Here is a 57,671-nt window from a genome sequence, read left to right as displayed (position 1 = left end):
CTTTAAGACGTGGCAATCTGGCTTGACACAATCCGAGATGGTTCTTGATCCAGCGTTGCGCTTAGTGGCTCGGGGGAGCTTGATGGATTGGGTCGGACGGACCCTGATGCGCCATCCAGATATGGAAGCAGTATTCTCCGAAGCGTCAGAGCGCAAGCGAACGATCGATCATCCTGCTCATTTTCGTCTGTCATGGTGGAATCAAGAAACGATCACGCAAGAAGTCCAAGAGACCCTTACACCAGTCGAGGAGCCTAAACGATTGATTGCGCCAGATAGCAATATCGATGATCTTTTGAAACGCCTAGCCTATCGCTATCCTTATCAAAAAGCGACCCAAACGACTAGTTATCAATCTGTTTCAGAATTGAAAAGACTCTATAACGATCCTGATGATCAACAGACCACTTTGTTGGAATGGCGGTCGGTTTCCGAGAAGACGAATCCTCAGCAATATCGCTACGTACAAGATGAATTGGCGAAACCCAAATTTCTGCAAGAAACGAAGCCTCTCGCCAGCAGTATCGGAACCGCAACACATACGGTTTTGCAAATGATCCCCTTAGGAATGAAGCCAACACAAGATACTTTGGCGCTCCTGATTGCTGAACTCGTGAAAAAGCAATTTTTTTCTGAAGAAATCGCCAAAAAAATTGACCGATCGAGTATTTTGTGGTTTTATCAAACTGAACTAGGTGAACTGCTGAACCAATCCTCTGATGTGGTGAAGCGGGAGCAGCCGTTTTCGATGCTAAAAGAGGCCGATACGATCTTTGAAGGGTTTGATGAACCAGATGCGCCGCTTTTGATCCATGGTATTATTGACGGCTATATTGAATTGGCGGATGAAATCATTTTATATGACTTTAAAACAGATGATGTGTTCGGCAGTCAGGCTCAGATTGAACAGAAAATGCGCGAACGATATTATGGTCAATTAAAACTCTATTGCCAAGCATTGGAGAAAGCATTGAACAAACCAGTGAAACAGACCTATTTAGTGCTGTTAAAACCTAAGATGATCGTGGCATTCTAGCTGATCGATCCTAGTTTCTTACATTTCGTAAGTCATATGCTATAATAGGTAAAAGAGGTGATGGAGAATGATAAAAGTAGAATCGGATTATGCCCTTTGTCCTAAATTTGAAAAAGCTTTTTCTATTTTAGGCAAAAAGTGGAACGGCTTGATCATTGATGTCCTTCTTGAAGACGGCAAACAAAGATTTGTTGAGTTAGCAAACAAGATTCCTCAAGTGAGTGATCGGGTGTTAGTCGAACGCTTGAAAGAATTAGAGCGGGAAGAAATTGTCTGCAAAGAAAACAATCTTTACTGCTTGACGCCAAGAGGTATTGCTCTTGAAAAGAGTATGATGAGTGTGAAGCGTTGGGCAGAAACCTGGGTACGTGAGGAAGAATGCAGTTGATTTCTCAACGGAAATTAGGTAAAATAAGCTTAAATGAATAGTAAAAAAAGCGTTGATAGAAACTAGTAATTTGGCTGGATCAGAAAAAGGGAGACTTGTCACAGACTGAAAGCAAGTCCTGTATTCGAAAAATGAATTTCACTTCTGGAGCTTGCTGAGAACAATCAGTCGGCAGTGTTGCTGTCGTTAGCCGAAGTGAGTGCGCGGTTTTTTTCGCGAATGAGGATGGTAACACGAGACGTCGTTCCTTTTTTAAGGGATGACGTCTTTTTTTGTCTTTTTATAAAAAGATCGTCACTTTTTCCAGTCAAATCGTTTTTTACGCTATTCACAGTATAGAAGGAGGAAACACATGTCTTTACAAGAAAAATTAGAAGCATTGAAGGAAACGACATTGCTTAAAATCAAAGAAAGTCCAACCATGAATGACTTAAATCAGATTCGAGTGGAAGTGCTTGGAAAAAAAGGTCCCATTACTGAAGTTCTACGGGGGATGAAAGATCTTTCTGCGGAAGAACGGCCGAAGGTGGGGAGCTATGCCAACGAGATTCGTGATATCTTGACAGAAGCGATTGAAGAAGCAAAATCATCTATCGAAGCAGCAAACTTGGAAAAAGCCCTCGCTGAAGAATCCATCGACGTGACTTTGCCTGGTAAAAAGATGGACCGAGGAACACGCCATGTGCTAACGCAAATCATGGAAGAAATCGAAGATATCTTTGTTGGTATGGGCTACCAAGTAGTTGAAGGCTACGAAGTGGAAAAAGATCATTACAACTTCGAACGGATGAATCTGCCAAAAGATCATCCAGCCAGAGACATGCAAGATACTTTTTATATTTCAGAGGAAGTGCTGATTCGGACCCATACGTCACCAGTGCAAGCGCGAACAATGGAGACTCATGATTTTTCTAAAGGGCCGCTGCGGATGATCTCACCAGGGAAAGTTTTCCGTCGTGACACAGATGATGCGACCCATAGCCACCAATTCCATCAAATTGAAGGATTGGTGATCGATAAAAATATTACGATGGGTGACTTAAAAGGAACCTTAGAAGTCATGATGCAAAAAATGTTTGGTGAAGATCGCCAAATTCGCTTGCGACCAAGCTATTTCCCTTTCACAGAACCATCGGTCGAAGTTGATGTCAGCTGCTTCAAGTGCGGTGGTGCGGGTTGTAACGTTTGTAAACAAACTGGCTGGATCGAGATCCTCGGTGCTGGAATGGTGCATCCTAACGTCTTAGAAATGTCAGGGATCGATCCAACCCAATATTCAGGATTTGCTTTTGGTTTAGGTCCTGATCGAGTGGCAATGCTGCGCTACGGCGTAAACGACATTCGCCAATTCTATCAAAATGATGTGCGTTTCATTCGCCAGTTCAAGGGGGAACAATAAATGTTAGTATCGTACAAATGGTTAAATGAATACCTTGATCTGTCTGAGATCACACCAAAAGAGCTGGCGGACAAAATGTCAGTGACTGGGATCGAAGTCGAAGGTGTTGACGTGCCTGAAGAGGGTTTAAAAAAAATCGTTGTCGGAGAAGTGACCGACTGCCGACCACATCCAGATTCTGATCATCTATCGATTTGCCAAGTAAATATTGGTGAGGAAGAAGACACGCAAATCGTTTGTGGGGCACCAAATGTCAAAAGTGGCATCAAAGTCATCGTAGCATTACCAGGCTCTCGAATCGTGGGCAATGTAAAAATTAAAAAGAGCAAGATGCGGGGAGAAGTTTCGAACGGCATGATTTGTTCATTGCAAGAACTAGGGTATGCTGATAGTGTAATCCCCAAGGAATACGCAGAAGGAATCTATTATTTACCAGCAGAAGCAGAAGTAGGAACACCGGTTTTTCCTTATCTCGATATGGATGATCATATTATCGAATTATCGATCACACCGAACCGTGCGGATGCGTTGAGCATGCGGGGGGTTGCTTATGAAGTCGGTGCGATCTATCGGCAAACACCGAAGTTTCCTGAAATTGCGCTTAATGAAAGTGAAGTAGCTGCTGCCGATAAAATTCAGGTGAAGGTCACGGAAGCAACCAATGCACCCGCCTACCAAATTCGAATCATTGATGGTGTAACGATCGCCCCAAGTCCACAATGGCTGCAAAATCGCTTGATGAATGAAGGCATTCGTCCAATCAACAATGTTGTGGACGTGACAAATTATATCTTGTTATTATTTGGCCAACCATTGCATGCTTTTGATTATCAAAAGCTAGACAGCAAGGAAATACTGGTACGTCGCGGCAAAGAAAATGAAAGCCTGGTTACCTTAGATGGAGAAACACGTCAGCTTTCATCAGAAGACATCGTTATCACCAACGGAACGACACCCGTTGCGCTCGCAGGCGTCATGGGAGGGCTTGATTCTGAAATCACGGAAACAACGACCACAGTCGCTTTAGAAGCGGCGCTGTTCGATCCATTAGCGATTCGTTTGACCTCAAAGAAATTCAATTTAAGAAGTGAGTCCTCTGCTCGTTTTGAAAAAGGGATCAACCAAGCAACGGTTGCAAAAGCTTGTGATGCAGCAGCAGCACTGATTGCAGAACTTGCTGGCGGAACGGTCTTAAAAGGGGCAGTAATAGGTTCCCAAGTAGCAGTAGAACCTGTGGAGGTTACAATCACTTTAGCTCGAATCAATAGCTATTTAGGCACAGAAATCACTGATGAAGAAGTGCAAGAAATCTTTGACGCATTAGGCTTTGGTCATCGTCAAGAAGCAGACAGCTATATTGTTTCTGTCCCACCTCGTCGTTGGGATATTACGATCGAAGCAGATATCATTGAAGAAGTGGCGCGTATTTACGGTTATGATCGTTTGCCATCGACTTTACCGCAAGGAGAAACGGTTGCCGGTCATCTAACCAAAGCGCAACGTCTGACTAGAGAAGTTCGGACGCTATTGGAAGGCAACGGGGTCAGTGAAGCCATTAGCTATGCTTTGACCACTGAAGAGAAGGCACAACAATTTACGGATAAATCGAGCCAAGTGACTCGATTGGATTGGCCAATGACCGAAGAGCGTGCCGTCTTGCGCTTGAATCTGATTTCAGGCTTGTTAGACGACGTTGCGTACAATTTGGCACGTAAAAACAATCGTGTTGCTTTGTATGAAATTGGTCGCGTCTTCTATCAAACAGGCGACAGTAAGCACGAGCTGCCAACAGAAGTCAATCACTTAGGGCTAGCTTTGACAGGAAATATCCATGAGAAAGACTGGCAAACCCAAGCTCAAAAAGTTGATTTCTTCCATTTGAAAGGCATTTTAGAAAATCTATTTGATTCGTTGGCATTAACCGACCGTATTCGTTATCAAAAAACGGCAGCTATCAAAGAGATGCATCCTGGCCGTACGGCAATGATCCTGCTAGATGACCAAGAAATCGGCTTCTTGGGACAAGTCCACCCATCGATCGCCAAAGATTATGAAGTGAGTGAAACCTATGTTGCTGAATTGAACTTAGATCAACTGTTAGCAGCGAAAACAGAACAATTGGTCTATCAACCAGTTTCTAAGTTCCCATCAGTAACGCGGGATATGGCACTCTTGCTTGATGAAACGATCGATAACCAGTCCGTGATGGAGATCATTCGCGAAAGTGCCGGTCGCTTCTTAAGTGCGATTCGTTTATTCGATGTTTATCAAGGGAAAAACATCGAAGCAGGCAAAAAATCATTAGGGTACAGCCTGACCTTTAGCAATCCAGAAGCTACCCTGACGGATGAAGAGATCAATCAAGCAATAGCGAAAATTACTCGTAACTTAGAAGAAAAAGTTCAAGCAGAAATCCGCTAATCAAATAAGTAGAAAAACGTTCTCCACCATACAAAGAAGTTGGGTGGGGAACGTTTTCTACTATTATAATAGATGCTCAGATGACACAAGAATGTGAGGAGTTGAGTGAAAGCCGTAAAAGATTTCTCTATAGAAGGCAATCCAGTTTTTTTGGTACAACCTTTTTTAAACACTGGCAAGGCTGAAAAAATGCATTTTCTAATCCGCATTTTATGAGGTTATTTTTTAGGACAGCTCTCTTGGTTTTTGTGCAAGAAACAGCATCAAATCAAATTACACAAAGTGTCAGTCTGGGGAGGAAGGGTTCTCGTGAAATCTAACACAGAGTTGACACATAGGTTTTGTATGAAAGAATTCATTCCGATTTGTAAACAAAAAAACAAGCCGTAAAGGCTTGTTTTTTTAGGCAAAGTAATTGATGCCCATTGCATTTTTGACTTCAGCTAACGTTTGGGCGGCAACTTGTTCTGCTTTTTCACTACCAATTTTTAATAAGTTCATCACTTCACCGGGATCTTTTGCAAAAGCTTCACGGCGTTCACGAATCGGTGCAAATTCGGCATCTAGAACATCGATCAAATAGCGTTTGATTTTGACATCGCCTAATCCACCACGGGTGTAATGTTCTTTTAATTCAGCAATTTTTTCTTTTTCAGTGCCAAATACATCAAGATACGTAAAGACCATGTTGCCTTCGACTTGTCCAGGGTCGTTGACATGAATGTGATTTGGGTCCGTGTACATACTCATCACTTTCTTTTGTAATACATCGGCTGGATCAGCTAAGTAAATACCATTGTTCAGTGATTTGCTCATTTTCCCGTTCCCATCGATCCCCGCTAAACGTCCCATGCCTTTTGGCGGTAAAACCGCTTTTGGTTCGACTAATACTTCACTATACGTAGAATTAAAACTATGCACGATTTCTTGCGTTTGTTCCAGCATTGGTTTTTGATCTTCTCCAACGGGGACTAAATTTGCTTTAAAAGCGGTGATATCCGCTGCTTGAGAGACAGGATAGATGAAGAACCCTGAAGGGACGCCTTCACCAAATTTTTTTTGTTCAATTTCGGCTTTAACGGTTGGATTTCGTCGTACTCGAGCAACACTGACTAGATTGAGATAATACATCGTCAATTCAGAGAGCTGAGGGATTTGCGATTGAATAAACATCGTTGTTTTTGCTGGATCCAAGCCAACGGCTAAATAATCCAAAGCGACTTCTAAAATATTCGCTGAGACCTTTTCAGGTGTTTTTGCATTATCTGTTAGTGCCTGCATATCAGCGACCATGATATAAAGCTGATTTTCAGGGTCAGCTTGCATTTCGACCCGTTTTTTTAAAGACCCCACATAATGGCCAAGATGCAATTTGCCAGTTGGGCGGTCGCCAGTTAAAATCGTATTCACTTTTTTTCCACCTTTTCCTTTGTTATATGGTTTATCTTACCTTTTTTTAGCAAAAGAAACAACCGGTTCTCCTTGTGATCTGATGGGGTGAGAAAAATTTTCATGGACAAAAACCTCACATCAAAGTAAAATAGCACTTGTCTTTTCAGAAATAAGGGGGGAACATTGGAAAAGCACCTTTACAAATGAAAAAAGATTGAGCTATAATATGAATCAAATCTTTCCAATTACTCATTTAATTTTAAAAAAAGCTAGGAGTGTGAATCAATGGCAATGATCGAATTTAAGAACGTAGAGAAATATTACGGAAAGTTCCATGCATTAAAAAACATCAACCTTGAATTTGAAAAAGGTGAGGTCGTTGTTGTTATCGGGCCTTCTGGATCTGGTAAAAGTACAATGCTCCGTACGATTAATGGTCTAGAAACCATTTCAGGTGGTCAATTATTGGTCAATGGTAAGAACTTGTTTGACAAAGATGTCAAAATGACAGAAATTAGAAAAAACATCGGCATGGTGTTTCAACATTTCAACTTGTATCCAAATAAAACCGTGTTAGAAAATATTACGTTGGCACCGATTAAAGTATTAAAACAAAATGAGCAAGAAGCCATCAATTTGGCGGAAAAACTTCTTGATCGGGTAGGGATGTTAGATAAAAAAGATTCCTATCCTTCCATGTTATCCGGCGGACAACAGCAGCGGGTCGCAATTGCCAGAGGGCTTGCGATGAAACCAGAGATGCTGCTTTTTGATGAGCCAACGTCAGCATTGGATCCAGAAATGATTGGTGATGTATTGGATGTCATGAAAAAAATTGCCAGTGAAGGTATGTCCATGATCGTTGTTACCCATGAAATGAGCTTTGCCCGTGAAGTAGCAGATCGAATCGTCTTTATGGCAGAAGGACAAGTACTAGAGGATCGGCGCGATGTCGATGGATTCTTTGATGCACCAAGAGACGAACGTGCAAAACAATTCTTGAGCAAAGTCAGCAATCATTAAGCAATAGGAGGAACCCTTATGAGAAAGAAAATATTTTCCTTTCTAGTCTTAGCCTTTGCCCTTGTGACTTTCTCAGGTTGTAAAGGACAAAGTGCCGCAGAGATCGATATTTTAGAAAACAGCAAAGAGACGAATCAGATCGTTTGGGGCGTAAAGAACGATACCCGTCTTTTTGGATTAATGGATATCGCGACCAGAGAAGTACGAGGATTCGATATTGATATCGCTCGTGCAATCACTGAGAAAATTTTAGGACGTGATGGCAATGCCATCTTTGTTGAAGTTACCTCAAAAACCCGGATTCCTCTTTTGAAAAACGGCAACATCGATGCAATCATCGCCACGATGACTATCACAGAAGAACGTAAAAAACAGGTCGATTTTTCCGATGTCTACTTTGATGCAGGCCAATCGTTATTAGTTGCCAAAGACAGTCCAATCCAAGGGATCGAAGATTTGACCGCAGATACCACTGTATTGGTCGTGAAAGGCTCTACTTCAGCTGTGAACATTCGTGAAGCAGCACCAGAAGCGCAAATTTTGGAACTTGAGAATTATGCGGAAGCCTTTACCGCTTTACAATCTGGTCAAGGGGATGCTATGACCACGGATAATGCGATCCTATTAGGGATGGCGAGTGAAAATCCCAATTACCATTTAGTTGGCGAAACTTTTACAGAAGAACCTTATGGGATTGCAATCAATAAAGGACAAAAGCCGTTTCTTGATGCAGTGAATCAAGCGTTGCGGGAAATGCGTGAAGATGGAACCTATGATGAGATTTACAACAAGTGGTTCCCTGAAGACGAATCAGGAAAAGTAGAGTAGGAGGAAACTGAATGGTTGAATTATTTCAAACGTATACCGGTCAGTTTATTGAAGGCTTTAAATACACAGTCATGGCGAGTTTGATCGCACTGTTTTTTAGTCTTTTGATCGGAACCTTAATGGCAATTTTTCAGTTGTCAGACAATCGCCTCATCAAAGGGATTGCCAAAGCGTATGTTGAGTTTTTTAGAAATATTCCCTTATTGATCATCGTGATGTTCTTTTATGTCGTTGTGCCAATGTATTGGGTTTCTTTTGACGGCTTTCAAGCAGGAACGATCGGCTTAACGATCTATACATCGGCATTTATCGCTGAGACGATCCGTTCAGGGATTCAAACGGTCCCTAAAGGCCAGATGGAAGCTTCCTTGTCTTCTGGTTTTACCTACAGCCAAGCGATGCGCTACATTATTTTGCCTCAAGCATTTAAGATCGTCGTACCGCCGTTAGGCAATCAATTTATCAATCTTGTCAAAAATTCATCAATTTTGGCGATGGTCGCAGGATTAGATATTATGTATCAAGGCGATTTGATCGCAAGTGAGACCTTCAATACATTTGATACGTATATCATTGTTGGTCTTTTCTATTTGATCATTACCCTACCATTGTCTTATTTGATGGTTTACTTGGAACGGCGTTGGGCTGTCCGCTCATAGAAAGGAGCTAACGAACTATGGACTTTTTTGAAGCTTTTTCAGCGATTAACATTCGCTTCTTGATCGATGGCTTGCGGGTAACAGTTGAAGTGTCGATCCTATCGATTTTATTTAGCTTTATTATCGGAGGAATCGCCGGCATTTTGCGCTTCAGCTCGATCCCAATCTTTTCTAAAGTATTAGGTGTCGTGATCGATGTTATTCGTAACTTGCCTTTGCTCTTGATCATCTTTTTCACTTACTTTGCATTGCCGCAGATCGGTATCCGCTTTAATATTTTTTGGTCAGCGGTTGTGGCGTTGACGATTTTTGAATCAGCGATGCTTTCTGAAATCTTCCGTGCTGGTTTGAATTCTGTGCCGAAAGGGCAGATGGAAGCTGGTTTGTCTACAGGGCTAAGCTATGTCGAAGTATTGCGGAGCATCGTCGTGCCGCAGGCATTTAAAGCGATGCTGCCAGCGATCGTCAGTCAGTTGATCTCTTTGATCAAAGATACGTCATTAGCTGTGATTATTTCTTTACCAGAGCTGACTCATCATGCTCGAATCATTTATGGTCAAAACACAAACTATGTTTTGCCTATGTTTTTGGCAATGACTGTTTTATACTTTTTGGTTTGTTATGCCTTGTCATTGCTTTCTGGCTTTTTGGAAAAACGTCAGTACGATTACTAAAAAGAATAATCGTCAAAAACATCCCCACGATCGGTCTTTCACCCATGCAAGTGCAACTTGTGAGGGGTAAGCCAATCGTGGGGGCTTTTTTCATTTTGACCGTTTCGTGTTTTTTTGGGAAAGCTTTTTTAGCAAACGAAAGGAATACTTGAAAAATAGTCAAAAAAAGTCCAAAATGAATAAGAGAGAAAAACGCACCAAACTCTTTCTTTCATGTAAAGGATGGAAACTATGACAAACAACAGACCAATTGGTTTTATCGATTCTGGTGTTGGTGGGTTGACGGTCGTCAAAGAAGCAATCAAGCAATTACCCAACGAATCGATTCTTTATCTGGGAGATACAGCCAGATGCCCGTATGGTCCAAGACCTGCTGAGCAAGTCATCGAGTATACGTGGCAAATGACCCGTTTTTTATTAGAAAAAAACATTAAAATGTTGGTGATCGCCTGTAACACAGCAACAGCGGTCGCCCTTGAAGAAATCAAAGAACAACTAGATATTCCAGTGATCGGCGTGATCCTGCCAGGCAGTCGAGCAGCGGTCAAAGCAAGCAAAAACCAACGAATCGGTGTCATCGGGACAAACGGAACGATCAAAAGTGACTCTTACAAGCGCGCGCTTCATGGCAAAGCGCCCCATGCGTCCGTCGTCAGTTTGGCTTGCCCAAAGTTTGTGCCGATCGTAGAAAGTAAACAATACCATAGCTCGGTCGCCAAGAAAATCGTGGCAGAAACGTTGCGTCCATTGAAAAACAAACGGTTAGATACAGTGATTTTGGGTTGTACCCATTATCCTTTATTGCGTCCTTTGATTCAAAATGAATTGGGCGCTCATATCCAGCTGATTGATTCAGGGGCAGAAACGGTGGGGGAAGTCAGTACCTTGTTGGACTATTTTTCCATTGCTGCAACGAGTCAGGACGATCCGCATCCGCAACATGCATTTTTTACTACTGGTTCACCGAAAATGTTTGATGAGATCGCCAATGATTGGCTTGATTTAGACACGATCTCATCGATTCACACTGATTTAGGAGGCTTTTAAATGCGACATGATGGCAGAAAAGAAACAATGTTAAGACCAGTTAAAATTCAAACCAACGTCTACAAACACCCCGAAGGATCGGTTGTGATCTCTTTTGGTGACACAACCGTGATCTGTTCGGCAACGATTGAAGATCGGGTCCCTCCGTTTTTACGAGATACGGGAAAAGGCTGGGTCACAGCCGAATACAGTATGCTCCCACGAGCGACCAACACTCGTAATCGTCGAGAAAGTGCCAAAGGCAAGCTTTCTGGTCGGACGATGGAGATCCAACGGCTGATCGCTCGTTCCTTGCGCGCAGTAGTCGATTTAGAAAAATTAGGGGAGCGCAGTATCGTGGTCGATTGTGATGTCGTTCAAGCAGATGGCGGTACCCGAACAGCTAGTATTACCGGCGCATTTGTCGCGTTGCGTTTAGCTATCGATACCTTGTTGCGTGACAAAGCATTGACGGAAGATCCAATCAAGGAGCATTTGGCAGCAATTAGTGTCGGGATCTTACCAGATGGCACCTGTGTGACCGATCTTGATTATCAAGAAGATTCTTCAGCTGCTGTTGACATGAATTTGGTGATGACGGAATCTGGTCGATTTGTCGAATTGCAAGGAACTGGGGAAGAAGCAACCTTTGATGGCCAGCAGTTGAATGAGATGCTGATCTACGGAAAAACAGCTATCGAAGAATTGATTGCCTATCAAAAAGAGGCACTGTTTTTACCAGATGAACCCCCTTATGAGATTCCCGAAAAAACGATCGTCATTGCTACAGGCAATCCAGGAAAAGCCAAGGAATTTAAAGCCGTATTTGGCGCGGCAGGTTACGATGTCCGTACCTTAAAAGACTATCCTTCCTTGCCAGATGTTGAAGAAACCGGCACCACCTTTGAAGAAAATGCCCGCCTTAAAGCGGAAACCATCGCCAGAATTTTGGGAAGACCGGTGTTAGCTGATGACTCAGGACTGAAAGTCGATGCATTAGGGGGACGACCAGGGGTGTACTCTGCTCGATTTGCTGGTGAGCAAAAAAGTGACGCTGCCAATAATGCAAAATTGCTCTATGAATTGACGGATGTCGAAGATGACAAACGCAGTGCCCAATTTCACTGTACGTTAGTTTTCGCAGCGCCAGGAAAAGAGAGTTTGGTGGTTGAAGCTCAATGGCCGGGGAGAATCGGCCGCATCCCTCGTGGAGAAAATGGGTTCGGCTACGATCCATTGTTTATTCCTGATGGTTCAGAGCAAAGCGCAGCCCAAATGAGTCAAGAAGAAAAGAACCGAGTGAGCCACCGTGGTCTAGCAATCAAAAAACTGCAGGAACAGTGGCGGGAGTGGTTAGAAGGAGAAAATGTATGAAATACTTAGTTGTCAGTGACAATCATTCAGATCGTGAGATTCTTGTTGATCTTCAAAATGAATTCGAAAATCAAGTCGATTTGTTCCTTCACTGTGGGGATTCAGAACTTCCTGAAACGGACCCTTTATGGGAAACATTCCAAGTCGTTTGTGGCAATTGCGATTACGGTGGTGGTTTTCCGAATGAGCGTATCGTTAAAACGCCGCTGGATACCATCTATATGACCCATGGCCATTTGGCGGATGTTCGTTTTGGCGTAACCAAATTAGGCTTAAAAGCGCAACAAGCAGATGCTTCGATCGCTTTGTTTGGTCATACGCATCAAATTGCTTGTGAGAAAGTCGGGAATCGACTTTTCTTGAATCCTGGCAGTATTTCCCAACCGCGAGGGCAAATTCAAATCAAAAGCTTTGCGATTATTGAAAGTACGCCAGAACAATGGGCAATCCAATACTATGATCGTTCCTTTCATAAAGTCCCAGAGCTAGCTTTCGTTTTCACACGTTAAGTAAGCGGAATCAAAAAGTAAAAATTTCATTATAATTTTGCAGGTTTCTACTTTCTATTCTCATTTTCAAGTAAAATAGAAGAGTAGCTGTGAAATGGAGGCAATTAGATTGATAGGACAGACCGTAGAAAAAATATTACTCGAGAATCAAGAAAATTTCTTGGTGCCGGCAGAGAATGTGGCATCGGTATTTTATAACAACCCTTTGAGTCACGCATTGCTTGTTTTATCAAAAGTGGGCTATTCAAAGATCCCAGTACTAGATAGTGAGGACCACTTAGTCGGCTTAATCAGCCTCTCAAACATCGTAGAACGAATGATGGATCTCACTGGCTTCAGTATGGAAAATATTGAAGGGCTGACTGTGGCAGATGTCATGGAAGTCAATGTGAATTGCATCAAAGAAAACGATGAGTTGGAAAGTATGCTGCATCTGTTAGTGGATCAAGCATTCTTGCCGATCGTTGATGATGACAATGTCTTTGTTGGGATTATCACCCGCAAAGAGATTTTAAAATCCGTCAATCATTTGGCGCATGAAATCGAAAGACGCTATTTGCTGATTTCGAAAGAAGATGCCCCAAAGATGACAGATGAACTGCATGTGGTATAGAAAAAAGGTTATCCCAGTTTCGGGATAACCTTTTTTTAAATACCGACGATCGGCGCATTGGGGATCGTATAGCCTTTGGCAGTTAAAGCATCGATCGATGCGGCCAAAAATTCCTCTTTGATTTTCCATTGCGTACCGTTGGTCACATACATGGTCGTGCGAATTGCAAAGTTGTTGTTTCCTAGATCCACCAGACCGAAGACCGTAGGGGCCGTTTGGATCTCTTCTTCGTGCTGCTGAGCAATCTGTTCATTGACTTCTTCAATGATGGCACGTATTTCATCTAAGCCTTCAGATGGTAAGATACGTACGTCTACCACGACTTGCATATTGGCTCTTGATGTATTACTGATGGTCGTGATGTTACGATTCGGGATATAATGAACGGTTCCATCAACGGATTTTAATTGAACAGTCCGAATACCGACGGCCGTCACCGTACCTTCAAGCGTCAGGTTGGTCAAGCGGACGTAATCACCAACGTTGATTTGTTGTTCGGTAATTATAAAGAAGCCAGTAATCAAGTCATTCATAAAGCCTTGGGCGCCGAGACCGAGGGCGACACCGACGACTCCGGCACCAGCTAGTAGTGAGCCTACAGGTACGCCGATGGTGGAAAGGAGTGCATAGACAAAAAAGAAGCCTAATGTGTAATGAACCGTATTGCGGATCAGGGTATGGATCGTGTTGATTCGACTCACATTGAAGGTGGCTTTTTTTTCATAGGACCGATAGATCCGGTCAATGATCATGTTGCTTATTTTTAATAAAATTCCGAATAAGATACACAAAAAAAGCAGCATCAGTGCTTTTTGGATCAGTAGGCCAATGATCGATTCCCAGTCGATCGATGCCCACCATTTTTGTAATGCATTGAGCTGAGCAGCTGCTGGTTCGGTAATGCTGGAACCACTTGAATCGGTCGTGCTAGCTGCAAGTAGCAGTTGTTTCATAAAATCCCTCCAAGTCTTACTGCATCTATTTTAACGAAGATAAAATAGAAATGCAAAGGAGGTTTTCTGAAATACCTGTTTTTTTCAGAAAAAGCCTGCTCAGCCAACGGAGAGGCAAATAGCAGACTTTTCTATGACAATTATTGATTAAGATAAATGAACGCCTTTATCAACGAAAATCACTTCGCCGATAATCCCGCTTGATAATGGACTGATCAAGAAGGCACAAGTATTGCCCACTTCTTCAATCGTCACACCAATATGATCAGGTGTCCGATCCTCTGACAATTGGATCAGTTTTTGATAGTCTTTTACACCAGTTACTGCCAGCGTCTTGATGGCACCAGCAGAAATCGCATTGACGCGGATTTTTTGCGGTGAAAGTTCGGCAGCTAAATAGCGAACGCTTGATTCTAAAGCGGCTTTTGCAATCCCCATCATATTGTAGTTCGGTACTGCCCGTTCGGCACCTAAGTAGGAAAGGGTAACGATTCCAGCATTTTCAGCTAAGATTGGTTTGGCATATTTGGTGACGGCAATCAATGAATAACTGCTGATGTCTTGCGCCAAAGCATAACCGTCACGAGAAATATTCAAAATATCGCCAGATAGATCTTCTTTATTGGCATAAGCAACGGCATGGACAACACCGTGGATCTCACCTGCATATTCTTTGATCGTTTCAAAGGCGGAAGCAATGCTTTCGTCATTGGCGACGTCACATTCCACTACAAATTCATCAGATTCCAATAAGCGCTCTAAAGGCTTTTTCATGCGGTCGTTTTGATACGTGTAGATCACTTCGGCTCCTTGTGCTTTTAATGCTTGTGCACAGCCCCAAGCGATACTGCGTTTGTTAGCAACGCCCATGACGACAACTTTTTTACCGGTTAAAAAACTCATAATTCCACTCCTTAATAAATTCAACAATAATAAAATACGTATAATGACAAATAGTAAATCAAACTATCTTGATTTCTAATTATTAAGCATAATTGTTTGATTGTCAAACTATTTTTTTCTTAATAAATATTTAGTTGCGAATTTCGCTGAACTATGATACTTTGATAATCAAACTATAATAAATTCTTAAGCAAGGAAGGGAAACCATGAAAAAACTATTGACTGAAACAGAAGTCATGGATTTGATTCCAAATCGCTACCCAATTATATATATTGATTACGTCGATGAAATCGAGTCTGGCAAAAAGATTATCGCAACGAAAAATGTCACCATCAACGAAGACTTTTTCCAAGGACATTTCCCAGGAAATCCAGTAATGCCAGGTGCCTTGATTTTAGAAACATTGGCACAAGCAGGATCGATCCTGATCTTGAAATCCGAGGAATTCCAAGGTAGAACGGCGTATATCGGCGGCATCAACAAAGCCAAATTCCGTCAAAAAGTTGTTCCGGGAGATACCATGAAACTTGTTTTCGAGATCACTAAAATCAAAGGCTCTGTAGGAACTGCTGATGCGGTCGCTACAGTGGACGGCAAAAAAGCTGCGGAATGCGAATTCACCTTTATCGTTGGCGACCAAAAATAAAAGAAAACCGCTGAAATTCCCGAATATCGGAGACTTCAGCGGTTTTTTATTTATTCTTTGGCTTCTTGTAAGACCTTGATCGTTTCGATCTTCACTGGCTCAACCGGTTGAGAATTCTCACCATTGCCAGAGTCTTGGGTTTCTGCTTGTGCAATTTTATCTACGACATCCATGCCTTCAATCACTTGACCAAAAACGGTATAGCTGCCGTCCAATTGTGGTGTTCCACCATTTTTGTAGGCTTCGATGATTTTTTCAGGATAGTGTTGGATCGCTAGACCGTCAGATACATCTTGATCATTTTGAACGATGTAGAATTGACTGCCTTGGCTGTTTGGCGCACTTGATTTTGCCATTGCTAATGCGCCTCGCAAGTGATAAAGCTGGTTCGAGTATTCTTCGCCGAATCCTTCGCCCCAAATGCTTTCTCCGCCAGTGCCATCACCATTAGGGTCGCCCCCTTGGATCATAAACTCTTCTACGACACGATGGAAAGTCAAGCCGTCATAATACCCATCTTTGGCATGGGTCAAAAAGTTTTCGACTGCTTTGGGCGCGATCTCTGGGAAAAGTTTGATTTTGATCGAGCCTTCTTCCGTTACCATTTCAACTAAAGCTTCATTCTCTTGCACATCCGCTGATAATTGCGGCAATTCCAGGGCATTCAAGTCAACAGATTCTGAGGTTGACGTGCTTTCTGCCGAATTGCTTGATGAGGGATCGGTGGTACTTGAACCTGTACAAGCAGCTAGTAATAAAAGGCTAGCTGCTGCTGTCAGTGTGAATAGGATTTTTTTCATTCTTTCATTCCTTCCAGTTTTCTTAATGATAATCATAACAAAAAAGAGACATAGAAGAAAGCGCAGATTTTGTGGAATGAGAAAGAAACAGACGGAAAGGTGTAGACCACTTTTTAGATGTTTGCTATAATGAAAGAGGATTCATTATAATAAACGGATAGAATTTACAGGAGGTTTTTTTGATGGGAAAATTAGGGATATCGATTTATCCAGAGCGCTCAACGTTTGAAAAGGACAAAGCGTATCTAGACTTGGCACACAAATACGGCTTTAAACGGGTATTTACCAGTTTGCTGCAAATCAACGATGATAAAGAAAAAGTCTTGGCAGACTTTAAACAAGTCGTGGATTATGCCAATCAGTTAGGAATGGAAGTCATGGTAGATATCAATCCTGGTTTATTCGAACAGTTAGGTATTTCTTATGATGATTTATCCTTCTTTGATGAGATGGGGGCTTACGGTGTTCGGTTAGATATTGGTTTCACTGGTTCAGAAGAAGCCAAAATGACCCGTAATCCTTACGGGATCAAAATCGAAATCAATATGAGCAGCGGCACGAGCTACGTGGATAACATCATGAGTTATTCACCTAATACTGAAAATTTACTCGGTTCGCATAACTTCTATCCTCATCGCTATTCAGGGTTAGGCTATGACCATTTTGTTTTTTGTTCGGAAAAATTCCGCAAATACAATTTAAATACGATGGCTTTCGTGAATTCTCACGAAGCTGATTTCGGTCCATGGCCAACACAAGATGGTTTGTGCTCTTTGGAAGACCATCGTGATCTGCCACTAGCTACACAAGTCAAACATTTAGTGTTGACTGGTTTGATCGATGATATCTCTATTGGAAATGCCTATGCTTCAGAAGCAGAATTGGCAGCAATGGCTGAAGCGTTTCATGCTGATTATCCGACATTAAGAGTCGATGTCGTTGACGGAATCACTGAAGATGAACGAATTTGTCTCTTCGATAATCTACACAGCTATCGAGGAGATCGTTCAGAGTACATCTTGCGTTCAACGATGACGCGGATCTACTATAAAGACAAGGAATTTCCACCTCATGATACCCGTGATATGGTAAGAGGGGATGTCTTGATCGATAATGCTGGTTATGGACAATACAAAGGTGAGACGCAAATCGCCTTGAAAGCAATGAAAAATGATGGTCGCGTCAATGTCGTTGGGAAAATCGCTGATGAAGAACTATTCTTATTAGAATTTTTGAAACCTTGGTCAAGTTTTAAATTGGTCGAAAATAACTAATTATCACGAAAAATCAACCATTGCCAACAAAGCGTGTTGGCAATGGTTTTCTTTTTGGGCGCTTGCGATTGACAAACACGAGCAAAAAACGGTAATTTATGTAGTGGGTTCTTTCCATGAAGAATGATGAAACCATAATAATATTATGTAAACTATATAACAAGAGGACGTGACAAGTGTGAAATTGCGCTGGAAGATTGCCATCGGAGTGGCTGTATTAGCAATTGCGGGGTTAGGGTATGCAGGAAATTATTTTTACGATTATGCGGTGGTTCCTTCAGAAAAAGATTTTTTGGAAGGAGATACCCCTGGTACGGATGAAAATCAGACAGGAAATGAATCGCAAAATTGGTTTACAGATCCAGCAAATCGTGAGATGTGGCAGCTGACTTCTGAAGACGATTTAAAATTATCCGCCATTTATCTACCGGCAGAGGAGAAGAATCGAGGAAAAACGGCGATCATCGCGCATGGCTACATGGGGAATGCAGAAACGATGGCGGACTATGCTAAGATGTATCATGATTTAGGCTATAATGTTTTGGTTCCAGACGCTCGAGGGCATGGTCAAAGCGAAGGAGATTATATTGGTTTTGGGTGGCACGAACGTAAGGATTATCTGCAATGGATCGATGAAGTACTCGCAAAAAATGGTCCTGAAGAAACGATCACTTTGTATGGCATCAGTATGGGGGCTGCCACGGTAATGATGACCAGTGGGGAAGACTTGCCGAAAAATGTCACTTCTATCATTGAAGATTGTGGGTATACCAACGTCAATGAAGAATTGGGTTATCAACTCGATCAATTGTTTGGTCTACCTGCCTTTCCATTGATGAATGTCACTAGCCTTGTCACAAAAATCCGAGCGGGGTATTTCTTTGGTGAAGCAGATGCAGTCAAACAACTGCAAAAGAATACGCGTCCAATCTTTTTTATCCATGGCGATGCGGATACGTTTGTTCCTTATTCGATGCTGGAAATTTTGTATAATGCGACCGATGCACCAAAAGAAAAGTGGGTTGTTTCAGGTGCCGAGCATGCGAAAAGCTACAAAACAGATCCAGCGCTTTACAAAGAAAAAATTGCAGCTTTTTTGGACAAATACGATCACCCAGCAAGTGAATAAAAAAGTGCCGGTTCAAAAAAAGAACCGGCACTTTTTGCTTGACCCTTGGCTTATAAACGAGCAAATTCTTCTAGCAAACGAATCATTTGGCAAGTAAAGCCATATTCATTATCATACCAAGCGACGGTTTTCACCAGTTGGAAATCGCCAGCCGTGGTTACTTCTGTTTGTGTCGGATCAAAGATAGACCCTTGAGTGGTACCAATCACATCTCCAGAGACGATCTCACGGTCATCGTAACCGAATGACGGATTATCGACGGTGTGTTTTCTGATCGCTTCATTGACTTCATCGGCGGTTACTTTGGTTTTCAAAATTGAGACTAATTCTGTTAAAGAACCATCGACGACAGGAACCCGTTGGGCGTGTCCTTGTAATTTGCCATTTAATTCTGGGATAACTAGACCGATCGCTTTAGCAGCACCCGTCGAGTGAGGGATCGTGTTGTCTGCAGCGGACCGAGCGGCTCTTAAGTTTCCACCTTTTACCGGACCATCCAATAGCATTTGTGTAGAAGTATAGGCATGTACCGTGGTCATCGTACCAACTTCGATCCCGAATTCCTCATTTAAGAAGTAGGCCATCGGAGCCAAGCAGTTGGTCGTACAAGAACCTGCGGATATGATAGTATCCTCTGGTGTTAACGTGTCGGAGTTGACATTGTAAACGATTGTTTTCATATTACCAGCTGGTGCGGAGATAACGACTCGTTTGACACCCGCATCAAGATGGGCTTGTGCTTTTTCTGCGGAAGTGTAAAAACCCGTGCATTCTAAAACGATATCGACGCTATTTTCTTTTGCCCAAGGGATTTTGCTTGCGTCTGGTTCAGCGTACACTCGGGTCTCTTTGCCATCGACAACGATAGCATTATCTGTTGCAGTAACATTTCCAGGGTACGTGCCGTGGGTCGAGTCAAATTGCAATAAGTGTGCTAACATGACTGGACTCGTTAAATCATTGATTGCCACAACTTCAATATCGGCAGAAACTTCTTTGATCCTACGAAAAGCCAAACGTCCAATTCGTCCAAAACCATTGATTCCAACTTTTACTGTCATTTCTTGTTTCCTCCTTTGATTGTGTCTGGTACACTTAAAAGTTTGCTACGATTTCAAGTGACTGTCAAAGAATAACCCTTAAGAATTCGCGATTTCTTACGGAAACCCATGAGAAAAGATAGACAAAAGGCGTTTCGGTCGTTACAATAAAATAGACTTTCTTATTAGAGAAATAGTAACCACTTAAGGTGAGATAACTGATAATCAAAAAGTATAGAAGGTAGTAAAAAAAGAATGGAGGACAAATAATGTCCATGTTTTTAGATCAAGTGACAATCGATGTCAAAGCAGGAAAAGGCGGCGACGGAATGGTTGCTTTTCGCCGAGAGAAATATGTCCCAGACGGCGGACCCGCAGGTGGTGACGGTGGACGTGGTGGGGATGTCATTTTAGTCGTAGACGAAGGTCTGCGTACATTAATGGATTTCCGTTTTAATCGTCATTTTAAAGCGCAACCCGGGGAAAACGGCATGAGTAAAGGAATGCACGGTCGTGGCTCAGATGATACCTACATCAAAGTACCACAGGGAACGACCGTTCGTGACGCTGAAACAGGTGCCTTATTAGGTGATTTGATTGAGCAAGGCCAAACATTAGTGATTGCTAAAGGCGGCCGAGGCGGCCGAGGCAACATTCGGTTTGCCTCTCCGAAAAACCCAGCCCCAGAATTAGCTGAGAATGGAGAACCTGGTCAAGAAAGAAAAATCGAGCTCGAATTAAAAGTTTTAGCAGATGTTGGTCTAGTTGGTTTCCCTTCAGTTGGGAAGTCTACATTACTCTCTGTGATTTCCTCTGCTCGACCAAAAATTGGTGCGTATCATTTTACAACACTGGTACCAAATTTAGGTATGGTAACAACTACTGATGGTCGTAGTTTTGCAGTAGCCGATCTGCCTGGCCTGATCGAAGGAGCCTCACAAGGGGTTGGTTTAGGGACTCAGTTTTTACGTCATATCGAACGGACACGGGTCATTTTACATGTGATCGATATGAGTGGCATGGAAGGACGCGATCCATATGAGGACTATTTGTCCATCAATAATGAATTGTCGACCCATAACTTGCGCTTACTTGAGCGTCCACAAATCATCGTTGCCAATAAGATGGATATGCCGGATGCTGAAGAAAACCTAGCCCTTTTCAAAGAGCAGTTGGCAAAAGAAAAAACAGATGAGTTTGCGGATGAACCAATGATTTTCCCAATCTCTGGGGTCACTCGTAAGGGAATCGATGCCTTGTTGAATGCGACAGCGGATCTATTGGAAGTCACTCCTGAGTTCCTCTTATACGATGAAGAAATCGAAGAAGATGTTGTTCATTATGGCTTCCAATCGGATGAACCGGAGTTTTCAATTGATCGTGATCCGGATGCAACTTGGATCTTGAGCGGTGAAAAAATCGAAAAACTATTCCAGATGACGAATTTTGATCATGATGAGACCGTGATGCGTTTTGCTCGTCAGCTACGTGGCTTAGGTGTCGATGAAGCATTACGGGCGCGCGGTGCTAAAGATGGCGATATCGTTCGGATCGGCAACTTTGAGTTCGAGTTTGTTGAATAATCGTTTAAAAGAACATCATTTGCCTAAAAAATATCTTTTTAGTTGCAGTGGATTTGACTGCCGATCATTGATTTTCACTAAGAAATCAATGATCGGCAGTCTTTTTGGTTTCTTTTTTCATTTAAATGATTTACTGTTAAAATAAAGAAGAGAACAAATAAACCAAAGGGAGCGATTTTTATGTCAAAACGTGTCATTGTAATGAATTTTGATGCCAGTGCCAAAGCGTACCAAGCCTTTTCGGAAGTGAAACGGATGCATATGGAACGGAAGATCAAAGGGGAACAAATGGCAGTTCTTACCCACACCAATGAAGGCGTGCATCAATTTAAAGTCGAGGACTTTCTCGATTTTACTGGGAACAATAAGACATCAACGGGTGGATTGATCGGGATGCTCGTTGGAGTGCTAGGCGGACCTTTAGGAATCATGCTGGGCTGGTTTGGTGGCAGTATGATCGGTGCTACTCGTGATGCAAAAGAGATCCAAAATGCGCAAATGCTTTTTGAACATGTCGGAAACCAAATTGGTGTTGGTGATACGGGGTTATTATTGATCGCAGATGAAGAAGACAATCGTCCTTTGAATCAATTGATCATGAATGAATTAGGCGGTGACATCACGCGCTTTGACTACGATGAAGTGGAAGCAGAGATTGAAACGGCTAAGAAAGTCGAAGAATCCACCAAAGCACGCGTTCAAGAAGACTGGAAAAAATCTCATAACTACGCAGAAGATCGCCAATCTGAGAAATAAAATCCACAAGCTTCAATTGCAACTTGATTTCTTTTCCGCTAAAATTGGAAAGAGATGAAAGGAAAGAAGCTTATGGAATTAGAATTTTTAGGTACAGGCGCAGGTGTGCCTGCGAAACATCGAAACGTGACCAGCACTGCGTTACGACTCTTAGATGAACGGAATGCCGTTTGGCTTTTTGATTGTGGCGAAGGGACGCAAATGCAGATTTTGCATTCTACGATTCGTCCACGAAAGATTGAAAAAATCTTTATCACTCATCTTCATGGTGACCATATCTATGGGTTGCCAGGATTGATCAGCAGCCGCTCCTTTCAAGGAGGCGACACGCCTCTAGAGATTTATGGACCCAAGGGGATCAAAGCATACGTTCAAACCGTTTTGCGGATTTCTCAGACCAAAGTCAGCTACCCCTTACATTTTTTCGAGATTGAAGAAGAAGGTATTCTTTTTAAAGATCAGCAATTTGAAGTATCGTGTCTGCGCCTTGATCATGGCATTGACAGTTTTGGTTATCGGATTGTTGAAGCAAGCCATCAAGGGGAATTGCAAGTGCAGGCTTTACTGGAACTTGGGTTGAAACCTGGGCCGCTCTTCGGTCGTTTGAAAAAAGGTGAAGTAGTTATCCTTGACGATGGACGTCAAATCAATGGGGCTGATTTCTTAGGCCAAGCGAAAAAAGGTCGGATCGTGGCGATATTAGGTGATACGCGTAAATGTCAAAACGCCGTACTGCTAGCAGAAGATGCGGATGTATTGGTGCATGAAAGTACCTTTAACAAAGAAGAAGCCAAGTTGGCTCGCGCTTATTTTCACTCGACGACGCGGCAAGCTGCCGAAGTGGCACAAGAAGCTCAAGCTAAGCGTTTGCTGTTGACCCATATCAGTGCGCGTTACGTTGGCAAAGATATTACAAATTTAGTAAATGAAGCAAAAGAAGTATTTCCGAATACGTTGATCGTCAAAGATTTTGATATTGTCGAGATCCCTTTTGCCGGAGAGGAAGAAACAGATGAACTTAGAGAATAAAGTTGTCGTAGTAACAGGTGGCTCTGCTGGACTTGGCGAACAAATCTGTTATGAAGCCGCAAAACGTGGTGCGATCGTCGTGACTTGTGCCCGAAGAACGAATCTGATTGGAAAAGTCAAAGAACAATGTATGGAATTAAGCGGCAAAGAAGCGTATGCGTTTCAATTGGATGTAGCAAATCCTGAAAGTGTGGAGCGCTTACTTGAAAAAATCAATGAAAAAGTTGGTAAGATTGATGTCTTCGTCAATAATGCTGGCTACGGGATCTTTCAAGAATTTACAGAGATGGACCCGGCGGTCATCCGAAATATGTTCGAAGTCAATGTGCTTGGCATGATGGTTTTGACCCAGCAAGTAGCGATCCAAATGGCTGAACAAAAGCATGGTCATATCATAAATGTTGCTTCGATCGCAGGTAAGATCGCTACGCCAAAAACGGCCGTCTACTCTGCAACAAAATTTGCTGTGCTCGGTTTTTCTAACGCATTACGTTTAGAACTAAAACCATTAGGGATCAACGTAACAACGGTCAATCCTGGACCGATCGAAACGGCATTCTTTGACCAAGCAGACCCAAGCGGTAGTTACTTATCGTCGGTGGGCAGCCTAGTGCTTGAACCGAATAAATTAGCGCAAACGATCGTCAAAGCGATGATCCATCCAAAACGAGAAATCAATCGCCCACATATTTTAGGCGCTGCTGCGAAACTATATACCCTGTTTCCTTCAATCGGCGATTATATGGCAGGAACGATGTTCAACAAAAAATAGGAGTTGAAGCCCATGAAAAATCAATGGCGTGTTATCGTTGGTATTTTACTGATTTTAGTGATCGTTTTATTTGCCGTTGCAAACAATATGACTGTCCCGATCAACTTTGGCTTCACAACGATTCAATCGCCACTGATCTTAGTCATTATTGGTTCTGCTTTGTTAGGCGCATTGATTTTGCTGCTGGTTTCCACAAGCGCAATGTTCCGTCAAAAAAAAGAACTAAAGCAATTGAGAAAAGAGCTCTCAGATTATCGTTCGAACAACGAGAAGGTTCTCCAAGAACAACGAGAAGCTTTGGAACGGGAATACACGAACAAGCAGGCGGAGTTAGCGGCAAGACAGCAGCAGCTCGATGATCAAGAAGCCCAGCTTTCCTCACGTGCTGCGGGCGCATCCACGCCGCCAACGATCGATGAGGAAATGAAGTCTTTTGAATCGCAAGCCTAAAAGAACGACGTTTCACAAAAAAAGAGTTTGCTAGTGCAAGATTTGCTGCAAGCTCTTTTTTTTGTGTTGTAAAACGAGTGCTGTTTCTCTCGTTGTTTTTCTTTTTTGCATAAACTTTGCTATAATATCCTAGTTAGGAGTGATTTGGTGAAACGTGCAAATTTTCATTGGGTGCGTCCGCAAGAAAGCGAAACGACCCCAGTATTTAAAGAGCTGATCCAAGAAAGAAAGATCCCTGAGCGGATCGGCGCGTTGCTATGGCAGCGAAATATTCGAACAGCAGAGGCGCTCGATGCTTTTTTATCAACGGACCTGCAATATCTTCATGATCCGTTTTTATTTCATGATATGGCTAAAGCCGTGGAACGAATCCATGAAGCGATTTTAAATGGCGAACGAATCTTGATTTATGGTGATTACGATGCGGATGGGATTACGAGCACTACCGTGTTAAAGGAAACGTTGGAATTGCTAGGGGCGGAAGCTGAGTATTATTTGCCTAATCGTTTTACAGATGGATATGGTCCCAATCTAACTGTCTATCAAGATAAAATTGCAGCAGGGACGCAATTGATCATCACCGTCGACAATGGGGTGTCTGGTCATGAGGCGATTGCTTATGCTCAAGGACAAGGAGTTGACGTGATCGTCACAGATCACCATGAACTACCTGCAGAACTACCGGAGGCGTTTGCTATTGTCCATCCCCGTCACCCTCAAGGAAACTATCCTTTTGGTGATTTGGCTGGAGTCGGCGTTGCATTTAAAGTGGCTTGCGCTTTGTTAGAAGAAGTGCCAGTGGAATTGCTTGATCTTGTTGCGATTGGGACGATCGCTGATATGGTTTCTTTAACCGATGAGAATCGGCTATTAGTCAGCAACGGGTTGAAAATGATTCAGCAATCGGATCGCATCGGACTGAATGAGTTGCTGTCAGTCAGCGGTTTAAATAAACAAACAGTCAACGAAACAGATATTGGCTTCGCCGTTGGACCACGGTTAAATGCGATCGGTCGTTTGGAGGACCCCAATCCGGCTGTTCGCTTGTTGACTACCTTCGATGAAGAAGAGGCAGTAAGCTTAGCCCAAACCTTAGATACGATCAATCAGCAGCGAAAAACCTTTGTTGAAGAAATCATGAAAGAAGCACAAGAAAAAATCGATCCTGCGAATCATGTTCATTTGGTGGTGGGAGATCATTGGCACGAAGGCGTTTTAGGGATCGTGGCAGGACGAATCATGCAAAGTACAGGACAACCAGTAATCGTTTTGACCAAAAAAGAAAATGGCTTAGCTAAAGGGTCGGGAAGAAGCATTGCTGCGTTGAATCTGTTTGAAATGCTGTCGACGATGAAAGACATGTTTACTAGCTTTGGCGGCCATCATGCAGCAGTTGGATTAAGTATCCCCATCGATCATTTAGATATGCTGCAAGCCCAAATGAATCGTTACGTTGAAGAAAATGACATTGACCTCAGCCAGGGCATCCCATTAGCGATCGATGAGGAGCTACCGTTAACAGAAGTTTCGATCAGTTTTATTGAATCATTAAAAGTCTTAGCACCTTTTGGAACGGACAACCCCTTACCGAAATTTTTATTTTCTAATCTGATGACTCAAAATGCTCGCCAGATTGGTTCAGAAAATCAGCATTTGAAGTTAGTGATGAGCGATGAGTCTAACACGCAGCTGGATGTCATTGGGTTTGGTTTTGGAAAAGATTTAGTAGCGTTTGAAAACGACCGCTTATCGATCGTTGGTCAGCTTTCCATCAATGAATGGAATGGCAACAAAAAACCGCAGCTCATGTTGGATGATTTTGCAGTGGAAGGGATTCAGCTATTTGATTATCGTTCGAAAAGAAGCCGCCAAGGTGTCTCTCTGGACAGTCAAACATTAGGCGTTCTTTTCAAGCAGAAACTTCCTCGGGAATTGCAAGGCTTTTGTGGGCAAACCACCATATTTGACTCAGTTACAGCCTTGGAAGATACTTTTCGTGCTGGTCAGTTCCAAGAGATTGCATTTTTAGATTGTCCTGCTGACCCTGCAGTGATCAAAGAGATCGTTCAAGCGCTCCAGGCATCAAGAGTTGCTTTTGTTTTCTACTCGACAGAAGATGCTTATTTAGATGGGGTAGGGACAAGAGAGCAATACAGTCGTCTCTTTCAACTGATCAAACAGCAGCCTCGTTTGGACATTCGTTACAAACTAAAGATGGTCGCTGACTATCTAAAAATTCCACAAAAATTACTTATTTTCATGATTCAGGTGTTTTCTGAGCTGGAATTTGTTACAATACAAGATGGTGTTTTGAATAAAACTGCTGATCCTGTTTCCCGTCCATTGACGGAGAGTCATTTGTATCAGCAACGACAAAAACTGATCAAAACAGAAGAATTTTTATTAATGAGTGATTTATCAACCCTTCGTCAGTGGTTGACAGTCTAGGAGGAAAGAAAATGGATTTAAAAGAGTATATTGCTAGTATTCCTGATTATCCCCAAGAGGGAATTATTTTTCGGGACATCTCGCCATTGATGGCAGATGGAGAAGCGTATCGGTATGCGACACAACAAATCGTTGAGTATGCACAAGAAAAAGGCATCGATATGGTGGTAGGACCTGAAGCCCGCGGCTTTATCGTTGGTTGTCCAGTTGCCTATCAATTAGGTGTCGGCTTTGCCCCAGTACGTAAAAAAGGCAAATTGCCACGGGAAACGATTGAAGCAGAATATGAAAAAGAGTACGGTGTGGATGTCTTGACGCTGCACGCCGATGCCATCAAACCAGGTCAACGTGTCTTGATCTGTGATGATCTACTAGCAACTGGTGGAACGATCAAAGCAACGATCGAACTCGTAGAAAAACTAGGTGGTATCGTTGTTGGCTGTGCCTTCTTGATCGAACTGATGGATCTACATGGAAGAGACAAGATCCAAGGTGTCGAAATCAAGACGTTAATGGAATACTAAAAAAGCAGAAACAAAAAAGGACTCGCTGGAGTCCTTTTTTGTTTCTGCTGCCTTATGGGCGTATGTAGGGGAAGGATCATGGTTCATAACGATAAAAATCATGATCGTGATAATAATGTCGGTTACGTTTGCGCTCTGCTTGGCGGAATTTCTTTTCATCCCAAAGCATGAACCAAAGCATCATTAGAGGGCAAAAAATCAGAACAGCACTTAAAACGCCAAAATAGCCAATAACAATTCCCATCAATAATACCCACAACATAAAACCAAATCGACGAACTGCTTTCATCTCATTCACTCCTTAAATAATACGAACTTATGTTTGTATACTTATTATACGAATGTTTGTTCGCTTTGTAAAGAGGAAAGAAAAAAAATCTTCGTAAAAACGAAGATTTCCTAGTCAGCTCGTTGAGCATCAAAGCAGATGGCGATACAATCCAACAACCAATCCTAAAATCGTTACGTCAGGCAAAATGATTGGTTCTAAATAATCATTTTCTGGTTGTAAACGAATGTAATTCTTTTCTTTATAGAATCGTTTGCACGTAGCTTCGTCTTCATCTGTCATAGCAATCACGATATCGCCATTTTGAGCACTTTGTTGTTTACGAACGATTACTTGATCACCGTCGAGAATGCCAGCATTGATCATACTTTCTCCTCGGATCGTCAACATGAATAAACTTCCTGTGCTATTCGCTAAATCTGGCGGAATCGGAAAGAAATCGGATGCATCTTCCACGGCTAAAATCGGTTCTCCAGCAGTTACGACACCAAGCATCGGAATGGATGCTGGTTGAACATCGATTTTTTCAAGACCGGAAGCAGTTAATTCAATGGCTCTGGGTTTTGTAGGATCTCGTAAGATCAGCCCTTTTTTTTCAAGTCGGGACAAATGGCCATGAACAGTTGAGGTAGAAGATAACTGAACGGCTTCGCCAATTTCGCGAACAGTCGGCGGATAGCCTTTTTCAGTGACACGTGTATGAATGAACTTAAGAATTTCGATTTGTCGATTTTCTGTTCGTTTTGCCAAAACTGACACCTTCTTTCATTTGATAACCTTAGTGTACCATAGCTATATCGATTATTCAAACAAATGTTCGCTTTTTGTGCTATTGTTTTTGCTCGCTAGTTTGTAGTAAAATCAAGAGGGAAAAGGAGGAACAACTATGCTATCTCAAGAAAAATTAGCTCGAATCAATGAACTTGCCAACAAGAAAAAAACAGAAGGCTTGACTGAGGCTGAGACCCACGAACAAAAAGTTCTGCGTGAAGAGTATTTAACCGCCTTTCGTGGAGGGATGCGACACCATATCGAAGGAATGAAAATCGTTGACCCTGAAGGTACTGATGTAACACCAGAGAAGTTAAAAGAGATTCAAAAGAAAAAAGGTCTCCACGGCAGATAATTGTGAATTCCTTTTCATTGCTATTGAAATAAGCTTCTGAATCACGTATAATGAAAGATGCAATAAAGGTAAAAAAAACCTAAATTAGGAGGAACTACCATTGTTTGATAAAATCGATCAATTAGGAGTGAACACCCTTCGTACATTAAGTATCGAAGCCGTACAAAAAGCCAATTCAGGACATCCAGGATTACCGATGGGGGCAGCACCCATGGCCTATGCCTTGTGGACGAAACACTTGAAAGTCAATCCAACGACTTCTCGCAACTGGGTGGATCGTGACCGCTTTGTTTTGTCTGCTGGACACGGTTCGGCGTTATTGTACAGCTTGTTGCACGTGTCTGGTTACGATGTGACCATTGAGGATCTAAAAAACTTCCGTCAATGGGATAGCCGCACGCCAGGACATCCAGAAGTCGATCACACAGACGGCGTGGAAGCAACCACTGGACCTTTAGGACAAGGGATTGCCATGGCAGTCGGTATGGCAATGGCTGAAGCCCACTTGGCTGCAACCTACAATCGCGACAAGTATCAAGTCATTGATCACTATACCTACGCTCTATGTGGCGATGGGGACTTGATGGAAGGTGTTTCGCAAGAAGCTGCATCCATGGCTGGTCACATGAAATTAGACAAACTGATCGTCTTGTACGATTCAAATGACATCTCCCTAGATGGCCCAACTTCAAAAGCCTTTACAGAAAATGTCGGTGCGCGTTTTGAAGCGTATGGCTGGCAACACATTCTCGTTGAAGACGGCAATGATTTAGAAGCGATCTCGAAAGCGATCGACGAAGCAAAAGCTGAAAGCGACAAACCAACCTTGATCGAAATCAAGACTGTGATCGGATACGGTGCGCCAAATCAAGGCACCTCTGCCGTTCATGGTGCGCCGATCGGTGCCGAAGGCATTTCTGCAGCCAAAGCGATTTATGGTTGGGAATACCCAGAATTTACCGTACCTGAAGAAGTTGCCGCGCGCTTCAAAGAAACCATGATCGATGAAGGGCAAAAAGCTGAAGCAGCTTGGAACGAAACCTTCCGTGCCTATGAAGCAGCCTACCCAGAACTTGCGGCGCAATTCAAACAAGCCTTTGCGGGTGAATTGCCAGCAGATTGGGATGCAGCATTACCAAGCTACGAAGTTGGCAGCTCACAAGCTAGTCGGGTATCTAGCAAAGAGATGATCCAAGCCTTATCCAAAGCCGTCCCTAGTCTCTGGGGTGGATCGGCTGACCTTTCTGGATCCAACAACACGATGGTGGCAGCAGAAAAAGACTTTGAACCTGGCCAATACGAAGGCCGCAACATTTGGTTTGGTGTCCGAGAATTTGCGATGGCAGCAGCGATGAACGGCATTCAATTGCATGGCGGTACGCGAATCTATGGCGGAACCTTCTTCGTCTTCGTTGATTACTTGCGTCCAGCGGTGCGCTTGTCTGCGATCCAGCATGCGCCTGTGATCTATGTCTTGACTCATGACTCCGTGGCGGTTGGAGAAGATGGACCGACGCATGAGCCAATCGAGCAATTAGCCAGCGTCCGTTGCATGCCAAATGTCCAAGTGATTCGTCCAGCAGACGGCAATGAAACCCGTGCTGCCTGGAAATTGGCTATGACAACAACGGATAAACCAACGGTCTTAGTCTTAAGCCGACAAAATCTACCAGTGATCGAAGGCACGCAAACCGGTGCGGATGAAAATGTCGCAAAAGGTGGTTACGTGATTTCAAAACAAGCTGGTGAAACACCAGCGGGGATTTTGATCGCCACAGGTTCTGAAGTGAATCTTGCGGTCCAAGCACAAGCTAAATTGGCAGAAGAAGGCATCGATGTATCGGTGGTCTCCTTACCAAGCTTTGATTTGTTTGAAGCACAAAGCTCAGAATACAAAGAAAGCGTCTTGCCAAAAGCAGTGAAGAAACGGGTAGCGATCGAAGCGGCTTCCCCATTTGGTTGGGAACGTTACACCGGTTGCCATGGAAAAGTGATCGCGATCGATCATTTCGGTGCATCCGCACCTGGTGACAAAGTCTTAGCGGAATTCGGCTTCAGTGTTGAGAATGTCGTGAATACTTTCAAATCAATCGATTAATTGATCGACAATCAATCAAAAATAGCACGTTCGAGAATCTTTTCGATTTTCGAGCGTGTTTTTTTGTCTGGATCTCCTTGCAACTTTAAAAGTGTTAAAATGACTTATTTAAAGTAAGCGTGGCTAGGATTTCCAAAAAATGCTTGTACCGCAAGGCACAAGCATTTATGAATAGTAAGAGGGAAGTGATAAAATAGCAATCTAATAGTTTTTTAAAAAACTTCTCAGTGGTTAGCAAACCAAGTGGGATACCTGTATAGTTTTTTTAAAGTCTTTTGTTGTGTGTAAAGTGAACATTGTTTGCACTGTTAGATGTTTTTCCGTATAATAGCTGTATTGATTTATTTGAAAAAACGTACAGTTACTGGAGGAAAAAAATGGGAAGTTATCAAACAAGAAGTGAAAGACATCATCAACCAAAGAAGACGATAAAAAGACCTACTAAAAAGGCGATGGTCTCTTTGATGGGGGCAGGAATGATGTTAGCGCCAATGACGGTCACTTTCGTTCCTCAACAGGTACAAGCTGCTGAGAATCAATATGCGACTCAGGACATCTCAGGTTTTATCGAGCAAATTGGCTGGTCAGCACAAGATGTTGCTGCCAACAATGATCTCTATGCTTCTGTGATGATTGCTCAAGCGATTTTGGAAAGCGGCTATGGTTCTTCCACGTTATCCAATGCACCCTATTACAATTTGTTTGGGGTCAAAGGAAGTAACAACGGACAAAGTGTCTATATGCCTACACAAGAGTATTTGAATGGTCAGTGGGTAGAGATGAATGAACCGTTTCGTCAATATAACTCTTACTGGGAATCGTTTCAGGATCATGCGAATGTCTTGCGCAGCACGAGTTTCGCGACAGGGACTGCTCATTACAGTGGTGTTTGGAAAAGCCAAACAACCTCGTTTTATGATGCAACGAATTACTTGACTGGGCGTTATGCTACCGATCCAGGGTATGCACAAAAACTGAACTGGTTAATTGAAACGTATCAGCTCACACGCTTTGATACTGGGACAACGCAAAGTACCGCATGGACAAATACAACGAGCACGACTAGCACCAGTACTACGCAAACTACAACGACGACTCAGGTAAACAGCGGATCTACAGCGCAGAGTTATTTCGTTGCTTCAGGCGATACACTTTGGGATATCGCCAATAAATTTGGCACAACGGTCGACGCTCTAATGGCAATAAATGGGTTATCTAGTGAGGTCATTGTTGTTGGCCAAGAATTAATCGTTTAATTATCTGATACCGCCTTAAGAATGATTGCTCTAAATGGCATCATTCTTAAGGTTTTTTTGTAATGGAAAAACAAAATCAAGAAAGTGAATACAAACAAATATAAAAAAATAAGAAAAAAATTGAAATTGCTTACTTTTTATTCGCAACTCGGGGTTATTTTAGGTAGAATGGAAGAATAAGAACGGGAGGGATTTTCAATGACAAAAATCTATCAATCGGTCAATGAGTTAGTTGGGCATACGCCAATCGTCAAATTAAATCACATCGTAGAAGAAGGTTCTGCGGATGTGTATCTGAAATTAGAGTTCTTCAATCCTGGGGGAAGTGTCAAGGACAGAATTGCTTTAGCCATGATTGAAAAAGCAGAAAAAAATGGCTTGTTAAAAGCTGGTGATACCATCATCGAACCAACTTCTGGGAATACTGGGATCGGCTTAGCCATGATCGGTACGGCAAAAGGTTATCGTGTCGTGCTGGTTATGCCAGAAACCATGAGTATTGAAAGACGTAAAATTGTTCAAGCTTATGGTGCAGAGTTGATTTTGACCCCTGGGTCTGAAGGAATCACTGGTTCTATCAATAAAGCAAAAGAATTAGCAGAACAAGACGGCTATTATATGCCATTACAATTTGAAAACCCAGCCAATCCAGAAGTCCATGAAAAAACGACAGGGAAAGAAATTGAGGATGCGTTTGAATCTAAAGGGTTAGACGCTTTTGTTGCTGGGATCGGCACAGGTGGTACGATCACTGGTGCGGGGAAGGAATTGAAGCGCGTCTATCCTAATTTGAAGATCGTGGGCGTTGAGCCTGCAGAATCAGCTATTTTAGGAGGTGGCAAACCTGGTCCCCATAAGATCCAAGGGATCGGCACGGGATTTGTTCCTAAAGTACTAGACACTGAGATTTATGATCAGGTGATTGCCATCGCTAGTGAGGATGCCATGGAAACTGCGCGTCAAGTTGGGATGAAAGAAGGAATCTTAGTAGGGATTTCTTCTGGTGCAGCGATCAAAGCGGCATTAGAGGTTGCTAAGGACTTAGGAAAAGGCAAAAAAGTCTTAGCGATCGTACCAGATAATGGTGAACGCTATTTATCTACGGCACTGTATCAGTTTGAAGACTAGCAAAGAGGGGGAAAGCAGGCATTCGTTTGTCTGCTTTTCTTTCTCGAAAAACTGAGGGAAGACGGGCTGGGCAAATGCGTTATTCCTTTAAAAAAACAAGGAAAGCTGTTTGAATTTTTAGGTTTTACATAGTATGATAGGTAAGATAAGAGAAATGGAGGAACTCCTGTGAGTACGATCTACGATGAAGCGATCAAACGATTAAAACATGAAAATATTCGTATTACACCGCAGCGAGTAGCGATATTAGAATTTTTAGCCAGTCACGATGCCCATCCGACCGCTGAAGAGATTTATCGGGCGATCGAAGTTCATTTTCCTGGTATAAGTGTCGCAACGGTATACAATAACTTACGTTTGTTCACAGAAATTGGCTTTGTAAAAGAAATGAATTATGGAGATGCCTCCAGTCGTTTTGATTTTACAACGGAGCCTCATTATCATGCTATCTGCCAAAAGTGTGGAAAGATCGCTGATTTTTACTATCCAGGATTGGAAGATGTCGAAATGGCGGCTTCGAAATTAACTGGGTATCAAATAAATAACCATCGACTAGAAGTTTATGGTCTATGTCCTGAATGCCAAGTGAAAGAGGAGGAAACAAAATGAAGATAATTTCTACAGATCAAGCACCACAAGCAATCGGTCCTTATGTTCAAGCAAAAATCGCAAACGGCTTTTTGTTTGCTTCTGGTCAAGTGCCATTAGATCCTGCTTCGGGGGAAGTTGTCGGTACGACGATTGAAGTACAGACTCAGCAAGTATTGAAAAATATCAACGCGATTCTTGAAGCGGCGGAACTTACGCCAGATGATATCGTTAAGACGACATGTTTTTTAAAAAATATGAATGATTTCGTTCCTTTCAATAATACGTATAGCACATTGTTCAATGAAGTGTTACCTGCACGTTCTGCTGTCGAAGTTGCTCGCTTACCAAAAGATGTTTTGGTTGAAGTTGAGATCATCGCAGCAGTCATAGAAAAAGCGTAACCAACAAAGAATCGTGGGACGTCCGCATTTGCGTCGTCCCCTTTTTATTGATTCGATCCTGATAGGGAAGAATCTTTATGTTTCAAGTGAGCCAAGGAGAAGAGGATGTAGTATGGTTTCGTTAAAGGAATATTTGGCAAAAGGGCAAACGACGATTTCAAATTTGCTTTTAGAGAATTACCATCATCTTGGTTTGACGAATGATGAATTTTTGTTATGGCTGCAACTGTATCGCAGCCATGAGCAAGGCAATGATTTTCCAGATTTACGTGAGATCGCCTCGGTGATGGGCAGCGACCAAAAAGAGATCTATCATTGGTTGAATCAATTGCTGAAAAAAGATGTGCTGCGAATGGGTTCAAAAAAAGACGACGCAGGAAAAATGATTGATTATTATGATTTCACTGGCATTTATGAGCGACTCGAGTTTCTTTTGCAGCAGCAATCCAAAAAGGAAGTCGCTAAAACAAATGAAGAGAAGATACGCGAGTTGTATCGCTTATTTGAAGGAGAATTTGGTCGCCCCTTATCGGCGATCGAATACCAACGGATCGGGCAGTGGTTGGATGAGGACCACTATGATCCCGAGCTGGTCCAGTTTGCTTTGCGAGAAGCGGTCTTGAATCAAGCGTATAGTTTAAACTATATCGATCGTATTTTGCTTTCGTGGGAACGCAAGAATATTACCTCAAAAGCGCAAGTAGAAGAAGAGCAAAAAAGAAGAAAAAAACAGTTTCTTCAAAATGAAACCACGCCACAAGAAGATGGCCCAATGCCCAAAATCCCTATGCATAATTGGTTAGAAGGAGAGTAAGATACAAGGAGTTTAATTCGTCCAATGATCAGTAAAGAAAAAACAATGACTGCGATAGAAATAATGTATGAGATGTTTCCTGAAGCACATGGAGAACTAGTGTCAAAAAATGCCTTTGAATTGCTGATTGCTGTCATCCTAAGCGCACAGGCAACGGATGTGTCAGTCAATAAAGTGACACCGGCACTTTTTGAAGCATATCCAACGCCGCAGGCTCTCAGCGAGGCGCCGTTAGAAGACATTATTGAAAAAATCAAATCGATTGGCCTCTATCGAAACAAAGCGAAAAATATCAAAGCTTGTGCCTCTGAATTGTTGCTGCGTTTTGGAGGCGAAGTGCCTCAAACCAGAGAAGACTTAATTTCTTTGCCAGGTGTCGGCAGAAAAACAGCGAACGTCGTTCTTGGCGATGCATTTGGCATTCCAGCAATCGCTGTCGATACGCATGTCGAGCGGGTATCAAAAAGGCTGCGCATCTGTAAACTAGACGCCAACGTATTAGAAGTCGAACAAACATTGATGAAAAAGATTCCAGATACGTTGTGGGTCAAAACGCATCACACGTTAATTTTCTTTGGTCGTTATCATTGCACAGCACGGGCACCTAAGTGTGAGGTTTGTCCATTGTTGACAATGTGCCAAGAAGGAAAACTTCGGATGAAGGGGAAGAAAACCATTTAATGGTGAACATAAACCAAAAGTAACTAGGATCAAGACGCTAAGCGAAATCGCTTAGCGTTTTTTTTGCATAAATTGATAAAAGAACAGGTGATTAACGTAACAACCTTTGATAAAGCCGTTTCAAGTAACTGGAAAAACATAAGCTTACTGAATTTTTTTGATTACACCACTCAAAATCAGGTGTTTTTTCACAAAGAGATCGTGTGAGGGATGATGCTCGATGCGAAATGAACCTTCCAATACGCCTTTTTTTTAAAACTATTTGTAAGCTTAGTATGATGGCTTTTTTCGCACAATTTTTACCCTTTCTTTTTATAAAACTGCTTATTTTTGGTCAATATAACGTAATATTAATAAGAAAATTCACCCATTGGTGAAAAATAGTATTTCAAATCTGTGGAAATCATCAGTATAGTGAACTTTGTCAAAGGTTATAAGTCTTTCTCTGCTATTTTACTAATGACAGAAAAAGCGTTGCAAATTTCGAAATGATTCTTTAACAATCTCATAATCATTTTTGTTACGGATACTAGACAAACGCAGTTTTGAAAAGATCACTTATAAGATGTGGCAAGTATAGAGGAGGAGGGAGAATGAAAGGAGAAAAGGTATGGAAATTAGTTCGTATGGTTCTGTTTTGCACTCTTTTTTATGGGATAACTATTTCTACGGCAGCGGTGAATGCTCAGGAAGTGCAGTCGGTTGAAACAGAAAGCTCTGTGCTTTTTACCGGTGTTTATGAGCCTATTGGCCAACCCAAACCAGCACCGCCAGCAGGCCCTACAGAGAATATCTCGCCACCAAAAGAGGTAGCAAAACCAGGTGGTATTTTACCAAAGACCAACGAGACAAAAACTTACGGCGTAATCTTGCTTGGATTACTGCTCGTACTGGTTGCATTGTATGCGCAATATACCAAACATCGATCAAAATTTATGATGGTTAAAAAGAAAAGACAAATAATTTGAAAGCAGGGATGAATTTGAAATTCGTACGATTTGCATCGGCAGCTGTTTTAGCTGCAACTTTATTTACTATTAGCGCGGAAGCCTTCGCTACTGAAAGTGTAACAAACCATGATACAGAAGGGAAAGTTCTCTTTGTACCAAACGATAGCGAAGCGACAGTGGTTCAACCACCAAATCCTGGTCCTAATGGTCCAGATGTAGAGATCAATCCAGTCGGCCCTGAAGGACAAACAGGACCATTGACGATTGCTTACGCACCTACGCTTAATTTCGGTGAGCAAGTGATTTCTAATACCGATCAAGAATATAAGCTAGTGGCTGAATTACACAAGCTAAAAGACGCGGAAGATAGTGAAGAAAGAGTTCCATATGTTTCATTTGCTCAAGTCCAAGATACGCGTGGGACAAATGCTGGTTGGGATTTAAAAGTTTCCTTAAGTGCTTTTGAATCAGGAACACAGAATAATGAACTGACTGGAGCAAGAATTCGTTTTAATTCGCCAAAATTGGAATATAACGGAAGCAACCAAGAAAATGAACCACAAATTCATGCGGATGGATTGATTTTAGATGCTACAAATAGCGAGCGTTCGGTTCTGACCGCTGCTCAAACAAAAGGTGCTGGCGTATCGTCAGTCGTTTGGGGCGATCAGGAAGAAATCAATCGACAAGTGGAAGCAGGCGCAGAGGTTGTTGAAAATGCTGGAATCGAGTTACTTGTTCCTGGATCAACAGCAAAAGACGCTGCTCTTTATGAAGCAACCCTTACTTGGACATTGGCTGCAACAGCTGGACCGGACGGAGAAACGGTTCAATAACTTGGTTTTGTACTGAATAAAAAAGAAAGAAGGAACTAGAAATGAAAAAGATTCGTTTAGCTACGGTCGCTGTATTATCCACCACTTTACTAGCAGGAGGTGTTCAAGCCTTTGCCCAATCTTCATTAGAAACGACTACCGATAACGTTGTAGGATTTACCTCAGACGGAAGCGATCTAACAGTGGTACAACCGCCAGTCGTGCACCCAGAAGTAGAAACGATCGAACCAACACCGCCAGGACAAACGGGTCCATTTACCATTGCTTATGCACCACAAACATTCGATTTTGGTCAGAATGCTATTTCTACCAGTGATCGTTGGTATTCGATCGTTGCTGATGAGCGTAATTTGGCTGATCAATCAGGTACGACACCGTATGTATCGTTTGCCCAAGTGCAAGATACCCGAGGAACGCATGCTGGTTGGACATTAAATGTTAGTCTAACTGATTTTACTTCTGAATCAGGGGATGTCTTGACTGGGGCAAAAATCAAGTTGGCAAACCCTGAGATCGTGTTCAACAAAGGCGAGGGTGATCGAGACTTACAGCCAAGTGCCGTTATCAATAATGAAGAACAAAATGCGTTGATCCTAGATGTCAACGATCAAGACATTCCTGTCATGCGTGCTTCGGTCGGTCAAGGCGCGGGCGCTTCATCGATTTACTGGGGAGATCAAGAAAAATTGACGGAACAAAATCTTAATAAACAAGAAGGCGAAATTATCAGAAATGATGATATTCAACTATTTGTACCAGGCTCTACCACGCAGCTAGCAACTAACTATACTGCGGAAATGACATGGACGCTAACTGCTTCTGTTGATAGTAGCGGCGAAACAGTAAATCCGTAAGAAGGATCATAGCTTGCAACAAGAAACAACTGGCAGGAATAGTAAATTATTCCTGCCTTTTTTGGAAGGAGAACCACTTTTGACTGAACAACGTATGAGAATGAAATGGATAAAAACGGTTACCTGTGCGGTCATCCTACTATCATTCTTTTTTTCACCAAGATTGAGCTATGCTCAGACAGAATCAGAATTAAACTTCTATGTGACGCCTATCTTACCGGAAAGTCAGCTGGAAGGAGGGGCGTTGGGGTATTTCGATTTAAATCTTGGGGCAGGAGAACGTGATGAATTGGCTTTAGAGATCGAAAATGGTTCTGATCAAGCGATCGAAATAGAAATTTCTGTCCATACGGCATTTACGAATGTGAATGGTGTTGTGGAATATGGCCGGGATGCAGAATCCCCTGATCCGACTTTACCTGCATCAATTGATGAACTGGTAGAGGTGCCTGAAACCGTATCGTTCGATCCATTAGAAAAACGAATCATTTCTTTACCGATTACGATGCCAGAAGAGGAATTTAAAGGGGTTTTGGCAGGTGGCATTCGAATCAAAGAGGTTATTTCGGAAGAGGAGCAAACACAATCTGCTGAACAAGGATTAGGCATTCGGAATGCATTTTCCTATGTCATTGGTGTGGTAGTAAGCAACAATCGGTCCGCAACGGATCCGGGATTGGAACTGCTTGATGTTTTTGCCGATCAAGTAAACTACCGAAACGTATTTAGTGCTGTTATCCAAAATTATACTTCAACATTTGTCAATCAATTGGAAGTAACAGCTGAAATTCGATCTGTTGGCAGTGAGACGATTTTATATGAAACAAGTCAATCAGCGATGCAAATGGCTCCTAATTCACATATGCATTTCCCAATTCCCTTGAATGGCGATCGTTTTCGTAATGGGGAGTATGTATTGAATCTTACTGCGCGGTCAGGAGAGGAAGAGTGGTCTTGGGAACAGATATTTAGCGTAGAGGCAGAAGATGCTCGCCGCTTAAATGAACTCGATGTCACTGTAGATAAGTCACTCAATTGGTGGATGATCGCCACGGCTGGTCTAATCAGCTTGCTTCTAATTATTGCGATCATCCTAATTATTCATAAGAAAAAAAATGCAAAGGAAGGTGGGAAAAGTTGAAATGAAGAATACCTCACACAAGGTAATAATTGCGATCATTATTGGATTACTAAGTGTGCAAACTTTTTTTCCAAGTCTGAGCAGTTTACTATTGCCAGAAATCCACGCCATCGATCACACGATTGAACCATTGGACGAAACGCATAACATGTCCTTGCTTGATAAAGCAACACAACCGATCCAAACAAAAGAATTTGACATCCATACCCCTTTTTTTCAGTTTCCAGTTAGTGTGATTGAAGGTGTCGTGGATCAACCGATCGATGTTTTCGTCGTATCAAGCCAACCGTTAGATGAGATTACGCTGGTTGTAGCGAAAGAAGCAGCGATCGTGGAAGAAGAATTTGCTGCAGAAGTGAAGAGTAAAAAGCTGTCTGAAGAAGAACAGGAATGGACGCTTACCTTTGATGAAGAGTTAATGGAGTTCGAGATTCCTATCGTCTTTAATAAAATAGGCGATTATCAACTGGTTATAGGTGAAGCGGAACTAACGATCGAAGTACAGGCAGAAGATGACGAGGAAGAGGACTCGGATGATGATGCAGATAATGAAACGATCGAGACAGAAGTCTCACCATCAGAGACGCCGCAGGAAGGGGAACGAACCACGCAACCTTCCAATGACGCGAACCTAAACGAGAATCAGCAAGACACAGAAGCTGATCAAGCAGAAGCGATTGCCCAATTGACAGAACCGGTCACACCGTTAAACGAAATCAGTCACCGGGATGTTTCCAACTGGCAAGAATTTATGGCGGCAATCGTGAATAAAGATGTAAATTATATCAATATCGTAAACGACTTTGAATCTTCGGATAATCCTACTCAAGGAGTTTCTGGAGTGGCTGTGGGAAGTGCAACTTCCAACCCAACAAATGGATTAGCCTATATTTGGACCAATGCTTCTGAAATTTCAAGAACGCTTGTGATCGAAGGTAATGGGTATCAAATCGACTTTAGAGCTGTTGCTGTCGGATTTTATGATAGTACAGTCAATAGTGCAACGCCATGGGACATTACGTATCAAAATATCGATGTCGTTCATGGAAATTGGTATGGGTTTATGAATTTTACGAATATGAGTATTCCTCAGCAAAATCTATCCAGAATGCGCTACCACAATTTAACCAACGCGGGCAATCAGTTGATCCACTCGTTAGCGACACCTGTTGTTATGTCTGGCGAAGTAATATCGCATCAAACTCCGACATATACTTCCAGATCTGGACGCGTGCAAACGATCAATGCGACCAACCAAGCAAATATGGAAGTAACACAATTGGAAATTCTTGATAACGCAACAGTTGATATGTCAACAATAAATTCCGGCAATATCTATTTATATTATGCAACCGGCCGTATGACTATTGGCAATGATGTGAAGCTATTTCTGCGTGCAGCTGGAACAGCCGGTGAGGCTTTCGGAGCAAATATTTATATTGCGAATGGGCGGATCGAAATCGGCAATCGTTCAGAGCTTAATTTGACCGCTCGAGCGAATTCTCCTGCAATCAGTATGTACGCTACCGGCGCCCACTTTGAAATGTCTGAAGACAGCAAGGTGACAATCAAGGCTGACGGACGTACCACAAGTCTCAATGGATGGGCCTATAACATTATCTATATGGGTGCTGGAAGTACGATGCTTATTGGAAATAAAAGTAGTGTCGAAATTGATGCAGTGAATCAAGGGACCACCACCTCCGGAGTGATCCATGTAGCTGGTGCCGCCACATTTATTGTTGCTAAAGAAGGAATCTTGGATATTAAGTCAGACGGAACCAATCCCTCTCATTCCTTGATGACATTTTTGAGCTCGGCCTCAACCTTCACTTTTGCGGATGCACAACGCATCAATTTAGAGAAAACAAGGGCGGTTACCGGAAATGCAGCAAATAGCAGCCTTATTTCGATCTCCGGCAGCGGTGGGCTATTAGATGTGGATATTCAAGCAGCGAAACAATGGCGGCACGGAAACTTGACGGAGGAACCAGACTTCAGTTGGAGTCCAATCTTCAACTTAAAAGTGAATTTTGCCTCTACCTTGTCATCGATTTCGAATGTTTCTTCCATCTCTCAAGAGATCGTTGATCATTTTCGCGCGAATTTTACCACAAGAGCACAACGTATCCTATTTGAATATATTCCAGATGTCGAGGTTCATTTAGAACCATTAACGGAAGACCCGGCACTGGAAGGTTCAAGAATCATTAGGGGAAAAGCCACACCTTATAGTGTGATTCGTTTTGACGGAGATCCAGCGATTCCCGCACCGCAACTGCAATCACCTTCTTTTGATGATAACAGCTTGTTCCATCTTCAAGCAGATGCCAATGGTGATTTCAGCTTGACTTTAGCCGAGGGGGATCGGTTTACAAAACATAATACGGTGACGGCTTACGCTTTCTTAAATGGAAAATTTGATACAGCTGAAACAGTTGTTCAAGAGATTGCCACAATGAATCCACGAGATCCGATCGCACCAGATATTGAAGTGAACCCAGAAAATAAACCGGATATACCAGAACATTTAGGGTTTATCAGTATCGATTTCATCTCCCAGTATAGCTTTGGAGATGTATCAATAAGTGCAGATACCAAACAGTACAAGGCATTGCCGCAACGTCTTAGTAGTGCAGATGGCTCAGTAACTGAGGAACGGCCAAATTACGTTCAGATTTCTGACCGGCGCGCTCAATTTACCGGTTGGGAACTTAACGCAACATTATCCGCTGCAGGATTTCGTAATGATCGAGGAGAAGAACTTCGGGGTGCACGAATTATTTTAGAAAATGCAGTTATGCTGACGAATGCTGCCAATTCAGCAATTCCTCCCACTTATAGTGAATCAATGATCCTTGATCCTGGGGTACCCGCTTTGATCGCTGAAGCAGATGCAAATGAAGGAAGCGGTACCTGGATTCAGCGCTACGGGGATATGGGGACGATGGGGGATAGTGTCAAACTTGAAGTACCCATTGGATCAAATCCGCGTAACATGACCTACCAAGCAACGATTGAATGGGAGTTAAGTTTTGTCCCATCTACCGAATGATCAATGCTCAATCTTATCAAATGGAAGCTGTTGACGCCTATGACAGCTTCCATTCTTGATAGGAAGATAGTGAGTAAATCGCTTGAAAAGCAGTGGGTTTTACCGTTTTTTTGCGGTAGATCACACTTGCTTCATAATAATCGCGAAGATACAGAGTTCACCTAAACTCGTGCAAAAACTATTCAAGCAACTTTGAATCAGTTCGTCAGGTTTTGATCAAAACCAATGATGCCGGCTGAAACAAGAGAAAGGAAACTGTATGAAGAGTAGAAAAAAGAAGTCATATTTAACATTATTCAGTGCTGGGATTTTAGCAAGCCAACTTTTTGTTTCTCCCGTATTACTGGCGAAAGAAAGCCCTCAGCCTGATAACTATTCAGAAAATACAAATGTCGAACAGCAACTTGATGACCAAGATTCATCGGCAGCAGAAGACCAAGAAAGTCAAGAAGACGTCAGCAAAGAGCAAACGGAGGACTCGACCGAGTTATCCTCCGAATCAAATGAACCGCTTATAGATTCAGAAACAGCAGATACCGTTGTAGAATCTCTTGATTCGTCTGAAGAAGCAGACTCAACACAAACGACCGAGTCAGCGGAAACGACCGAACTAGAGGAATCAGAGTCCAAGGAACCTTCCGAGGAAGAGGAAAAAAAAGATGCTGAAACGGACGATCTAGAAATAGAAACAGAGAACAAGCCAAAAGAGACCGACTTGATTGATGAGTCATTGGCACCAAAAGAAAATGAAATTTCAACTGAGAGCAACGAAAATACTGAAAATGCAAAAAAAGAGGAGCCGAAAACACCTCCGATTATTGCACCTGAGCAAGTAATAAACCCTGTCGTTCAATCACCAGATGCTATTTCTGACTTGAAAAATTCTTTTTATGATGGACGTACTATTGATTTACCAGAGAGTTTTCGGGCAGCAAAGATCGCAGATTCGAATCTGTTAGATTTCACCTTGCCGATATTAGCTGATTATGATGCGCAATGGCAAGCGGCATTCGTCTACGAGATCATCGGACAAATTGGTGAACTAGAAGAACCATTGACGATGGACGAATGGATCAATGAACGGATCAAAGCGGTTATAAATGGGGAAGCTAGCTGGATAGAAAAAGAACAGCAGGTTGAACAATTACAACCGGGGGATCTTTTATATGACGCAAATAAGTTAATCGGTATCTACCTCGCAGATGGTTACCAAGCAAGTTTAGTGACAAATCAAGAAGAGCCAATGAAAACTGCCATCGAAGTTCAGCGGGTTTCTATCGAAGAGCCGCTATCGATCAGACGGCTATCAAATCCTGAATTGGCTACATATGGCGAAAAGCTAGTTGCTGAATATCCAGCCCCTTACGAATTTACAGTGAATCAAAAGACCCAGATGTTTATTGAAACATTGGCACAAGAAGCCCAAAGCTTAGGGCAAGAATACGATGTCTTTGCTTCTGTATTGATCGCGCAAGCGATCCTTGAAAGCGGCAGTGGCGACAGCGGGCTTTCCAGCAGTCCCCATTATAACCTTTTTGGCATCAAAGGCAGTTATCAAGGAAACAGCGTGACTTTACCAACAATGGAAGATAAAGGCAACGGGGAACTTTTCCAAATTCAAGCCGCCTTTCGTTCCTATTCAAGTTATCGAGATTCCATGGCAGATTATGTCAAATTGATTCGCGGAGGAATCACTGGAAATCCAACCTTTTATCAAGACGTGTGGCGCTCTGAATCAAAAAACTATCTTCGGGCAGCAGATGCTTTGACGGGCACTTATGCGACTGATGTTAATTATAGTAAAAAAATCAATTCACTGATTGCGGTCTATGGATTGACGCAATATGACCAAGTGATCGCAACAGAAACAGGCTTGTTTATCCAAGGAAAAGAACAAATTCCAGAAGAGTATCGCTCCCTTATGACATTCCCAGAATACAACGGTCGTGACTACAATCTTTCTGGTTCGTATCCTGTTGGACAATGTACTTGGTATGTGTTCAATCGCGTGAGTCAATTAGGCGGTCAAGTAGATGACTACATGGGAAATGGTGGTCAATGGGGCAATACCGGACGACGTTTAGGTTACAACGTCAGTCAAACGCCTAAAGCAGGCAGTATGATCTCTTTTGCACCTGGAACAGCTGGATCTGATCCTCGTTATGGTCATGTCGCTTTTGTTGAAGCCGTTGGTCCAAATGGTATTTTGGTTTCAGAAGGAAATGTCTATGGTGGAACCACAATCTCTTATCGCGTGATCAGCAATGAATTGGCGCACTCATCAAGTGTTTCATATATTATGCCAAAATAAGGATGGAGGGCTGGCAATATGAGTAAAAGGCATAGACAAATAGGTCTTCCTATCAGTGGTATCTTTTTGATGGTCCTTTTGCTTATTGTGTTTCTTCAGCCGTATCGACTGGCGTTAGTCAGAGGAACATCCATGCTGCCGACGATCGAGGATCGACAAGTTGTGCTGATTCATAAAAAGCGCCAGCCAAATCGCTATCAGCTGATCGCTTTCGAACAGGAAGGAAAATTTTTGATCAAGAGAGTGATTGGTGTGCCGGGGGATTCCTTCGTTCGTACACAGGAGCGTTTGTTGATTGGGGCGGAGGATACTGACTTTGATTTTTCATTTATGATCACTGTGAAGGATGAAGCCGTTGAGGCGTTGCCGATTCGGGGGTACCTCAAAGAAGATGAGTACTTTGTCGTTGGCGATGCACTGCTCACTTCAAGTGATAGTAGAGAATTTGGAATCATTTCAAGTAAAACCTTTTATGGTGTGGTGACCACGTTCTTCTGACACATCAGCTTTTTGAAAGGAAGTTTGCGATGATTCATTTCTTGCAACATATCAACGAGACTAAGTTTGTATCAAAAGGGATGAATAAAACGAATTTTAGTTTTGATGGAAGGAAGAGACTGTGATTTTTATCTATATTGGGATGATACTGCTTGCCATTGGAGCAGGTAGTATCATCGGTTGGCGATTGTATCGAGAATATTTATTAAGAAAAGTTGAAAAGCAGCTGTCGTCAGATGCTTTAGCCAAAAGGAAACTGCGTTTATTTAAGCACAACCTGCGCAGTGGGCACCTGCTAATTGTATTGGGCTGCAGTAGTACCATAATCGTAAGTGTCTTGCTACTAACAGTTTTTCAGCTGACAGGCGACATTCATTTGCAAAAGCTGCAAGAAGAAACCAGTCAATTGAAAGAGGAAGTCTTCGCGCTAAGAACTGAACAAACTGAATGGATGCGTATGCCGATTTTTGCATATCCTGAGAACGGCTTTTCTTTTGAAGCGATTGATTGGGAGCATTTACTCGTCTCCAATGATCGTGAAGCACAGTTCGCAGCTGAATATGAGTTGGCCTATCAGTTATCACCATATCTAGGTCGCACCGTAGCGATGATTTTTGTTGATCAGCCTTTGCAAGAAATCTCGATTGTTCTATCTAGCAAATTACCATCAATTGATGACTTAAACGGATGGGAAGAGAATTTTTCTCGTCTACTCCATGATATGCAGAACGTTCCCCTGATCACCCAAGGAACCTTCTCTGTCCAATTTTCCAAGGATTCTGATCAGTCCTTTGAGCAGACGATCATTCGTGACGAGAATGGGGTCTGGACCCTTTTAGAACGCAGATTCCCAAACACTGATGCTCAAGAAGTAGCCAACAACGAGAGGAGCGAGAGCATATCGTCTACTCCTCAAACGGATCAAAGTGAAACGATCAATACAAATGAACAAAAAGGCAGTGTGAAAAATTAATGATGAAAAAGAAAAACAAAGGTTGGTTTTCTGCCCAAAAGCTAATGGATGAAGTGAATCAATTATCCATAGAAGAGCTGAATGAATTTGAGGAGACAAATCAAGAAGAGGGAATCGTTGAGGATCAAGGGTCCGCAAAGGCTACCCCTGAAAAAAATGAGGACGAGACCAATCGACCAGCAGACAATGAACTCCCTAAAACCCAGAAAGAAGCAGTAAAACCTGTCGCACAAACTTTCGCAAAACCGATTTCTCACCAAAGAGTGGCTGGAGATCAGCAGAAAGAGCAAAGTGTCAAAAAGATAGCAGTGCAGCAAAAGTCCTCTGGCAACCGTGATAGCTACGCCAAGGAAAGTCAACTCGTTGAAGATAAAGGAGAACGTATGGAGAAAGAATTGAGTACAAACCAGACAAATAAGCAAGAGTCAAAAGAACAAGAAAAGGATCATATGATTGAAAATTTATCTTTTGAAATCAAAGAATTGATTTTAGAAAATGAGCAACTACAGGAAGAAAAAAATCAGTTAAAAAAACAGCAGAAGGTAGTGGCTCAACAAGAAGCAGAGGCAAAAGAATTAAAAGCTTCGCTAGTAGAAGCGAATAAGAAAGTCAAAGACCTAGAAGAGCAGCTTGCAAAAGTAGATACAGAAAAACTTGAAGCAAAAATCCAGCAATTAGAAGCCAAGTTAGCTGTTCAGCAAGAAAAAGAGCAACAAGAGCAACAAACTTACGAAAATGAACGCGCTGAATGGACCTTGAAGCGGCAAGAAATCCAGCAGCTGCAAGAGGTAATTGCTGATTTGAAACAGCAATTGGCAGAAAAAGAAGAGCTTGCTGCAAATGTATCAGCTAGCGAATCAAATGAAGAAGTCGCAGAGCTTCAGGCGACAATCGAAGCATTAAGGGAAGAAAATGCAGCCCTACAAATCGAAAACGAGCAGTTCCAAACAGAAATCAGTGAGGTCTTAGTCTTTGCTAGAAGAAAAGCGAATCGCACGATTCAAGAAGCGAAAATCGAATCTGAACGAATGATCCGTACAACAGAAATGCGGATCGATGGGATTCATGATCGTGCCAAAGAGATTCTTTTTGAAGTGAACGAGACGAAAGAAAATGTGATTCATTTATTTGACGATCTGCATAATCAAGTTTATCAGCTTTCCGATAAAAAATTGCTGTTTGAAGAGCTTGAAAAGTAAGCTTCTACATTTATATGGCAGGAATTAAAAAAAACAGTAGATCAGATTTTGATCTACTGTTTTTTTTGCGATTCTCCATTATTCGACACTACCATCGTTTGGTTCCGGCGGGTCCGGTGGTGAGGAAGGATTATCCTCACTGCTGGAAGGTGTTGTTGAACCGGGATCCTGACTAGAAGCAGGAGGCGTAACGACCGAAGATGAATCATCCTCATCAGGTGTTGTCACTGGTGGTGTCACTACACTTGATGATTCTGTTGTACTTGATGGCGTTGATTCGCTACTTTCTGTAGAAGGTGTCGTTGGTTCAACGTAGGAACTGCTGCTGGAAGAGCTTGGTGCTGAATAGCTTGGTTGCGTGTATGTCCCTTCAAGATAAAGCTCTCTTCCGATCCGTGTCAGTCCATCTGGCATTGTCCAGTCCGTATTTTCTACGGATGCTGAAACATAACGCATCAATTCTCGATAAACATCAGAAGCCACATGGGTGCTGCTATCAGTGATTGGTGTCATCTTATCATTATAGCCAGTCCAAACAGCTAATGAATAGGATGGGGTATAGCCGGCGAAAGTGATATCCGGATAAGCACCGTTTGATGTATCTAGTTGTGCTAGCTGGTCATCGGTGTAATTGGACGTTCCCGTTTTCCCTGCTTGGTATAAACCATCGATTTGCGCATTGGTCCCAGTACCGACAGAAATAACATCTTTCAAGATATCGGTCACCATGTAAGCCGTCGTATCATCCATTGCTTCTTGACCAGAAACTTTAAAGGAATCTTCGTCTTCTGTGCCATCTTGCATGACGATCTTATTGACGTACTGTGGTTCGTAATAGGTACCACCATTTGAAAACGCAGCATAAGCAGCGGCCATTTTCAGGCTGGAGATCCCATATTTTGTGCCATCTAATTTATCCGTATTGCTCGAAATTGCATTAGATTGAGTAATCGTGTGGTATTCGATACCTAAACCGCTAAGAAAGTCTGCGATATTGTCCGCGCCGACTTCATCAAACAGCTTCACTGCCGGCACATTTCTAGACTCTGCTAGAGCGGTCCGCAAGGTGATATTGCCCATGTATTGGCGATCCCAGTTGTAAACAGGAATATTCGTCCCTTTATACGTGTAAGGTTCATCTAAAATCATTCTACCCGTGGAATCTTGTAGAAATTGAAAGGCAGGGCCATAGTCTGTGATTGGTTTGACGGTCGAACCAAAGTCTCGTGCGACATTGACAGCCAGGTTATTTGCTAGAACATCATCAACATTACGGGCACCGATCTGAGCGGTCACCTTGCCTGTGTTAACATCAACTAAGGTAGCGGCAACTTGCATCTTGTCATCTGGGTAATCAACGTAGTCGTCACTGTTGACGATGTCATATAATCGTTTTTGTGCATCGATATCGACATTAGTATAAATATCTAAGCCGTCAGTATACACATCTTTCCCAGTTTTTTCTTTGACTTCAGCGATCACTTCGTTAAAGTAGTTGTCAAAGTATTTCCACTCTTGGTTTTCACGGGGATTGTCTTGCAAGCCTTCTTGAATATCCTCGGCAACGGCTGTATCATATTCCGCTTGCGTGATTTTCTCGTTTTCAAGCATTGCGCCTAAAACCACATCTCGACGACTTTTCGCATTATCAGGATGAGCGAAAGGATCAAACGCAGAAGGGGCATTTGGTAAACCAGCAATCAAAGCGGTTTGGGCAAGGTCTAGTTCAGCTAACGGCTTGCCGTAAAACTTCATTGCGGCCGTTTGCATCCCATATACACCATTGGACATATATACTTTATTGATGTAGTAAGTGAGGATCTCTTGTTTTGATTTCATTTGTTCAAGACGAACCGCCATCCATGCTTCTTGTGCTTTACGACGTAATGTTTGGTCTTCAGCGCTGGTAGAAAAGAAGGATAGCTTGATCAATTGCTGTGTCAACGTACTTCCGCCTTGCATACCGCCGGTTGTGGCATTGGATAATGCGGAACCGACGATCCGAATCGGATCGACTCCGATATGCTGGTAGAAGCGGCGATCTTCGACAGAGACGATCGCGTCTTCCAGCAGTTGAGGAATCTCACTTGCTGTAATTTTTTCTCTGGTTTCACTACCGAATTCAGTGATCAATTCGCCATTTGACGCATAGAAACGAGAAGAAACCGTTGAATCCAAACGTGTTTCATCAAGTGCAGGCGCATCTTTGGCATACCACCAGAATAGCCCCATCCCGGATAGAATCCCGATACAGCCTAAGAAAAACAGCCCCATAAATACTTTTAAAAGAATACTCCCAATGCTTCGTTTGCCTTTTGCCTTAGGAGGCTTTGGTGCTTTTTTAGCTGTACCTTTCTTAGAATCATGCCGAGAGGTCCTCGATTGTGATCCATTTGCCATACTAATCATTCTCCTTCATCGTTAAAAATTGATCAACTGCTTTTAAATAGGGAATACGCGGCGCAATTGAAGGGATGATTTCAATCCCATTCGTTTCAATATAGGCCAGTGTCATTGATTTTTTTCCCGTTTCTTTTTGCAGGTGCCATTGAGAAACTAAGCACTTGCTATCGAGAAAAAAGCAGCGTTGTAGACTAGAAAACCATAAAAGAACAAAACATAAACCCGCTTGTTCCAAACAGTCTTCCATATGCTTGATTTGGTGTGGATGAAAATTTTTAAAGGGAAATGACGTTTTGTTTTGAGTCTCTTTCGCTTCAAAGTCGATATATTGCCCTTGATAAACCCCATTGTAATCAGTGGTGGATGCCTCACGGAAATAGGCTTCTTTGATTACGGCGGCGCTTCTTCTTGGATAATCTACTTTCACGATTTGAATTGGTGTCGGTTTCTTATGAATGACAGCAAGTTTCCGATTCAAATAATAAAGGTTGCTTTCATTGATCGCTTCTTCAAAACGCATCCCACGATTGGCATACGTTTTTGGCTTTATTAGTTTCTCTTGCATTTTTTGTTTTTTGCCGTCATCATAGGTAGTAGATTGTCCATTCGGGTAACGAATAACCATGTTGTTCACACTCCTAGGCAACATTATACCAAAAAGTCGTTTGGAAAGAAAAGAGATGACCAGAGAAACAATGAAAACCTTATACTTTACTGGCTATCGTAATTATGAATTAGGTGTCTTTCAAGCAAAAGATCCCAAGATTGCAGTTATTAAGAAAGTAATAATGTCGACTTTGACCAATTATGTCGAAGAAGGGTTAGAATGGCTCTTGATCAGCGGGAATCTTGGCGCGGAGCTGTGGTGTGCCGAAGCCGTTGAACAGTTAAAACAGACATACCCAGAACTGAAACTAGGAATTATTTTTCCTTTTGAAGGATTTGGTAAAAATTGGAACGAAACAAATCAGCAGGCACTGCAAACAGCGAAGTCATTTGCCGATTATGTCAATGCCACCAGCCATAAGCCTTACCAAGACCCCAGTCAATTAAGAAATCACACGGCATTTTTACTTGAGCATACCGAAGGCGCACTTGTGTTATATGATGACGAATTTCCAGGAAAACCTAATTATTTCTTAAGAGATGCCAAAGCTTATAGTGAGCAAAATCCCTACTTTATTCATCAAATAACAATGGATGACTTACAAAACGCAACATTTGATAGTAATTTACTTTGATTTTCGTATATTTTTTGATAGAATGGTCTAGAAAGTGAAAACCATTTGGAATAAACAATGAGGTGTAAATAATGGCAAATTTAATTTATAGTCCAAAAGATATTCTGCAACAAGAATTCAAAACAAAAATGCGCGGGTATGATCCAGTTGAAGTGGATGAGTTTTTAGATAATATCATTAAAGACTACGAAAGCTACAATAAAGAGATCTTAGCCCTGCAAGAAGAAAATGATCGTCTGACAGCGAAAATCGATCAATTGTCGAAAAACCAAGCGATCGCTTCTCGTGTTCAACAAGAAGCGCCGAAAAGCCAAACCGTTACAAACTTTGATATTTTGAAACGTTTGTCTAATCTTGAAAAAGAAGTGTTTGGCAAAAAGCTTGATCGTGAATCAGAACCTGTCACTCGTTCTTCTTCCTACAACAGCAACTATACAAATGCTGATTTTGAAGATGACAACGAAAAAACCCGTCAATTCTAATCTATTTTAGAAAAGATAGTTGTGGTTTTCGGGTAATTGCGGCATAACTCGATTATGCTGAGGAAAGTCCATGCTCGCACAAGCTGAGATGCTTGTAGTGTTCGTGCCTAGCGAAACCATAAGCTAGGGTACTTGAGAAAGTAACGGCAGGAAAAATGGCTAAGGTGTAAGCTATGCCAAAGTATCCTTGAAAGTGCCACAGTGACGAAGCAAGCCGGGAAACCGTCTTGGTGGAACGCGGTAAACCCCTCGAGCGAGCAACCCAAACAATGGTAGGGGCACTTTTTGCACGGAAATGAACGGAGCAAGAAGGCAAGTAATTGCAGATAGATAATTACCCAGTGTTTTCTTCTCCCTGAGGAAAATACGGACAAAACATGGCTTATAGAAAATCACAACCTATCAGGGAATCCTTCCAGCAACGGAAGGTTTTTTTATACCAAGAAGGAGAGCGTTATGACTGAAAAAACATTTAATTGTATTGCCACCGCTGCGAGCGGTTTAGAAGCACTAGTGGGCAAAGAATTACGGGATTTAGGGATCGAGTGTGAGGTTGAAAACGGCCGAGCGCGCTTTAAAGGGACGATGGAGACCATTGCTACCGCGAACTTGTGGCTCCGTACAGCGGACCGTATCAAAATTGTCGTCGGGGAATTTGACGTATTGACTTTCGATCAGCTGTTTGAAGAAGTTAAAGCGTTACCGTGGGAAGACTTTTTACCGTTAGACGCTGAATTTCCAGTAGCCGGAAAATCAATCAAATCAAAATTGTATAGTGTACCTGACTGCCAAGCGATTACCAAAAAAGCAATCGTCAATCGCTTAAGAGAAGTATATCATCGTCCGGCAAGTGTGCCGCTGACTGAAACGGGCGCTTTTTTCCAATTAGAAGTCGCTTTATTGAAAGACCATGCGATGATCACATTGGATACGACTGGCCCTAGTTTGTTTAAACGTGGCTATCGTTTAGAAAAAGGAGGCGCCCCTCTGAAAGAAAACATGGCTGCGGCTTTAGTGATGCTGACAAATTGGTACAAAGACAAGCCGTTTGTCGATCCCGTTTGTGGATCAGGCACATTGTGCATTGAAGCAGCGTTGATCGGCCATAATATCGCCCCTGGATTTAATCGGGAATTTGTTTGCGAAACGTGGGATTGGTTCCCAGCAGAAGTATTTGAAAAAGTACGGAAAGAAGCAGATGAAGCAGCAGATTATGATGTCGAATTAGATATTACCGGTTCGGATATCAATGGTCGAATGATTGAGATCGCCCGCCGGAATGCGGAAGAAATCGGTCTAGGAGACTCGATCACCTTCAAACAACAAGCTGTTAAAGACTTTAAAACAGAAAAAGAGTATGGTGTCGTTGTGGCTAACCCTCCTTATGGCGAACGCTTAGGAGAAGAAGAGACTGTTCAGCGACTGTATCAAGAAATGGGCCAAGTGTTTCGACCGCTTAAAACCTGGAGCAAGTACTTTTTGACCAGTGACTTGACTTTTGAGACCCATTACGGCGAAAAAGCGACAAAAAAACGCAAATTATATAACGGTGCGATTCGTACCGATCTCTTCCAATACTGGGGACAACGTCCGCCACGCAAAAAGGAGTCTGCTGAATGAAAGAACAAGAATTTCTGAAAGAATTAAAAGAAATCGATCTATTACAACAAGCAATGGGGATCTTAGGCTGGGATAATCAAACAGGGATGCCAGAAAAAGCCAGTGATTACCGTGCGGAAGTTGACAGCTATTTATATGGTCTATACTTTGACAAAAAAGTGGGGGAACCAATCCAAGAAGCAATCAGCTATTTCGGAAAACACCCAGATGAATTATCAGAAGTAGGGAAAGCGGCGTATCAATTAGTCAAAGAAGAATATGAATTGCAAAAAGATGTGCCCAATGAGTTGGCGATGGCGGCTTCCGCAGCTACGTCAAAAGCACATACTGCTTGGCTAAAAGCCCGTAAAGAAAAAGATTTTTCTTTATTTAAAGATGCTCTTTCTGAAAACATTCGCTTAACGAAAGAATTGATTCCTTATTGGAAGAAAAATGAGCTGACGAACTATGACGTCTTATTAAATCAATACGAACCGAATATGACGGTTGAGATCTTGGATAACGTATTCTCACAAGTGAGAGATGGTATCATGGATATTCGTCGTCAATTGGCTGAAAAAGGAACAGCGCCAGACACTTCGATCCTTTCACGTAAGATGACTGAAGCGCAGCAACGTAAATTTATCTCAAAAGTGATTGCTGACTTAGGCTATGACTTTTCTCGCGGCCGTTTGGATAATACGGTCCACCCATTTGCAACGGGGATCAACCACAATGATGTACGGTTGACCACACGCTGGAGCGAAAATGACTTTTCGATGGGACTGTTCGGTGTGATTCATGAAGCCGGTCACGGGATGTATGAGCAAAACATCGATGAGAAATACGAAGGCACGCCCGTTCATGAAGGGGCGTCTATGGGGATCCACGAATCCCAATCGCTGTTTAATGAAATCATTATCGGCAGCAACCGCAATTTCTGGGCAAAGCAATACCCATTTTTCCAAGAATGTGCGGAAGGCACGTTTGATGATGTGTCTTTTGACACTTTCTATGACTCTTTGAAGCATTCGAAAGCTAGCTTGATTCGTATTGAAGCCGATAGTCTGACATATGTCATCCATATCATTATTCGTTACGAGATCGAAAAAATGATCTTTAACGAAACCGTATCGATCGATGAACTGCCAAAAATCTGGAATGACAAATATGAGGAATATTTAGGGATTCGTCCAGAAAATGATCTGGAAGGGATCTTACAAGACGTTCATTGGTCTGGTTCAAGCTTCGGGTATTTCCCATCCTATGCTCTAGGATATATGTATGCAGCACAATTACTCCACGCCATGGAAAAAGAAATCAATGTCGATGAAGTGTTGGCTTCGGATGATTATTCACCGATTCGTAAATGGCTGACTGAAAATATTCATCAATATGGCGCATCCAAGAAACCAAATGAATTGATTTTAGATGCAACGGATGAATTATTGAATCCTCAATATCTATTAGACTATTTACGCAAGATCTATTTTAGTGTCTATAAAATCAGCGAGACGCAAGATTTCGCTTAAAAGTAACGAGTGGAAAGAAGCTTCGCAAGACGTTGCCGCCCCAATTATTTCATGGGGTGCTCGTCTTGTTGAACTTCTTTTCCTTTTGTATCAATCACCATCGAAAAAAGAAGGCTAGCTGCTTTCATATCGAAAGAAGGAAAAAAATGAAGGAAGAAAACAATGTTGCCGATCTTAGTAAAGTAATTGCTTATGCCGAAAGTATTCTGGGGAATGATTACACAGGACATGGGTTTGATCATGTCAAACGAGTGGCTGGGTTAAGTCAAGCCATCATTGATGCCGACGAATTGGCAGTTGATCGCTTTGTCGTACAGGCGGCAGCCTATCTCCATGATACCGTGGATGACAAAGTTGTGGCGGATGTCACAGCGGCGTATAACGAAGTGCGGATTTGTTTGACCGCAGCGGGAGCCAATGAAGCACAAACGAAAGAAATCTTTTCTATTATCGAGAATCTGTCTTTTTCAAAAGAACTTTTACAAGGCGCGCAAGTTGTCTCAGTAGAAGGCCGCGTCGTTCGTGATGCAGATCGTCTTGATGCTTTAGGTGCGATCGGTATTTTACGGACGAGCTATTTTGGTGGCAGTCATCAACACCCGATCCATGTCAGTGACTTAGCCCCAAAGACGTTTCAAAATCATGAGGATTACCGAAAAGGGACGACGGTGATCAATCATTTTTATGAGAAACTATTTTTGCTTCCTGAGAAGATGACCACGGATTATGGCAAAAAAGAAGCCCAGCGACGCGTAGCTTTCATGAAGGATTTTTTAGAAGAATTCTATGCAGAATGGGATGTCTAACTTTGTTTAGAGTTTTTTAAACTGAAATTCGATTATTTCCTTTTTCCTCCATTGTTCTTTATAATAGTAAGTACAAAGGAGGGATGGAAATGTACTACCAACAGGCATTACAACCGAATGAACTATTGCCAGCGATTTCCAATTCAGGGGAATGCTTTTTTGTCATTCGGGCTGAGCTACCCATCCGGCAATATCAAATCGCAGTCTATCTTTACGACGATCAATTCTTTTTGTTGCAAGATGATCGCTTGTTTGATCAAATCGACCAAATCTCTAGTGAAACATTAGGGGATGAAGAAGAGATTTTACCATTTATCGAAGAAGCGCTGGAAGAAAACCATTATTTATTAGTGGAAAAAGCGTTTATTCGTTTAGATCTATCTACTTTACAAAAGATGACCGATCTTACTAGTTTCGATATCTTGTTTTATGAATTTTTTGACTCATGGGGGGAAGAAGGATGAAACGGACTGAATACGTAACGCTACAAGACCAAACATTGATTGATCTATTCCAGCAGTTAGGAGAGGATGTTTCGAACCTCGAGCTGATCGATGAAGAAAAGAATATCGATGTGGTGGTTGTGTCAAATAGTGACTGGCAATATTTATTGGAACAAGTCAATGATGATGTGAAAGAATCTTTTGCTGATACGTCAGAGACAGAGCTGGATGAAGAACTAGCCGACGAATAAACCTTTTTGGGTTGATAAACTGTTTTACTACGAAAGTGGCGGATGGATCTTTAGAAGGGGTCTAGCAATCTAGGCAGCTTACCAAAAAAATACGAAGCGATCTCATTTCCCGTCAAGAGGAGCAAGATCAATTCGTATTTCTAGGTAGGTTGCTTTTATTTTGTCCGCAGACGAACGTTTTTGACTTTTAAATAGCCGCGAATCAAGTTGACAATCAGTAAAAGAATGCCCACAATCAATGGAATCGCTAATAGGTAAGGCGAGTAAAGGTGGGTTTCTTGCACGTGTTCAAGAGATGTTTTCTCCACTTCATTGATGGCTTGTTGAATGACTTGTAAACTAAATCCTGTCAGAAAACCAGCAATGATGAAAAGGACAAATCCTAAGTAGGGTATATCGGAAGACCGGCGAAAAAGAGCAAAAGCTGCATATAAAACCAAAAGGAATGCCGGTACGCCAAAGGCAAAATAGGGATTTAACATGGTTTTTTAACCTCCTTTTCTTTTATGATACTCCAAAATTTACGTTTTGGGAAATAGCGTGTAAGATAAAAAGAAAACGTGAAGGAGTTCTTTATGTCCGCTTATATTACCCCAATAAAGGTTGCCTTGCTGGTTTTTCCTTTCCTAGCATTGGCGATATCAATGATTTTTTTTGTTATCCAATATCGAAAATACGGTCGTTTTATCTTGTCACGCGCACTGGTTCTGTATTCATTTGTCTTCTATTTATTGTGCGCCTATTTCTTAGTTATCCTACCATTGCCCTCGATCGAAGAGGTAGCGCAGATGACTGGTCCTAAGATGGAATTGCAGTTAGGGGCATCGTGGCAACATTTTGTCCAACAGACCGTCTTAAACATTCACGATCCGCAAACCTATCTTCCCGCTATGAAGCAGGGGGTCTTCCTTGAGCCACTCTTTAATTTATTGTTGACCTTACCATTTGGGGTCTATTTGCGTTATTACTTCAAATGTTCCTTTTTAAAAACACTCGTTATTACGTTTTGCCTGACGTTGTTTTTTGAATTAACGCAGTTGACGGGACTGTATTTTATTTATCC

General features: G+C 42.3%; 57 protein-coding genes and 1 other RNA gene (2 of these 58 only partly in view). 48 read left to right on the top strand and 10 right to left on the bottom strand.

Annotated features, from left to right (window positions below):
* From addA to pheT, 4 genes are all read left to right on the top strand, one after another.
* Positions 1-1,036 carry the 3' end of a helicase-exonuclease AddAB subunit AddA gene (gene addA / locus IGI69_RS08535; RefSeq protein WP_438740438.1) on the top strand. 2,642 nt of this gene lie to the left of the window's left edge, so 1,036 of the gene's 3,678 nt are visible here — the last part of the coding sequence; its start codon lies beyond the left edge, outside the window; it ends in the stop codon at positions 1,034-1,036.
* Positions 1,037-1,103: 67 nt separating this feature from the next.
* Positions 1,104-1,424 (top strand): winged helix-turn-helix transcriptional regulator, encoded by a 321-nt coding sequence (locus tag IGI69_RS08530; protein WP_005226192.1) that lies wholly within the window; start codon positions 1,104-1,106, stop codon positions 1,422-1,424.
* A gap of 352 nt (positions 1,425-1,776) precedes the next feature.
* The gene (gene pheS, locus IGI69_RS08525) at positions 1,777-2,823 is read left to right on the top strand and encodes a phenylalanine--tRNA ligase subunit alpha (RefSeq protein ID WP_005226191.1); all 1,047 of its coding nucleotides are present in this window, start codon (positions 1,777-1,779) and stop codon (positions 2,821-2,823) included.
* The gene (gene pheT, locus IGI69_RS08520) at positions 2,824-5,244 is read left to right on the top strand and encodes a phenylalanine--tRNA ligase subunit beta (protein WP_438740436.1); all 2,421 of its coding nucleotides are present in this window, start codon (positions 2,824-2,826) and stop codon (positions 5,242-5,244) included. It begins immediately after the preceding gene.
* A gap of 402 nt (positions 5,245-5,646) precedes the next feature.
* Here pheT and trpS read toward each other — a convergent pair whose 3' ends face one another.
* On the bottom strand, positions 5,647-6,654 hold the full coding sequence (gene trpS / locus IGI69_RS08515; RefSeq protein WP_438740434.1) for a tryptophan--tRNA ligase: 1,008 nt from the start codon (positions 6,652-6,654) through the stop codon (positions 5,647-5,649).
* Between the two features lie 267 nt (positions 6,655-6,921).
* Between trpS and IGI69_RS08510 the strand changes: the two genes are divergently transcribed.
* The 8 genes from IGI69_RS08510 (at position 6,922) to cbpB (ending at position 13,342) form a co-directional block, all read left to right on the top strand.
* Positions 6,922-7,659, top strand: coding sequence for an amino acid ABC transporter ATP-binding protein (locus IGI69_RS08510; protein ID WP_005226188.1), 738 nt, complete (start codon positions 6,922-6,924; stop codon positions 7,657-7,659).
* A gap of 18 nt (positions 7,660-7,677) precedes the next feature.
* A complete protein-coding gene (locus IGI69_RS08505; protein ID WP_005226187.1) occupies positions 7,678-8,487 on the top strand; it encodes a transporter substrate-binding domain-containing protein in 810 nt (269 codons plus the stop codon).
* A gap of 11 nt (positions 8,488-8,498) precedes the next feature.
* Positions 8,499-9,146: an amino acid ABC transporter permease gene (locus IGI69_RS08500; RefSeq protein ID WP_005226186.1), complete on the top strand. Its 648-nt coding sequence runs from the start codon at positions 8,499-8,501 to the stop codon at positions 9,144-9,146.
* Positions 9,147-9,163: 17 nt separating this feature from the next.
* Entirely contained in the window at positions 9,164-9,820 is a 657-nt protein-coding gene (locus IGI69_RS08495) for an amino acid ABC transporter permease (RefSeq protein WP_151195279.1), read from the top strand.
* 231 nt (positions 9,821-10,051) lie between these two features.
* On the top strand, positions 10,052-10,867 hold the full coding sequence (gene racE, locus IGI69_RS08490) for a glutamate racemase (RefSeq protein ID WP_438740432.1): 816 nt from the start codon (positions 10,052-10,054) through the stop codon (positions 10,865-10,867).
* Positions 10,868-12,220 (top strand): ribonuclease PH, encoded by a 1,353-nt coding sequence (rph, locus tag IGI69_RS08485; protein ID WP_118215625.1) that lies wholly within the window; start codon positions 10,868-10,870, stop codon positions 12,218-12,220.
* A complete protein-coding gene (locus IGI69_RS08480; protein WP_438740429.1) occupies positions 12,217-12,729 on the top strand; it encodes a metallophosphoesterase in 513 nt (170 codons plus the stop codon). The genes rph and IGI69_RS08480 overlap by 4 nt, the downstream gene beginning before the upstream one ends.
* A 109-nt stretch (positions 12,730-12,838) precedes the next feature.
* On the top strand, positions 12,839-13,342 hold the full coding sequence (gene cbpB / locus IGI69_RS08475; protein ID WP_438741510.1) for a cyclic-di-AMP-binding protein CbpB: 504 nt from the start codon (positions 12,839-12,841) through the stop codon (positions 13,340-13,342).
* 35 nt (positions 13,343-13,377) lie between these two features.
* On the opposite strand, the gene IGI69_RS08470 is transcribed toward cbpB, so the two are convergent.
* Together IGI69_RS08470 and fabI are read right to left on the bottom strand one after the other, a co-directional pair.
* Positions 13,378-14,295: a mechanosensitive ion channel family protein gene (locus tag IGI69_RS08470; RefSeq protein WP_015509767.1), complete on the bottom strand. Its 918-nt coding sequence runs from the start codon at positions 14,293-14,295 to the stop codon at positions 13,378-13,380.
* Between the two features lie 147 nt (positions 14,296-14,442).
* On the bottom strand, positions 14,443-15,198 hold the full coding sequence (gene fabI / locus IGI69_RS08465) for an enoyl-ACP reductase FabI (RefSeq protein ID WP_005226179.1): 756 nt from the start codon (positions 15,196-15,198) through the stop codon (positions 14,443-14,445).
* 206 nt (positions 15,199-15,404) lie between these two features.
* Between fabI and fabZ the strand changes: the two genes are divergently transcribed.
* On the top strand, positions 15,405-15,845 hold the full coding sequence (fabZ, locus tag IGI69_RS08460; protein ID WP_005226178.1) for a 3-hydroxyacyl-ACP dehydratase FabZ: 441 nt from the start codon (positions 15,405-15,407) through the stop codon (positions 15,843-15,845).
* 50 nt (positions 15,846-15,895) lie between these two features.
* On the opposite strand, the gene IGI69_RS08455 is transcribed toward fabZ, so the two are convergent.
* Positions 15,896-16,645 (bottom strand): peptidylprolyl isomerase, encoded by a 750-nt coding sequence (locus IGI69_RS08455; RefSeq protein ID WP_438740427.1) that lies wholly within the window; start codon positions 16,643-16,645, stop codon positions 15,896-15,898.
* Positions 16,646-16,827: 182 nt separating this feature from the next.
* Here IGI69_RS08455 and IGI69_RS08450 point away from each other — a divergent pair, with 182 nt between their 5' ends.
* Together IGI69_RS08450 and IGI69_RS08445 are read left to right on the top strand one after the other, a co-directional pair.
* The gene (locus IGI69_RS08450) at positions 16,828-17,919 is read left to right on the top strand and encodes a DUF871 domain-containing protein (RefSeq protein ID WP_060791964.1); all 1,092 of its coding nucleotides are present in this window, start codon (positions 16,828-16,830) and stop codon (positions 17,917-17,919) included.
* Positions 17,920-18,097: 178 nt separating this feature from the next.
* Positions 18,098-19,048, top strand: a complete 951-nt coding sequence (locus tag IGI69_RS08445; protein WP_034868634.1) for an alpha/beta hydrolase — start codon at positions 18,098-18,100, stop codon at positions 19,046-19,048.
* 50 nt (positions 19,049-19,098) lie between these two features.
* Here IGI69_RS08445 and gap read toward each other — a convergent pair whose 3' ends face one another.
* On the bottom strand, positions 19,099-20,109 hold the full coding sequence (gene gap / locus IGI69_RS08440; RefSeq protein ID WP_438740425.1) for a type I glyceraldehyde-3-phosphate dehydrogenase: 1,011 nt from the start codon (positions 20,107-20,109) through the stop codon (positions 19,099-19,101).
* 248 nt (positions 20,110-20,357) lie between these two features.
* On the opposite strand from gap, the gene obgE reads away from it, so the two are divergent.
* From obgE to IGI69_RS08405, 7 genes are all read left to right on the top strand, one after another.
* Complete coding sequence (gene obgE / locus IGI69_RS08435; RefSeq protein WP_077453427.1) at positions 20,358-21,671, top strand: GTPase ObgE; 1,314 nt, start codon at positions 20,358-20,360, stop codon at positions 21,669-21,671.
* A gap of 180 nt (positions 21,672-21,851) precedes the next feature.
* Positions 21,852-22,427 (top strand): DUF1269 domain-containing protein, encoded by a 576-nt coding sequence (locus IGI69_RS08430; protein WP_438740422.1) that lies wholly within the window; start codon positions 21,852-21,854, stop codon positions 22,425-22,427.
* Positions 22,428-22,499: 72 nt separating this feature from the next.
* Positions 22,500-23,456, top strand: coding sequence for a ribonuclease Z (gene rnz / locus IGI69_RS08425; protein ID WP_201689179.1), 957 nt, complete (start codon positions 22,500-22,502; stop codon positions 23,454-23,456).
* Positions 23,440-24,228, top strand: a complete 789-nt coding sequence (locus IGI69_RS08420; protein ID WP_015509761.1) for an SDR family NAD(P)-dependent oxidoreductase — start codon at positions 23,440-23,442, stop codon at positions 24,226-24,228. Before rnz ends, IGI69_RS08420 begins: the two co-directional genes overlap by 17 nt.
* A gap of 12 nt (positions 24,229-24,240) precedes the next feature.
* Positions 24,241-24,678, top strand: coding sequence for a lipopolysaccharide assembly protein LapA domain-containing protein (locus IGI69_RS08415; RefSeq protein WP_005226169.1), 438 nt, complete (start codon positions 24,241-24,243; stop codon positions 24,676-24,678).
* Positions 24,679-24,825: 147 nt separating this feature from the next.
* Positions 24,826-27,126 carry a single-stranded-DNA-specific exonuclease RecJ gene (gene recJ / locus IGI69_RS08410; protein WP_438740419.1) on the top strand — a complete coding sequence of 767 codons (2,301 nt, stop codon included), beginning with the start codon at positions 24,826-24,828 and terminating at the stop codon, positions 27,124-27,126.
* Positions 27,127-27,137: 11 nt separating this feature from the next.
* The gene (locus IGI69_RS08405; RefSeq protein WP_005226167.1) at positions 27,138-27,650 is read left to right on the top strand and encodes an adenine phosphoribosyltransferase; all 513 of its coding nucleotides are present in this window, start codon (positions 27,138-27,140) and stop codon (positions 27,648-27,650) included.
* A gap of 76 nt (positions 27,651-27,726) precedes the next feature.
* Here the strand turns inward: IGI69_RS08405 and IGI69_RS08400 are convergent, their stop codons facing one another.
* Together IGI69_RS08400 and lexA are read right to left on the bottom strand one after the other, a co-directional pair.
* Positions 27,727-27,939 (bottom strand): hypothetical protein, encoded by a 213-nt coding sequence (locus IGI69_RS08400; protein WP_005236082.1) that lies wholly within the window; start codon positions 27,937-27,939, stop codon positions 27,727-27,729.
* Positions 27,940-28,068: 129 nt separating this feature from the next.
* The gene (lexA, locus tag IGI69_RS08395; RefSeq protein ID WP_005226165.1) at positions 28,069-28,689 is read right to left on the bottom strand and encodes a transcriptional repressor LexA; all 621 of its coding nucleotides are present in this window, start codon (positions 28,687-28,689) and stop codon (positions 28,069-28,071) included.
* Between the two features lie 136 nt (positions 28,690-28,825).
* Here lexA and IGI69_RS08390 point away from each other — a divergent pair, with 136 nt between their 5' ends.
* From IGI69_RS08390 to IGI69_RS08310, 17 genes are all read left to right on the top strand, one after another.
* Positions 28,826-29,065 (top strand): DUF896 family protein, encoded by a 240-nt coding sequence (locus tag IGI69_RS08390; protein ID WP_375819817.1) that lies wholly within the window; start codon positions 28,826-28,828, stop codon positions 29,063-29,065.
* Positions 29,066-29,165: 100 nt separating this feature from the next.
* Positions 29,166-31,163 (top strand): transketolase, encoded by a 1,998-nt coding sequence (tkt, locus tag IGI69_RS08385; RefSeq protein WP_060791961.1) that lies wholly within the window; start codon positions 29,166-29,168, stop codon positions 31,161-31,163.
* Positions 31,164-31,540: 377 nt separating this feature from the next.
* Positions 31,541-32,419 carry a glucosaminidase domain-containing protein gene (locus IGI69_RS08380; protein ID WP_438740417.1) on the top strand — a complete coding sequence of 293 codons (879 nt, stop codon included), beginning with the start codon at positions 31,541-31,543 and terminating at the stop codon, positions 32,417-32,419.
* Between the two features lie 198 nt (positions 32,420-32,617).
* A complete protein-coding gene (gene cysK / locus IGI69_RS08375; RefSeq protein ID WP_005226159.1) occupies positions 32,618-33,547 on the top strand; it encodes a cysteine synthase A in 930 nt (309 codons plus the stop codon).
* 168 nt (positions 33,548-33,715) lie between these two features.
* Complete coding sequence (locus IGI69_RS08370; RefSeq protein WP_005226158.1) at positions 33,716-34,156, top strand: Fur family transcriptional regulator; 441 nt, start codon at positions 33,716-33,718, stop codon at positions 34,154-34,156.
* Entirely contained in the window at positions 34,153-34,539 is a 387-nt protein-coding gene (locus IGI69_RS08365; RefSeq protein ID WP_438740415.1) for a RidA family protein, read from the top strand. The genes IGI69_RS08370 and IGI69_RS08365 overlap by 4 nt, the downstream gene beginning before the upstream one ends.
* Positions 34,540-34,651: 112 nt before the next feature.
* On the top strand, positions 34,652-35,353 hold the full coding sequence (locus IGI69_RS08360; RefSeq protein ID WP_438740413.1) for a DnaD domain protein: 702 nt from the start codon (positions 34,652-34,654) through the stop codon (positions 35,351-35,353).
* Positions 35,354-35,377: 24 nt separating this feature from the next.
* Complete coding sequence (nth, locus tag IGI69_RS08355; protein ID WP_005226155.1) at positions 35,378-36,034, top strand: endonuclease III; 657 nt, start codon at positions 35,378-35,380, stop codon at positions 36,032-36,034.
* Positions 36,035-36,627: 593 nt separating this feature from the next.
* Positions 36,628-37,002 carry an LPXTG cell wall anchor domain-containing protein gene (locus IGI69_RS08350; RefSeq protein WP_121261285.1) on the top strand — a complete coding sequence of 125 codons (375 nt, stop codon included), beginning with the start codon at positions 36,628-36,630 and terminating at the stop codon, positions 37,000-37,002.
* A gap of 14 nt (positions 37,003-37,016) precedes the next feature.
* Positions 37,017-37,820: a WxL domain-containing protein gene (locus IGI69_RS08345; RefSeq protein WP_008379814.1), complete on the top strand. Its 804-nt coding sequence runs from the start codon at positions 37,017-37,019 to the stop codon at positions 37,818-37,820.
* A 41-nt stretch (positions 37,821-37,861) separates the two neighbouring features.
* On the top strand, positions 37,862-38,674 hold the full coding sequence (locus IGI69_RS08340; RefSeq protein WP_005226152.1) for a WxL domain-containing protein: 813 nt from the start codon (positions 37,862-37,864) through the stop codon (positions 38,672-38,674).
* A gap of 13 nt (positions 38,675-38,687) precedes the next feature.
* Positions 38,688-39,815, top strand: a complete 1,128-nt coding sequence (locus tag IGI69_RS08335) for a DUF916 and DUF3324 domain-containing protein (RefSeq protein WP_438740410.1) — start codon at positions 38,688-38,690, stop codon at positions 39,813-39,815.
* Position 39,816: 1 nt separating this feature from the next.
* On the top strand, positions 39,817-42,870 hold the full coding sequence (locus IGI69_RS08330) for a WxL domain-containing protein (RefSeq protein ID WP_438740408.1): 3,054 nt from the start codon (positions 39,817-39,819) through the stop codon (positions 42,868-42,870).
* Positions 42,871-43,129: 259 nt separating this feature from the next.
* A complete protein-coding gene (locus IGI69_RS08325; protein WP_438740406.1) occupies positions 43,130-45,181 on the top strand; it encodes a glucosaminidase domain-containing protein in 2,052 nt (683 codons plus the stop codon).
* An 18-nt stretch (positions 45,182-45,199) separates the two neighbouring features.
* Positions 45,200-45,679, top strand: a complete 480-nt coding sequence (lepB, locus tag IGI69_RS08320) for a signal peptidase I (protein WP_086295423.1) — start codon at positions 45,200-45,202, stop codon at positions 45,677-45,679.
* Between the two features lie 121 nt (positions 45,680-45,800).
* Positions 45,801-46,652 (top strand): hypothetical protein, encoded by an 852-nt coding sequence (locus tag IGI69_RS08315; protein ID WP_438740404.1) that lies wholly within the window; start codon positions 45,801-45,803, stop codon positions 46,650-46,652.
* Entirely contained in the window at positions 46,652-47,851 is a 1,200-nt protein-coding gene (locus IGI69_RS08310) for a hypothetical protein (RefSeq protein ID WP_438740402.1), read from the top strand. Before IGI69_RS08315 ends, IGI69_RS08310 begins: the two co-directional genes overlap by 1 nt.
* A 78-nt stretch (positions 47,852-47,929) precedes the next feature.
* On the opposite strand, the gene IGI69_RS08305 is transcribed toward IGI69_RS08310, so the two are convergent.
* Together IGI69_RS08305 and recU are read right to left on the bottom strand one after the other, a co-directional pair.
* Entirely contained in the window at positions 47,930-50,251 is a 2,322-nt protein-coding gene (locus tag IGI69_RS08305) for a PBP1A family penicillin-binding protein (RefSeq protein ID WP_438740400.1), read from the bottom strand.
* 1 nt (position 50,252) lies between these two features.
* Positions 50,253-50,879 carry a Holliday junction resolvase RecU gene (recU, locus tag IGI69_RS08300; RefSeq protein ID WP_015509744.1) on the bottom strand — a complete coding sequence of 209 codons (627 nt, stop codon included), beginning with the start codon at positions 50,877-50,879 and terminating at the stop codon, positions 50,253-50,255.
* Positions 50,880-50,949: 70 nt separating this feature from the next.
* On the opposite strand from recU, the gene IGI69_RS08295 reads away from it, so the two are divergent.
* From IGI69_RS08295 to IGI69_RS08260, 8 genes are all read left to right on the top strand, one after another.
* On the top strand, positions 50,950-51,495 hold the full coding sequence (locus IGI69_RS08295) for a DUF1273 domain-containing protein (protein ID WP_438741508.1): 546 nt from the start codon (positions 50,950-50,952) through the stop codon (positions 51,493-51,495).
* 71 nt (positions 51,496-51,566) lie between these two features.
* Positions 51,567-51,977: a cell division regulator GpsB gene (gene gpsB, locus IGI69_RS08290; protein WP_005226142.1), complete on the top strand. Its 411-nt coding sequence runs from the start codon at positions 51,567-51,569 to the stop codon at positions 51,975-51,977.
* 24 nt (positions 51,978-52,001) lie between these two features.
* Positions 52,002-52,367, top strand: an RNA gene (gene rnpB / locus IGI69_RS08285) — RNase P RNA component class B.
* A 66-nt stretch (positions 52,368-52,433) separates the two neighbouring features.
* Positions 52,434-53,597, top strand: coding sequence for a THUMP domain-containing class I SAM-dependent RNA methyltransferase (locus tag IGI69_RS08280; RefSeq protein ID WP_275855108.1), 1,164 nt, complete (start codon positions 52,434-52,436; stop codon positions 53,595-53,597).
* Complete coding sequence (locus tag IGI69_RS08275; protein ID WP_142964941.1) at positions 53,594-55,108, top strand: carboxypeptidase M32; 1,515 nt, start codon at positions 53,594-53,596, stop codon at positions 55,106-55,108. Before IGI69_RS08280 ends, IGI69_RS08275 begins: the two co-directional genes overlap by 4 nt.
* A 146-nt stretch (positions 55,109-55,254) precedes the next feature.
* Positions 55,255-55,914, top strand: a complete 660-nt coding sequence (locus IGI69_RS08270; RefSeq protein WP_438740397.1) for an HD domain-containing protein — start codon at positions 55,255-55,257, stop codon at positions 55,912-55,914.
* An 83-nt stretch (positions 55,915-55,997) separates the two neighbouring features.
* Positions 55,998-56,378, top strand: coding sequence for a hypothetical protein (locus IGI69_RS08265; protein WP_005226138.1), 381 nt, complete (start codon positions 55,998-56,000; stop codon positions 56,376-56,378).
* Positions 56,375-56,608, top strand: coding sequence for a hypothetical protein (locus tag IGI69_RS08260; protein WP_438740395.1), 234 nt, complete (start codon positions 56,375-56,377; stop codon positions 56,606-56,608). The genes IGI69_RS08265 and IGI69_RS08260 overlap by 4 nt, the downstream gene beginning before the upstream one ends.
* A 155-nt stretch (positions 56,609-56,763) precedes the next feature.
* Here IGI69_RS08260 and IGI69_RS08255 read toward each other — a convergent pair whose 3' ends face one another.
* Positions 56,764-57,090: a hypothetical protein gene (locus IGI69_RS08255; RefSeq protein ID WP_010748384.1), complete on the bottom strand. Its 327-nt coding sequence runs from the start codon at positions 57,088-57,090 to the stop codon at positions 56,764-56,766.
* Between the two features lie 93 nt (positions 57,091-57,183).
* Between IGI69_RS08255 and IGI69_RS08250 the strand changes: the two genes are divergently transcribed.
* Positions 57,184-57,671, top strand: the 5' end (the start) of a protein-coding gene (locus IGI69_RS08250; RefSeq protein ID WP_438740393.1) for a VanZ family protein. The gene runs 676 nt beyond the window's last position; only the first 488 of its 1,164 coding nucleotides appear in the window; it begins with the start codon at positions 57,184-57,186; its stop codon lies off the right edge, out of view.

Origin of the sequence: Enterococcus sp. DIV1083b, from assembly GCF_051713705.1 — a bacterium.
GTDB classification, from domain to species: Bacteria; Bacillota; Bacilli; order Lactobacillales; family Enterococcaceae; genus Enterococcus_D; species Enterococcus_D casseliflavus.
This window is presented reverse-complemented; position numbering and strand designations above follow the sequence as displayed.

Excerpts from the sequence above, each read along its gene's own strand:
- IGI69_RS08530 (WP_005226192.1), top strand. The coding sequence starts at position 1,104 with ATGATAAAAGTAGAATCGGATTATGCCCTTTGTCCTAAATTTGAAAAA.
- pheS (WP_005226191.1), top strand. The coding sequence starts at position 1,777 with ATGTCTTTACAAGAAAAATTAGAAGCATTGAAGGAAACGACATTGCTT.
- pheT (WP_438740436.1), top strand. The coding sequence starts at position 2,824 with ATGTTAGTATCGTACAAATGGTTAAATGAATACCTTGATCTGTCTGAG.
- IGI69_RS08510 (WP_005226188.1), top strand. The coding sequence starts at position 6,922 with ATGGCAATGATCGAATTTAAGAACGTAGAGAAATATTACGGAAAGTTC.
- IGI69_RS08505 (WP_005226187.1), top strand. The coding sequence starts at position 7,678 with ATGAGAAAGAAAATATTTTCCTTTCTAGTCTTAGCCTTTGCCCTTGTG.
- IGI69_RS08500 (WP_005226186.1), top strand. The coding sequence starts at position 8,499 with ATGGTTGAATTATTTCAAACGTATACCGGTCAGTTTATTGAAGGCTTT.
- IGI69_RS08495 (WP_151195279.1), top strand. The coding sequence starts at position 9,164 with ATGGACTTTTTTGAAGCTTTTTCAGCGATTAACATTCGCTTCTTGATC.
- racE (WP_438740432.1), top strand. The coding sequence starts at position 10,052 with ATGACAAACAACAGACCAATTGGTTTTATCGATTCTGGTGTTGGTGGG.
- rph (WP_118215625.1), top strand. The coding sequence starts at position 10,868 with ATGCGACATGATGGCAGAAAAGAAACAATGTTAAGACCAGTTAAAATT.
- IGI69_RS08480 (WP_438740429.1), top strand. The coding sequence starts at position 12,217 with ATGAAATACTTAGTTGTCAGTGACAATCATTCAGATCGTGAGATTCTT.
- IGI69_RS08470 (WP_015509767.1), bottom strand. The coding sequence starts at position 14,295 with ATGAAACAACTGCTACTTGCAGCTAGCACGACCGATTCAAGTGGTTCC.
- fabI (WP_005226179.1), bottom strand. The coding sequence starts at position 15,198 with ATGAGTTTTTTAACCGGTAAAAAAGTTGTCGTCATGGGCGTTGCTAAC.
- fabZ (WP_005226178.1), top strand. The coding sequence starts at position 15,405 with ATGAAAAAACTATTGACTGAAACAGAAGTCATGGATTTGATTCCAAAT.
- IGI69_RS08455 (WP_438740427.1), bottom strand. The coding sequence starts at position 16,645 with ATGAAAAAAATCCTATTCACACTGACAGCAGCAGCTAGCCTTTTATTA.
- IGI69_RS08450 (WP_060791964.1), top strand. The coding sequence starts at position 16,828 with ATGGGAAAATTAGGGATATCGATTTATCCAGAGCGCTCAACGTTTGAA.
- gap (WP_438740425.1), bottom strand. The coding sequence starts at position 20,109 with ATGACAGTAAAAGTTGGAATCAATGGTTTTGGACGAATTGGACGTTTG.
- obgE (WP_077453427.1), top strand. The coding sequence starts at position 20,358 with ATGTCCATGTTTTTAGATCAAGTGACAATCGATGTCAAAGCAGGAAAA.
- IGI69_RS08430 (WP_438740422.1), top strand. The coding sequence starts at position 21,852 with ATGTCAAAACGTGTCATTGTAATGAATTTTGATGCCAGTGCCAAAGCG.
- rnz (WP_201689179.1), top strand. The coding sequence starts at position 22,500 with ATGGAATTAGAATTTTTAGGTACAGGCGCAGGTGTGCCTGCGAAACAT.
- IGI69_RS08420 (WP_015509761.1), top strand. The coding sequence starts at position 23,440 with ATGAACTTAGAGAATAAAGTTGTCGTAGTAACAGGTGGCTCTGCTGGA.
- IGI69_RS08415 (WP_005226169.1), top strand. The coding sequence starts at position 24,241 with ATGAAAAATCAATGGCGTGTTATCGTTGGTATTTTACTGATTTTAGTG.
- IGI69_RS08405 (WP_005226167.1), top strand. The coding sequence starts at position 27,138 with ATGGATTTAAAAGAGTATATTGCTAGTATTCCTGATTATCCCCAAGAG.
- IGI69_RS08400 (WP_005236082.1), bottom strand. The coding sequence starts at position 27,939 with ATGAAAGCAGTTCGTCGATTTGGTTTTATGTTGTGGGTATTATTGATG.
- IGI69_RS08390 (WP_375819817.1), top strand. The coding sequence starts at position 28,826 with ATGCTATCTCAAGAAAAATTAGCTCGAATCAATGAACTTGCCAACAAG.
- IGI69_RS08380 (WP_438740417.1), top strand. The coding sequence starts at position 31,541 with ATGGGAAGTTATCAAACAAGAAGTGAAAGACATCATCAACCAAAGAAG.
- cysK (WP_005226159.1), top strand. The coding sequence starts at position 32,618 with ATGACAAAAATCTATCAATCGGTCAATGAGTTAGTTGGGCATACGCCA.
- IGI69_RS08365 (WP_438740415.1), top strand. The coding sequence starts at position 34,153 with ATGAAGATAATTTCTACAGATCAAGCACCACAAGCAATCGGTCCTTAT.
- IGI69_RS08360 (WP_438740413.1), top strand. The coding sequence starts at position 34,652 with ATGGTTTCGTTAAAGGAATATTTGGCAAAAGGGCAAACGACGATTTCA.
- nth (WP_005226155.1), top strand. The coding sequence starts at position 35,378 with ATGATCAGTAAAGAAAAAACAATGACTGCGATAGAAATAATGTATGAG.
- IGI69_RS08350 (WP_121261285.1), top strand. The coding sequence starts at position 36,628 with ATGAAAGGAGAAAAGGTATGGAAATTAGTTCGTATGGTTCTGTTTTGC.
- IGI69_RS08340 (WP_005226152.1), top strand. The coding sequence starts at position 37,862 with ATGAAAAAGATTCGTTTAGCTACGGTCGCTGTATTATCCACCACTTTA.
- IGI69_RS08330 (WP_438740408.1), top strand. The coding sequence starts at position 39,817 with ATGAAGAATACCTCACACAAGGTAATAATTGCGATCATTATTGGATTA.
- IGI69_RS08325 (WP_438740406.1), top strand. The coding sequence starts at position 43,130 with ATGAAGAGTAGAAAAAAGAAGTCATATTTAACATTATTCAGTGCTGGG.
- lepB (WP_086295423.1), top strand. The coding sequence starts at position 45,200 with ATGAGTAAAAGGCATAGACAAATAGGTCTTCCTATCAGTGGTATCTTT.
- IGI69_RS08310 (WP_438740402.1), top strand. The coding sequence starts at position 46,652 with ATGATGAAAAAGAAAAACAAAGGTTGGTTTTCTGCCCAAAAGCTAATG.
- IGI69_RS08305 (WP_438740400.1), bottom strand. The coding sequence starts at position 50,251 with ATGGCAAATGGATCACAATCGAGGACCTCTCGGCATGATTCTAAGAAA.
- recU (WP_015509744.1), bottom strand. The coding sequence starts at position 50,879 with ATGGTTATTCGTTACCCGAATGGACAATCTACTACCTATGATGACGGC.
- IGI69_RS08295 (WP_438741508.1), top strand. The coding sequence starts at position 50,950 with ATGAAAACCTTATACTTTACTGGCTATCGTAATTATGAATTAGGTGTC.
- gpsB (WP_005226142.1), top strand. The coding sequence starts at position 51,567 with ATGGCAAATTTAATTTATAGTCCAAAAGATATTCTGCAACAAGAATTC.
- IGI69_RS08280 (WP_275855108.1), top strand. The coding sequence starts at position 52,434 with ATGACTGAAAAAACATTTAATTGTATTGCCACCGCTGCGAGCGGTTTA.
- IGI69_RS08275 (WP_142964941.1), top strand. The coding sequence starts at position 53,594 with ATGAAAGAACAAGAATTTCTGAAAGAATTAAAAGAAATCGATCTATTA.
- IGI69_RS08270 (WP_438740397.1), top strand. The coding sequence starts at position 55,255 with ATGAAGGAAGAAAACAATGTTGCCGATCTTAGTAAAGTAATTGCTTAT.
- IGI69_RS08265 (WP_005226138.1), top strand. The coding sequence starts at position 55,998 with ATGGAAATGTACTACCAACAGGCATTACAACCGAATGAACTATTGCCA.
- IGI69_RS08260 (WP_438740395.1), top strand. The coding sequence starts at position 56,375 with ATGAAACGGACTGAATACGTAACGCTACAAGACCAAACATTGATTGAT.
- IGI69_RS08255 (WP_010748384.1), bottom strand. The coding sequence starts at position 57,090 with ATGTTAAATCCCTATTTTGCCTTTGGCGTACCGGCATTCCTTTTGGTT.